Raw genomic sequence first — 48,898 nt, 5'->3', positions numbered from 1 at the left:
AGCGCACCCACGCGCTCGCCGTACAGGGAGAAGCTCTTGGAGAAGGACGTGGAGACGAAGAAGTCCATGCCCGCGTCGGCGAAGCGGCGCACGACGGCGCCGTCCTCGGCGATGCCGTCACCGAAGCCCTGGTAGGCCATGTCCAGGAAGGCGACCAGTCCCCGCGCCTTCACGGCCTCGATCACCGCATCCCACTGCGCGGCGCTCAGGTCGTAGCCGGTGGGGTTGTGGCAGCAGGCGTGCAGCACCACGATGGTGCCGGCCGGCGCGGCGTGCAGCGCCGCCAGCATCGCCTCGGCGTTCACGCCCTGGCGCGCGGCGTCGTAGTACGGGTAGGTCTCGACGGTGAAGCCCGCGTGGGTGAACAGCGCGCGGTGGTTCTCCCAGCTCGGGTCGCTGATCAGCACCTTGGCGGTGGGGTTCACCTTCTTCAGGAAATCGGCGCCCACCTTCAGGCCGCCGGTGCCGCCGAGCGCCTGCACGGTGGCCACGCGACCAGCCGCCAGCAGGGGGCTGTCGTCGCCGAACACCAGGCCCTGGACGGCCTTGTCGTAGGCGGCAATGCCATCGATGGGCAGGTAGCCACGCGCCCGGGCCGCCTCCACCAGCTGCGCCTCGGCCGCCTTCACGCAGGCCAGCAGCGGCAGCTTGCCGTTCTCGTCGGTGTACACGCCCACGCCCAGGTTCACCTTGGCGGGGTTGGGGTCGGCATTGAACTGCTCGTTCAGACCCAGGATCGGGTCGCGCGGGGCCATTTCGACGGAGGCAAACAGGGACATGGGAGGAATCCTGAAGGGACGGTGGCAGGAGGCGGGCAGGGCGCGGCGGGGCCGGGGCCAGCGGGCGGTCGCCCGCTGCGTTACGCTGCCAGGTTCTTTGCGCGGAACCGGGCTTGCCCGCAGCGCGCACCATTTTAGGTGGATTGACCAGGGATAACCCCATGCCGGATGCTTCTGAAGCGATGACCGATGCACCAGGCGCCGACGACGCGCCGCAGGGCGAGTTCGTCACCTTCGAGGGCTCGCCGTTCCAGCTGTTCCAGCCGTACCCCCCCGCCGGCGACCAGCCACGGGCCATCGAGCAGCTGGTCGAAGGCGTGACCGACGGCCTGGCCTACCAGACGCTGCTGGGCGTCACCGGCTCGGGCAAGACCTTCACCATGGCCAACGTGATCGCCCGCCTGGGGCGGCCGGCCATCGTGTTCGCACCCAACAAGACGCTGGCCGCGCAGCTGTACTCGGAGTTCCGCGAGTTCTTTCCCAAGAACGCCGTGGAGTACTTCGTCAGCTACTACGACTACTACCAGCCCGAGGCCTACGTGCCGCAGCGGGACCTGTTCATCGAGAAGGACAGCTCCATCAACGAGCACATCGAGCAGATGCGCCTGTCGGCCACCAAGAGCGTGCTGGAACGGCGCGACACGGTCGTGGTGGCTTCGGTGAGCGCCATCTACGGCATCGGCAAGCCCGAGGACTACACCCAGATGCGCTTCATCGTGCGGGTGGGCGACAAGATCGGCCAGCGCGACGTGATCGCCCAGCTGATCCGCATGCAGTACACCCGCAACGAGACCGATTTCTCCCGCGGCACCTTCCGCGTGCGCGGCGACACGATCGACGTCTTCCCCGCCGAGCACTCCGAGCTGGCCGTGCGTCTGGAGCTGTTCGACGACGAGATCGAGACCTTGAGCCTGCTGGACCCGCTGACCGGCCGCATCCGCCAGAAGGTGCCGCGCTTCACCATCTACCCCAGCAGCCACTATGTCACCCCTCGGGAACGGGTGGTCAGCGCCATCGATTCCATCAAGGCCGAGCTGCGCGAGCGCCTGGACTTCTTCGTCAAGAACGGCAAGCTGGTCGAAGCGCAGCGCCTGGAGCAGCGCACCCGCTTCGACCTGGAGATGCTGCAGGAGGTGGGCCACTGCAAGGGCATCGAGAACTACACGCGCCACCTCTCGGGCGCGGCGCCGGGCGACCCGCCGCCCACCATGGTGGACTACCTGCCGCCCGACGCCCTGATGTTCCTGGACGAGAGCCACGTGCTGATCGGGCAGCTCGGCGGCATGTACAACGGCGACCGCGCCCGCAAGACCGTGCTCGTGGACTACGGCTTCCGTCTGCCCAGCGCCCTGGACAACCGGCCGCTGAAGTTCGACGAATTCGAACGCAAGATGCGCCAGGCCATCTTCGTCACCGCCACGCCGGCCGACTACGAGAAGACCCATGCCGGGCAGGTGGTGGAGCAGCTGGTGCGTCCCACCGGGCTGGTCGACCCCATCGTCGAGGTGCGGCCGGCCACGCACCAGGTGGACGACGTGCTGCAGGAGATCCGCCAGACGGTGGACAACGGCGAGCGCGTGCTGATCACCACGCTGACCAAGCGCATGGCCGAGCAGCTCACCGAGTACCTGTCCGACAACGGCGTGAAGGTGCGTTACCTGCACTCCGACATCGACACGGTGGAGCGCGTGGAGATCATCCGCGACCTGCGCCTGGGCACCTTCGACGTGCTGGTGGGCATCAACCTGCTGCGCGAGGGCCTGGACATCCCGGAGGTGTCGCTGGTGGCCATCCTGGATGCCGACAAGGAAGGCTTCCTGCGTGCCGAGCGCAGCCTGGTGCAGACCATCGGCCGCGCCGCCCGCAACGTGAACGGCCGCGCCATCCTCTACGCCGACCGCATCACCGATTCCATGCGCCGCGCCATGGACGAGACGGAACGGCGGCGCGCCAAGCAGGTGGCCTTCAATGCCGAGCACGGCATCGTGCCGCGCGGCATCCGCAAGCAGGTCAGGGAGATGATCGACGGCGTCGTGGCGGAGAAATCCGGCCAGGACGACCTGCGGCTGGCCCAGCAGGCCGCCGAGGTCGAGACCCTCAGCGAAAAGGACCTGGGCAAGCGCATCAAGGCGCTGGAAAAGCAGATGCTCGAGTTCGCCAAGAACCTCGAGTTCGAGAAGGCGGCCCGGGTGCGCGACCAGCTCGCGCTGCTGCGCGAACAGGCCTTCGGGGCTGGCGGCGCGCACGACGTGAACGTGGTGCCGCTCGTCTCGCCTGCCCAAGGTGGCGGCCGCCGGGCTTGATACTCGACAAAAAAGCTCGGCTTCGCCTATAATCGACCGAAACAGTCGGACTCTGGCGCGGGTAAACCCGGTGCCACCGGCCCGGCTGGACGACCTGTGGCGCGAACCATCCTGCGCCTCCCGACACCAAGGGGGGCAAGGACGGGGCAGGCCAACCGCTTGCCCCAGTGAGGCCCGCAATTTCGACAGGAGAACCCTATGCGATTGACCACCAAAGGCCGCTTCGCGGTCACCGCCATGATCGATCTGGCGCTGCGCTCGAACAACGGGCCGGTGGCCCTGGCTGCCATCAGCCAGCGTCAGCAGATCTCGCTGTCCTACCTGGAGCAGCTGTTCGGCAAGCTGCGCCGGCATGAGCTGGTGGAAAGCACCCGCGGACCGGGCGGCGGCTATTCCCTGGGTCGCAAGGCCGAGGAGATCAGCGTGGCCGACATCATCGTGGCCGTGGACGAGCCGATCGACGCCACTGGCTGCGGCGGCAAGGAAAACTGCATGGGTGAGGACGCCGGCCGCTGCATGACGCACGAGCTGTGGGCGAGCCTGAACACCAAGATGATCGAGTTCCTCGACTCCATCACCCTGCGCAAGCTGGTCGACGACCAGATCGCCAAGGGCGTGTCCATCGAGGAGGCGCCGGTCAAGCGGGCCATTTCGAGCCAGCCGGTCGTCAAGCCCATCAAGATCACCGCGCCGAACTCCGTGTTCGCGCTCGGCAACGCCTTTTCCAAGTAACCCGATTCACTGCCTGGCGTCCCCATGGACATGACCCCGCACTTCCCGATCTACATGGACTACGGCGCCACCACGCCGGTCGACCCGCGCGTGGTCGATGTGATGGTGCCGTGGCTGCGTGAGCATTTCGGCAACCCCGCCTCGCGCAGCCACGCCTGGGGCTGGGAGGCGGAAGAGGCGGTGGAAAAGGCGCGCGCCCAGGTGGCCGAGCTGATCCACGCCGACCCGCGGGAGATCGTGTGGACGTCCGGCGCGACCGAGTCCAACAACCTCGCCATCAAGGGGGCGGCCCACTTCTACCAGGGCAAGGGCAAGCACCTCATCACGGTGAAGACCGAGCACAAGGCCGTGCTCGACACGATGCGGGAGCTCGAGCGCCAGGGCTTCGAGGTCACCTACCTCGAGGTGCAGCCCGATGGCCTGCTGGACCTGGCGGCCTTCGAGGCGGCCATCCGGCCGGATACGATCCTCGCCTCGGTGATGTTCGTCAACAACGAGATCGGCGTCATCCAGGACGTGGTCGCGCTGGGCAAGCTGTGCCGCGAGCGCGGGGTGATCTTCCACGTCGACGCGGCCCAGGCCACCGGCAAGGTCGAGATCGACATGGCCCAGCTGCCCATCGACCTGATGAGCCTGGCCTCGCACAAGACCTACGGGCCCAAGGGCATCGGCGCCCTGTATGTGCGCCGCAAGCCGCGCGTGCGCCTGGAGGCGCAGATGCACGGGGGCGGCCATGAGCGCGGCCTGCGCTCGGGCACGCTGCCCACGCACCAGATCGTCGGCATGGGCGAGGCGTTCCGCATCGCCCGCGAGGAGATGGCCGCCGAGCGGCCGCGCATCCAGGCCCTGCACGACCGCCTGGTGAAGGGCCTGTCCGACATCGAGCAGACCTTCATCAACGGCCACCTGACGCAGCGGGTGCCCCACAACCTGAACATCTCGTTCAATTTCGTGGAAGGTGAGTCGCTCATCATGGGCGTCAAGGGCATCGCCGTGTCCTCGGGCTCGGCCTGCACCTCGGCCAGCCTGGAGCCCAGCTACGTGCTGCGTGCGCTGGGACGCAGCGACGAGCTGGCCCACTCGAGCCTGCGCATCACCATTGGCCGCTTCACCACCGAAGAAGAGATCGACTACGCCGTCGCCACGCTGAAGGAGCGGGTCGCCAAGCTGCGGGAGCTGTCCCCCCTGTGGGACATGTACCGCGACGGCGTCGACCTGTCGACCATCCAGTGGGCGGCGCACTGAACCGGAGAGCACGCACATGTCGTACAGCCAGAAGGTCATCGACCACTACGAGAACCCGCGCAACGTCGGCAACTTCGACAAGGGTGACGACACCGTCGGCACCGGCATGGTCGGCGCGCCGGCCTGCGGCGACGTGATGAAGCTGCAGATCAAGGTGAACCCGTCCACGGGCCTGATCGAGGACGCGCGCTTCAAGACCTACGGCTGCGGCTCGGCCATCGCGTCGAGTTCGCTCGTGACCGAGTGGGTCAAGGGCAAGACGCTGGACCAGGCGCTCGAGATCAAGAACACCCACATCGCCGAGGAACTGGCGCTGCCCCCGGTGAAGATCCACTGCTCGATCCTCGCCGAGGACGCCATCAAGGCGGCCGTCGACGACTACCGCTCGCGCCACGGCGAGGCCACCGACGCCGCGGCCGAGGCGGCCCCGCAGGCGAACTGAGCCCATGGCCGTCACGCTGACCGAAGCCGCTGCCCGGCATGTGACCCGCTACCTCGCCCGGCGCGGCAAGGGCGTGGGTGTGCGCCTGGGCGTCAAGACCACCGGCTGCTCCGGCCTGGCCTACAAGCTGGAGTACGCGGACGAGGTGGCGCCCGAGGACGTGGTGTTCGAGGGCCACGGGGTCAAGGTGCTGATCGATCCGAAGAGCCTGCCCTACCTGGACGGCACCGAGCTGGACTTCGTCCGCGAGGGCCTCAACGAGGGGTTCCGCTTCCACAACCCGCGCGAGAAAGACCGCTGCGGGTGCGGTGAGTCCTTCCGGGTCTGAGGCGAGCCCTCGGTCGCATCGCCGACAATCCCGCCCCTGACGCCACCCGCCACACCACCCGACCTTCCCCCATTCGCAGGGCGCGGCGCTTCGGGTCCGCGCCCTTTTCACGTCCTCCCTGGCATGACCGCCGAGTTCCACCGCCGCCCCACGGCCTCGCCATGAAGCTCGACGACGACGATTTCACGCTGTTCGGCCTGCCCGCCCGCTTCGCGCTGGACCGGGCGGAGCTGGATGCACGCTGGCGGGCGCTGCAGGGTCGTGTGCACCCCGACCGCTTCAGCGCGGAAGGGGCGGCGGCCCAGCGGCTGGCCATGCAGTGGGCCGTGCGCGTGAACCAGGCGTACCAGCGCCTGAAGGACCCGCTGGCTCGCGCGGCCTATCTCTGCGAGCTGCGTGGCACGCCCATCCAGGCCGAGCGCAACACCGCCATGCCGGCCAGCTTCCTGGCCCAGCAGATGCACTGGCGCGAGGCCCTGGACGAGGCGGAGAGCCGCCCGGACGTGCAGGCGCTGGAACGCCAGGTGGGGGCGCGCGAGGCCGAGCTGCTGGAGGAAATCGCCCATGCGCTGGACGAGCACCAGGACGCCGGTGCGGCCGCGCAGCGGGTGAGGGCGCTCATGTTCGTGCGCCGCTTCCGGGACGACGTGGCCGAGCGACTCGACAACGAAGAAGACACCTGACCCCATGGCATTGCTGCAGATCTCCGAGCCTGGCCAGTCGCCCGACCCGCACCAGCGGCGCATCGCGGTCGGCATCGACCTGGGCACCACCAACTCGCTCGTGGCCGCCGTGCGCCATGGCGTGGCCGAATGCCTGCCCGACGCGCAGGGGCGCACCATGCTGCCCTCGGTCGTGCGCTACCTGGCCGATGGCGGCCGGCAGATCGGGCACGACGCGCTGGCCGCCCAGGCCGAGGACCCCGAGCACACCATCGCCTCGGTCAAGCGGCTCATGGGGCGTGGCCTGGCCGACGTGGTGGGGCGCGACAAGCTGCCGTACCGGTTCATCGACCGCCCGGGCATGGTGGCCATCGACACGCGCCAGGGCGTGAAGACACCGGTGGAGGTGTCCGCCGAGATCCTCGCCACGCTGAGGCAGCGGGCAGAGGACAGCTTCGACGATGAGCTATTCGGCGCGGTGATCACCGTGCCCGCCTACTTCGACGATGCCCAGCGCCAGGCCACCAAGGACGCGGCGCAGCTGGCCGGCCTGAACGTTCTGCGCCTGATCAACGAGCCCACGGCCGCTGCCGTGGCCTATGGCCTGGAGAACGGCAGCGAAGGGCTGTACGCGGTGTACGACCTGGGCGGTGGCACCTTCGACATCTCGCTGCTGCGCCTGCAGCGCGGGGTGTTCGAGGTGGTGGCCACCGGCGGCGACGCCGCGCTGGGTGGCGACGATGTCGACCATGCCCTGGCCGACTGGGCCGCCGCGCAGGCGGGCTGGCAGCCGGCCTCCCCGCACGACCGGCGCAGCCTGCTCGTGGCGGCCCGGGCGGCCAAGGAAGCCTTGACGGCATCCCCGGACACGACGATGCGCTGGCGCACCGCGGCGGGCCAGGCGGCGTCCGTCGCCCTGGACAGGGCCCAACTGGATCGCCTGACGCACCCCCTGCTGCAACGCACGGTGGCCGCCGTGCGCAAGGTGCTGCGTGACGCGCGCGTGCGGGCTGACGAGGTGCAGGGCGTGGTCCTGGTCGGTGGATCCACCCGCATGCCGGCGGTGCGGCGGGTGGTGGGCGAGCTGTTCGGCCGCGAGCCGCTGACCAACCTGAACCCCGACGAAGTCGTGGCCATCGGGGCCGCCGTGCAGGCCAATGCGCTGGCCGGCAACGCGCGTGACGGGGAGCTGCTGCTGCTGGACGTGATTCCGCTGTCGCTGGGCCTGGAGACCATGGGCGGCCTGGTCGAGCGCGTGATCGAGCGCAACACCACCATCCCCGTGGCCAAGGCCCAGGAGTTCACCACCTTCAAGGATGGCCAGACCGCCATGGCCATCCATGTGGTGCAAGGCGAGCGGGAGCTGGTGGCGGACTGCCGCTCGCTCGCCCGCTTCGAGCTGCGCGGCATCCCGCCGATGGTCGCGGGCGCGGCGCGCATCCGCGTCACCTTCCAGGTCGATGCCGACGGGCTGCTCAGCGTGAGCGCGCGCGAGATGGGCTCCGGCGTCGAGGCCGCCGTGCAGGTCAAGCCGAGCTACGGCCTGGGCGACGACGAGATCGCGCGCATGCTGCGCGAGGGCTTCTCGAGCGCCGAGGCGGACATGCACGCCCGCGCGCTGCGCGAGGCCCGCGTGGAGGCCGAGCGCATGGACCTGGCCACCCAGGCTGCGCTGGCCGCCGACGGCGACCTGCTGTCCGACACCGAGCGGGCCCGCGTCGACGGCCTGCTGGCCAGCCTGCGCGAGGTGGCCCGCGCCGATGACGCGGGGGCCATCAACCGCGCCGTCGAAGCCCTGGCCGAGGGCACCGAACACTTTGCCGCCGCGCGCATGAACCGCGGCATCCGTGCCGCGCTCACCGGGCGTGGCCTGGACGAGATCTGATCCCCACCATGCCTGTCATCCGCATCCTTCCCCACGCCACGCTGTGCCCCGAGGGCACCGAATTCGAGGCGGCCCCGGGCACGTCCGTGTGCGAAGCCCTGCTCGAGCATGGCGTCGAGATCGAGCATGCCTGCGAGATGAGCTGCGCCTGCACGACCTGCCACGTCGTGGTGAAGCAGGGTTACGCGTCGCTCGGGGAGCCGGATGAGATCGAGGAGGACCTGCTGGACAAGGCGTGGGGCCTGGCGCCCACGTCCCGCCTGTCCTGCCAGGCCGTGCTGGCGGATCAGGACGTGACGATCGAGATCCCGAAGTACACGATCAACCACGCCCGCGAGAACCACTGAGACCGCGCCGCGGCGCGGCGGCGCCCGGTCAGGCCGTCAGGCGGCGCAGCCAGCCGGCCAGGTCGGGCCGCCATCTGGAGGTGGCCGGCTCCGCCTGCCGGACGTCCAGCACGTGCCGGGCGGCGAGGAACTTCAGCAGGGCGCGCACCTCGGCAGGCTTGACGCCATCGCGGCGCAGCAGGTTCGCTTCGCTCAGGTGGCGCTGGGACAGGTCGCTGAGCAGGCGGCGGAAACCCGTTCGCCGGAACTCGGCTGGCAGGTCAGGCCAGGACAACAGCTTGTATTCCTTCATACCCCACGACGATCGTTGGATCTTTGCGCGCATGGTGCGGCGGGCGGGTGGCCCGACCACAGAGCGCGGTATTCTGCAGCGGCGCCATTCTGAGGTCGAAGACGGACATTCCACCTTGGCCAAGCGCAACAGTTTGTGTAGGACGCCACACGGCGTCTCCGCCCGCCCTCCCATTGCGACCCCATGAACATCCTCGGCATCGAATCCTCCTGCGACGAGACCGGCGTGGCCGTCGTGGGTTTCGGCGGCGAGGGGGCGCCGGTGCTGCGGGGCGCGGCCTTGCACAGCCAGGTGCAGATGCACGAGGCCTATGGCGGCGTGGTGCCTGAACTGGCGTCGCGCGACCATGTGCGCCGTGTGCTGCCCCTGGCGGAGGCCGCCCTCTCGGAGGCTGGCCTGCACCTGGCGGACATCGACGTGGTGGCGTTCACGCGCGGTCCGGGCCTGGCCGGCGCGCTGCTCGTGGGTGCCGGCGTGGCGTGCGGCCTGGCGGCGGCACTCAACCGGCCGACGCTGGGCGTGCACCACCTCGAGGGCCACCTGCTGTCGCCCTTCCTGTCGGCCGACCCGCCGAGCTTTCCCTTCGTGGCGCTGCTCGTCTCGGGCGGCCACACGCAACTGATGCGCGTGGACGGGGTGGGGCGCTATGAGATGCTGGGCGAAACCATCGACGACGCGGCCGGCGAGGCGTTCGACAAGTCCGCCAAGATGCTGGGCCTGGGCTACCCGGGCGGCCCCGCCCTGGCGCGGCTGGCCGAGCAGGGACGCGACGATGCGTTCGACCTGCCGCGACCCCTGCTGCACCAAGCCAACCTGGATTTTTCCTTTGCGGGCCTGAAAACGGCCGTCATGACGGCGTGGAAGCGCCTGGGTGACGCGCCGAGCCCGACGCAGAAGGCTGATCTGGCCGCCAGTGCGCAGGCGGCCATCGTCGACGTGCTGTGCACCAAGGCGCTGCGGGCGCTGCGCGACACGGGCCTGAGCCGACTCGTGGTGGCCGGTGGGGTGGGGGCGAATGCTCGCCTGCGGGCCAGCCTGGACGCGGCCTGCGCGCGGCGGGGCGTGCGCGTGCACTACCCGGAACTCCACCTGTGCACCGACAACGGCGCGATGATCGCGCTGGCGGCTGCCATGCGCTGCCGGGCCGGCCTGGCGCGACTGGCGAACGACTACCGCTTTTCGGTCAGGCCCCGCTGGGACCTGGCGCAGGCCGGCGAGGCATGAGGGGGCGGATCGGCCTGACGGGCCCGGCGGCGCCGGGCCCCGGGGACGATCAGCCGAGGGCCTGCAGCGCGCGGGCCGTGATCTCGTCGACGCCGCCCACGCCCGAGATGCGGGCATAGCGGGGTGCCTGGGCGTCGCCGGTGGCGGACCACTGGCTGTAGTAGTCCACCAGGGGGCGCGTCTGCTCGTGGTAGACCTGCAGGCGCTTGCGCACGGTGGCTTCCTCGTCGTCCGGGCGCTGCACCAGGTCCTCGCCCGTGGCGTCGTCCTTGCCCGCCACCTTGGGCGGGTTGAACTTCACGTGGTAGGTGCGGCCCGAGGCCACATGCACGCGGCGGCCGCTCATGCGCTCGATGATGGCCTCGTCCGGCACGTCGATCTCGAGCACGAGGTCGAGCTTCACGCCCGCGGCCTTCATGGCTTCCGCCTGGGGAATCGTGCGCGGGAAGCCGTCGAACAGGAAGCCGTGCGCGCAGTCCGGCTGGGTGATGCGCTCCTTCACCAGGCCGATGATGATGTCGTCGCTGACGAGGGCACCGGAGTCCATCACCTTCTTCGCCGCCAGGCCCAGCGGGGTACCGGCCTTGACGGCCGCACGCAGCATGTCGCCGGTGGAGATCTGGGGGATGCCGAACTTCTGGCAGATGAACGCCGCCTGGGTGCCTTTCCCGGCGCCCGGTGCGCCCAAGAGAATCAGTCGCATGGTCAGAGTGTCTCGTGAAGTGGTTATCGGTTCAGGCAGGCAAGCGGCCTCAGCCCGCGCGCCGGGCGGTTCAAATCAGGATAGCACGGGCATTCCTGCGCGAGCCTGACACCACCGCCGCTCGGGCGGCAGGCTCAGCCGGCCGGCCACAGCGCCCGCACGCGGGCGAGGTCCTCGGGGGTATCCACGCCCGGTGCCGGTGCATGCTCGGCGAAATGCACGGCAATACGCTCCCCGTGCCAGAGCACGCGCAGCTGCTCCAGGGATTCGAGCTGCTCCTGCGGCGCCGGCGCCAGGCCGGGGAAGCGTCGCAGGAACCCCGCGCGGTAGGCATACAGCCCGATGTGCCGCCATGCCTGACCGGCCGGCAGCCCGGGTGCGCCGGCCGCGGAGCCATCGCGCCACCAGGGAATGGGGGCACGGCTGAAATACATGGCCCGGCCGGCGCGGTCGCACACCAGCTTGACGACGTTGGGGTTGGTGAAGTCCGCGCCATCGTGGATGGCGTGCGCCGCCGTGGCGACGGCGCAGTCGCGGTTCGCGTCCAGCAGGCCCGCGCAGGCCCCCACCAGCGCGGGGTCGATCAGCGGCTCGTCGCCCTGCACGTTGACCACCAGGTCGTCGCCGTCCAGGCCGAGTTGCACGCAGGCCTCGGCGAGGCGGTCGCTGCCGCTCGCGTGGTCGCGCCGCGTCAGCAGCACCTGCACGCCATGCGCCTGGCAGGCGTGGACGGTCCGCTGGTCATCGGCCGCCACCACCACCGCGGCGGCGCCCGCCAGCGCGGCGCGCTCGGCCACCCGCACCACCATGGGTTTGCCGGCGATGTCGGCCAGCGGCTTGTCCGGCAGCCGGCTGGAGGCCAGCCGGGCCGGTATCAGCACGGTGAAGCGCATCAGCTGTCCTCGGGGGCCAGGTGACGCGCCTCGGAGTCGAGCATGACGGGAATGCCGTCGCGGATGGGATAGGCCAGGCGATCGGCCGGGCACACCAGCTCGACCGGGCGTTGGGCGTCGTCGCGACGCAGCTGCAGCGGCCCCTTGCAGATGGGGCAGACCAGCATCTCGATCAGGCGGTGATCCATGTTCATTCAGTGGCAGTGGGACAGGCGCCCGCGCGCCTCGGCCAGCGCGCCCAGCAGCGCGTCGGTGAAGCCCGGCGGAAGGGCAAAGTCTAGCGTCGCCACCCAGACCCGCGTACCGGACGGTACCGCGCCGGGCGCCAGCTTCACCGCGTCCTTCTCGGTCAGCACCACCTCGGGCGTGCCCGCCGGCCAGGGCAGGGGCGACAGGCGCGCGTGGTCCGGCAGCGGCAGGCGGTCGACCTGCAGGCCGTGCGCCTCCAGCATGCGAAAGAAGCGCTCGGGTTCACCGATGCCGGCCACGGCCAGCAGCCGGCGGCCGCGCAAGTCCGACACCGGCCGCGCGGCGCGCGGCGCGCCCGCGGCACGCGCGGCCCACCACTCATCCAGGGTCTGCACGCCGCCCAGCTGGCGCAGCGCGCACGCTCCGGGCAGCGGCGTGGACGGCGCATCGGCGTTGTACAGCACCAGCGTGTGGGGCGGCAGCCGCGTGGGCAGGGGCTCCCGCAAGGGGCCGGCCGGCAGCAGCAGCCCATTGCCGACGCCTCGCGCGTCGAAGACGAGCACCTGCACGTCTCGCGCGAGCCGGTGGTGCTGCAGGCCGTCGTCGGCCACGATGAGGTCCACCTCGGGGTGGCGCTCGCACAGCGCCTCGCCGGCGGCCACGCGGTCACGCGACACGACCACCGGCACGCCGGTGCGGCGGTGGATGAGCAGCGGCTCGTCGCCGGCTTCGCTGACGGGGGTGTCGGGGCCCACGTGGACCAGCGCCTGCACCTGCCGTCCATATCCACGCGACACGACGCCAGGCCGCCATCCCGCCTGCCGCAGGGTGTCGATCAGCGCCAGCGTGGTGGGGGTCTTGCCCGCTCCGCCCACGATCAGGTTGCCCACCACCAGCACCGGCCGGTCAGCGGGCCGCCGGGCCTGCCGCCGGCCCGCGGCAGCGGCCCGCCGGGCCAGCAGGCCGTAGAGCCAGGCCAGGGGGCGCAGCAGGGCCGACCCTGCGCCCGGCGCGTCCTGCCACCAGTGGGCCTGCAGCCGTGCGGCCCCGTCGCGGTTGAGGCTCAAGGTGCGGGCGATGCCGCGCCGGTGGCGCCCTGGCCGGACTGCGCGGCGAAGGTGATGCGGGGCAGGCCTGCCCGGCGGGCCGCATCCAGCACGTTGATCACCGACTGGTGGGCCGCGCTCGCATCGGCCGAGATGATGAGGAACGGATCCTGGCGCTGCGCCGCGGCCGCCTGCAGGGCGGCGGCCAGCAGTTCGACGCTGCGGCCTTCCACCGGCTGGCGGTCCAGGCTGTAGCGGCCGTCCGCCGAGACCGCCACGATGATCTCCTGCGGCCGGTCGCGGCTGGCGTCGGCGTCGGCGGCCGGCAGCGTGACCTGCAGCTCCGTGAACTTCGAGTAGGTGGTCGACAGCATCAGGAAGATGAGGATCACCAGCAGCACGTCGATGAACGGAATCAGGTTGATGTCCGGCTCGTCGTGGCGGTCGCCGCGGAAGTTCATCGCCATGGCGCTGCCCGTGTCAGCCGCGCGACTTGGCCGGACGGGCCAGCAGCAGGTGCATGACGCGCTCGGCGCCTTGCTCCATGTCGTGCAGGTAGTCGTTCACCCGGCCGCGGAAGTAGCGGTGGAACATCAGCGACGGGATGGCGACGATGAGGCCGAACGCGGTGTTGTACAGCGCCACCGAGATGCCGTGGGCGAGCAGGGCGGGGTTGGTGCCCCCGGTGGGCGCCTGCGACCCGAAGATCTCGATCATGCCGATCACGGTGCCCAGCAGCCCCAGCAGGGGCGCGGCCGAGGCGATGGTCGCCAGGGCGTTCAGGTAGCGGTCGAGCTGGTGGGCCGCCGCCCGGCCGGCCGATTCGAACGCGTCGCGCAGCAGTGTCTCGTTGACGGTGCGGCCGTCCAGCGCCGCGGCGCGGATGCCGGTGGCCAGGAGCTGGCCCAGCACGGAGTTGGCGGCAAGCTTGCCCAGCACGTCGGCCGAGGGCATGCCCTGGCGCAGCACCTGCATCACCTCGTCCACCAGCCCGGCGGGGGCGACACGTCGGCGGCGAAGCGCCACGGCGCGCTCGATGACGAGCGCCATGGCGGCCACGGAACACAGGATCAGGGGCCAGATCGGCCAGCCGGCGGCTTGTATGATCGACAGCAAGGGGATCGCCTTCGGGCTTGCGCCCGCATCTGAAAGACGCGGGATTATGGCCCGATCACCGGGCGCCGCCCCGGGGCCCGCTGCCGGTGCGGCGCGCTGTCCACAGTGCCTGTGGAAAACGCTGTGCGCAAGGGCGGAGCAAGGCCCGGCGAGCCTGCATTGGCGCGGGTTTGCGTCACGCTGCTGAAAAATGCAGCGCCCCTTGCCGCCGTTCGCGACCCGCGACCACCCGTCCAGCCCGTGCCCATGCCCGCTTCTCCTGATTCTTCCTCCCGCGTCTGGGACGTGGCCGGCCTGCTGCTGGCCGTGTCCGACGCGCTCGCCGCCCGGTTCGGCGCCGTGGCGGTGCGCGGCGAGCTCTCGGGGTTCAGCCGCGCGGCCAGCGGCCACTGCTACTTCACGCTCAAGGATGCGCAGGGCGCCGGCGCGGGACTGCGCTGCGCGATGTTCCGGCGGGCGGCTGCGCTGGTGCCGTTCGCGCCGCAGGACGGCCAGCAGGTGGAGGTGCGCGGGCGCCTGGCCGTGTACGAGGCGCGCGGCGAACTGCAGATGGTCGTCGAATCCATGCAGCGCGTGGGGGCCGGCAGCCTGTACGAGGAGTTCCTGCGCCTGCGCGCCCGGCTGGAGCGGGAGGGCCTGTTCGACCCGGCCCGCCGGCGGCCCCTGCCGGCCTTCGTGCGCGCCGTGGCGGTGGTCACGTCCCCCACGGGGGCCGCCATCCATGACGTGCTCACCACGCTCGCTCGCCGGGCGCCCCACGTCCAGGTGGTGCTGGTGCCCACGCTGGTGCAGGGCCCGCAGGCCCCGGAGGCCATCGTGCAGGCGCTGGCGCGCGCCAATGGGCTGGCGCAGGCCGAGATGGTGCTGCTGTGCCGGGGCGGCGGGTCGCTGGAGGACCTGTGGTCGTTCAACGACGAGCGCGTGGTGCGGGCCATCCGTGCGTCACGCCTGCCCGTGCTGTGTGGCGTGGGGCACGAGACCGACATCACCCTGGCCGACCTGGCGGCGGATCTGCGTGCACCCACGCCCACGGCGGCGGCCGAACTGGCCACGCCGGCCCGCGACGCGCTGCTCGACACGCTGGACCGCCAGGCGGAGCGCCTGGCACGGCGGGTCCACCAGCGCCTGGACGCCGCATCCCAGAGGCTCGACACGCTGGCGTTGCGTCTGCAGCGGCCGGGGCAACGGCTGGGTGCCGAGCGTGCCCGGCTGGAGGCCGCGGCAGGCCGCCTGGCCGCGGTGCCCGGACGCTACCTGCAGGGCCGGGCGGCCGAGCTGATGCACCGCAGCGCCCGCTGGCAGCAGGCGGGCCAGCGGGCGCTGTCGCGCCATGAGGTGGCGCTGGACCAGCGGGCGGCCCGGCTCGCCGGGCTGGACCCGCGCACGGTGCTGGCGCGCGGCTACGCCTGGGTGGAGGACGGGGACGGCCGCGCCATCGTGAGCACCCGTGCCCTGGCCACCGGGCAGCGGCTGCGTGCCGTGTGGGCGGACGGCACCGCCGACACGCGCGTGGAAGCGGTGCACCCGGCGGCCGCGGACGATCAACCCTGACGGCCATGGCGATCGCGGCGGCTGCCTACAATGCCGCCGCCTCCCACATCGCCCCTGGCCCGCCGGGGCGCACACTCGAAAGGAATCCGCATGGAACACACGCTGCCGCCGCTGCCCTATGCCCACGATGCGCTTGCGCCGCACATGAGCCGCGAGACGCTCGAGTACCACCACGACAAGCATCACAACGCCTACGTGGTCAACCTCAACAACCTGCAGAAGGGCACCGAGTTCGAGAGCATGGACCTGGAGGAGATCGTCAGGAAGTCCTCCGGCGGCATCTACAACAACGCGGCCCAGGTGTGGAACCACACCTTCTTCTGGAACTGCATGAAGCCGCAAGGCGGTGGCGAGCCGAAGGGCAAGCTGGCCGAGGCGATCAACGCGAAGTGGGGCTCGTACGCCGCCTTCAAGGAAGCCTTCACCAAGAGCGCGGTGGGCAACTTCGGCTCGGGCTGGACCTGGCTGGTGAAGAAGGCCGACGGCAGCGTCGACATCGTGAACATGGGCGCGGCCGGCACGCCGCTGACCACCGGTGACACCGCGCTGATGACGATCGACGTGTGGGAGCACGCCTACTACATCGACCACCGCAACCTGCGCCCGCGCTTCGTGGAGACCTTCCTGAACTCGCTGGTGAACTGGGACTTCGCCGAGAAGAACTTCGGCTGACCGTCCACACGCGGCGCGCCGCGGTGCGCCACAGGGAAAGCCGGCCGCGGGCCGGCTTCTTCTTTTGGTACGCTCGCCGCCGGACGAACGTCACACTGGGGACACAACCGAGGCCGGCATGCGCATCCTGCTCGTGGAAGACGACCCCGCGCTGAGCCTGGGGGTGGCCCGTGGCCTGGAGCGCGAGGGCTGGAAGGTCGACGTGCTGCACGACGGCGAGCAGGCCCTGGGCGAAGGTGCGCTGGGCCGCCACGACCTGGCGATCCTGGACCTGGGCCTGCCGCGCCGCGACGGCATGGAGGTGCTGCGCCACTGGCGCGGCCGGGGCGTGCGCATGCCGGTGCTGCTGCTGACGGCGCGCGACGAACTGCACGACCGGGTCCAGGGCCTGGACGCCGGCGCCGACGACTACCTCGTCAAGCCCTTCGATCTGCCGGAGCTGCTCGCCCGCATCCGGGCGCTCAAGCGCCGCGCGCAGGGCCGGGTCGACGAGGTGATCCAGTGCGGCGACCTGCGGCTCGACCTGGTGCACCGCGAGCTCACCCACCACGGCCAGCGCATCGCCCTCAGCCCGCGCGAGCTGGCGCTGACCGAGCTGCTGATGCAGAAGGCCGGCCGCGTCGTGCCCAAGGATTCCATCGTCGCCCGCATGTCCACCTGGGAAGCCGATTTCAGCGAGAACTCGGTGGAGGTGTACGTGCACCGCCTGCGCAAGCGTTTCGCCGACCTCGGCGTGGTGATCCGCACGGTGCGCGGCTTCGGCTACCTCATGGAGCCGGCGCAGGGCGCGGCCGATGGTCAGCCTGCCGGCTGAGCCGGTGGAGCCGGCCGAGGCGGCGGCCCGCCGGGCCGGCGGCCGCAGCATCCGCCGCGGCCTGCTGCGCCCCCTGCTGTGGAGCTGGGGCATCGGCCTGGTGGCGGCCGTGCTCGGGGCCTACTGGCTGGCGCGCACCAGTGCCAACGAGGCCTTCGACCGCGGGCTGCAGGACGAGGCCAGCGCGCTCGCCGCCAAGGTGACCTGGTCGGACCGCGGTCCGCTGCTGGACCTGTCGCGCCAGGCCATGGAGCTGGTCACCTGGGACAGCAACGACCGCAACGGCTTCGCCATGGTGGACGTGGAGGGCAATGCGCTGGCCGGCGAAGCGAGCGTGCCGGTGCCCGCCCTGGCCATGCGCCGGCGCAGCTTCGCCCAGCCGCTGGTCTTCGACGCGGAGTACGACGGCGACCCGGTGCGCGGCGCCGTGTTCTCGGTCAGCTCACCCATGCTCGACCGGTCCGTCTCGGTGATCGTGGTGGAGACCAAGAACAAGCGCGCGCGGCTGATGCGCGATCTGCAGCTGTCCATCGTGCTGCCGGCGCTGGCGCTGGGCTCGGTGACCTTCGCGCTGCTCGGATGGGGCATCCGCCGCGGCCTGCAGCCCTTGCGGGACGTGGCCCAGGAGGTGGCGCTGCGCGATGCCCAGGACTGGCGGCCGCTGCCGCTGGACCGCGTGCCGCGCGAGGCCGTGCCGCTCATCGAGCGCATCAACCGCCTGCTGGCCGACGTCGAGCAATCGATCCACCTGCAGCGCCGCTTCGTGGCCGATGCTGCGCACCAGCTGCGCACGCCGGTGGCCGGCATCCGGGTGCTGGCGCAGAACCTGGCGGAGGAGCTGGCCACGCGGCCGGAGCAGCCCGGTGCCTGGCAGCCGCTGCTGGCGCAGCTGGAGCGCTCCACCGACCGGTTGTCGCGCCTGATCGGCCAGTTGCTGAGCCTGGCGCGGTCCGAGACGGCGCTGTCCATGGACGGGGAGCAGGAGACGCTGGACGTGCTGCCGCTGCTGCGCGAATCCGCCGAGCCGCTGGTGCTGCAGGGGCTGAGGGAAGGGCGCAGCATCGTGCTGGATGCGCCGGACACCCCGGTGATGGCGCGCGCCCACCGGCTGTGGCTGGGCGAGGTGGTCAACAACCTGCTGGACAACGCCCTGCGCTACGGCGGGCCGACGATCGTGCTGCGCGTGCGGCCGCTGCCCCAGGGCGGCGCCGAGGTCATGGTGGAGGACAACGGCCCCGGCGTGACGCCCGCGCAGCTGCCGCGCCTGTTCGAGGCATTCTGGCGCGGCGAGCGGGCCGACCTGCGCAACGATGGCGGCACCGGCCTGGGGCTCACCATCGCGCGCGAGGTGGTCCTGCGGCTCGGCGGGCGTCTGGACGCGGTGAGCCGGCCGGAGGTGGACGGCCTGCGCTTCACCATCACGCTGGCCGCCTGAGGGCCGTCGGGCCCGCCCTCAGGGCCGGAAGAGCGGCCCGCTCAGCCTGGCCCCGGCCTTCAGCCCGCGTTTGGCGAACCAACCCCGGTTCATCTCCAGCACGTAGCGCACCGGCTCGCGCGAGCAGTGGGACTGGTCGGACATGGGCGCCATGTCCTCGATGTTGACGATGCGGCCGTCGTCGGCCACGAAGGCCGCCGACAAGGGCAGGGGGGTGTTGCGCATCCAGAAGCACTGGGTGGCCGGCTGCTCGAACACGAACACCATGCCCTCGTGGGTGGCCATCTGCTCGCGGAACATCAGCCCGATCTCCCGCTCGCGCGGTGAGCGGGCCACCATCGCGACGATGTTGTGCATGCCGGCGTTGAGCTGCACGGTGGGCAGCCGCTGCGGCTCACCCCGCGGCTGGGCGGCCGCGGAAACGGCCAGCAGGCCGCTGAGCAGGGCGGTCAAGGCCAGGGCGACAGGTCGTGTCTTGATCAATGTCATGTGGATCGGGGGGCTCGGCCGCTAGATTATCGAGCGTTGGCGCAGCATGCCCGCCGAGCCTACCCCTTCGCGCCGTACGCCCGCCATGACCCGTTCCCCTCCCGCCTCCGCCGTGGCCCTGGCTGCACCGGACGTGGACGAGCGCCTGGCGGTGCTGGACGACCCGCTGGAGCAGCAGGCCAGCACCCGGTGGGACACGCTGCCCGACGGGCGACGCATGGCCGAAACCGGCCTGGTGCTCGGCGGCATGCATTGCGCCGCCTGTGCCGGCATCATCGAGTCCGCCCTGCTGGCGGTCGATGGCGTGGAGCGGGCCGAGGTGAGCGCCGCCGGCCAGCGCGCCCAGGTGCGCTGGGACCCGGCGCGCACGCGCCTGTCCGCCCTCATGCGCGCGGTGCAGGCGGCCGGCTACGAGGCGCTGCCCGACGCGGTGGCGCCGGCACGCGCCCTGCGCCAGTCCGAGCGGCGCAAGGCCCTGTGGCGGCTGTTCGTCGCGAGCTTCTGCGCCATGCAGATCATGATGTTCGCCACGCCGAGCTACGTGGCCACGGGCGACGACCTGTCCGCCGACCTGCGGCAGCTGCTCAACTGGGGCAGCTGGCTGCTGACCATGCCGGTGCTGCTGTTCTCGGCGGGCCCCTTCTTCCAGGGCGCCTGGCGCGCCGTGCGGCAGCGCCGCATGGGCATGGACGTGCCGGTGGCGCTGGGCATCGTGGTGGCCTTCATCGCCAGCAGCGGCGCCACCTTCGACCCCAGCGGCGTGTTCGGGCACGAGGTGTACTTCGACTCGCTGTCCATGTTCGTCAGCTTCCTGCTGGCGGCCCGTTACCTGGAGATGATGGCGCGCCACCGGGCGGCGGAAAGCCTGGAGCAGGCCCTGGCCGCACTGCCCGAGACCGCCCAGCGGGTGCGCGGCGACGGCCAGCTGGAGGTCGTCAGCGCCCACCGCCTGCGGCCGGGCGACGTGGTGCTGGTGCCGCTGGGTGCCAGCTTCCCGGCCGACGGCCGCCTGCAGAGCGGCCCCACCGAAGTGGACGAGAGCCTGCTCACGGGTGAATCTCTGCCCGTGCCGCACGGGGTGGGTGACGAGGTGGTGGGCGGCAGCGTCAACCTCGGCGCCCCGGTGCGCATGTCCGTGGAGCGCGTGGGCGCGGACACCCGCCACGGCGCCATCGTGTCCCTGATGCGCCAGGCGCTCACCGAGCGGCCGGCCCTCGTGCGCCAGGCCGATGCCTGGGCCGCCCCGTTCCTGTGGGTGGTGCTGACCCTGGCCGCGGTGGCGGGCATCGGCTGGATGTGGATCGATCCGTCGCGGGCGGTCGGCGTGGCGGTGGCCGTCCTCATCGTCACCTGTCCCTGCGCGCTGTCGCTGGCGGTGCCCTCGGCCCTCGTGGCGGCGGCGGGCGCGCTGGCGCGGCGGGGCGTCATGCTGCAGCGGCTGGATGCGCTGGAATCGCTGGCGGGCATGGACCGCCTGTTCCTCGACAAGACGGGCACGCTCACGCACGACGAACCGGACTGGGCCGGGGCCCGGTGGGTGGACGCCGAAGACCATGCGCTGACCGAGCCGGTCAGCCAGGCGGATCTGGCGGCGGCCGCGGCGCTGGCGCGGTGGTCGAACCACCCGCTGGCGCGGGCGCTGGCGAGCCAGGCCCCCGAGGCGACGGTCGACATGGCCGGCGTTCGAGTGCACGCCGAGGTGCGCGAGGTCCCCGGTCAGGGGCTGGAGGCGGTGGACGCGGGCGGGCGCTGCTGGCGCCTGGGCCAACGCGCCTGGGTGGGCGCAGGGCAGGGCGACGCGTCGTCGGCGCTGCCCACCGTGTACTACGGCGCGCCCGACGGGCAGCGCTGGCTGCGCTGCGAGTTCGATGAGCAGCTGCGCGAGGACGCCGCGTCGGCCGTGGCCGCGCTGCGGGCCGACGGCGTGGCGCTCACCTTGCTGTCCGGCGACCACCCGGCACGCGCGGCACGGCTGGCCCGCCGTCTGCACATCGACGAGGCCCGGGGTGGCGCCACGCCCGAGGCCAAGCTGCAGGCGCTGGCCGACGCGCAGGCCCGAGGCGAGCGCAGCGGCATGGTGGGCGACGGCGTCAACGATGCACCCGTGCTGGCGCGCGCGGACGTGTCCTTCGCCATGGGGCGCGGTGCCATGGTGGCGCGCGTGCATGCGGACGCGGTGATCGTGTCCAACCGGCTGTCGGACCTCGTCGCCGCCCGGCGGCTGTCCACCCGGATGATGCGCATCGTCCGGCAGAACCTGTTCTGGGCGGCCGCCTACAACCTCGCCTGCGTCCCCCTGGCCGTGGTGGGCTGGCTGCCCCCCTGGGCCGCGGGACTGGGCATGGCGTGCAGCTCGCTGGTCGTCGTGGGCAACGCCCTGCGACTTGCGCGGGCCTGACGCCACAGCAATTCACTCGACGTCATGGACATCCTCTATCTGCTCATTCCCCTGTCCGCCGTGCTCGTGCTGGCCATCATCGGCGTCTTCGGATGGGCGCTTCACCGAGGGCAGTTTGACGATTTGCAACGCGAAGGCGAACGCATCCTCGACGAGCCGGATGGTGGTTGACAACGATCAATCGCTCAAAAGTTCCCCTCCAGAACAATCCCCTATGGCCCGCAAAGGCGCGGGCGTGAGGAGTCAAACCCATGGCAACTAGTTCAGTGCCGGCAAATCAGCCGGCCTATACCGACACCGTCGTCCGCTGGTTCGCGGTCGCGGCGGTGCTCTATGGCATTGTCGGCATGCTGGTCGGCGTCATCGTCGCCTCCCAGCTCGCGTGGCCCGAGTTGAATCTCGGCATCCCGTTCCTGAGCTACGGCCGCCTGCGCCCGTTGCACACCAACGCGGTGATCTTCGCCTTCGGCGGCTGCGTGCTGTTCGCCACCAGCTACCACGTGGTGCAGCGCACCTGCCAGACCCGGCTGTTCATGCCCGGGCTGGCCATGTTCACCTTCCTGGGCTGGAACCTGGTCATCCTGCTGGCGGTGATCACCCTGCCGCTGGGCCTGACCAGCGGCAAGGAATACGCCGAGCTGGAGTGGCCCATCGACCTGCTGATCGCGGTCGTCTGGGTGGCCTACGCGGTGGTGTTCTTCGGCACGGTGGGCATCCGCAAGGTCAAGCACATCTACGTGGCGAACTGGTTCTTCGGCGCCTTCATCCTCGCCGTGGCCCTGCTGCACATCGTCAACAGTGCGGCCATTCCGGTGAGCCTGACCAAGAGCTACTCCGCCTACGCCGGCGTGCAGGACGCCATGGTGCAGTGGTGGTACGGCCATAACGCCGTGGGCTTCTTCCTGACCGCCGGCTTCCTGGGGATCATGTACTACTACATCCCCAAGCAGGCCGAGCGTCCGGTGTACTCGTATCGCCTGTCGATCGTGCACTTCTGGGCCCTGATCTTCACGTACATGTGGGCGGGCCCCCACCACCTGCACTACACCGCGCTGCCCGACTGGGCGCAGTCGATCGGCATGCTGTTCTCGCTGGTGCTGCTGGCTCCCTCCTGGGGCGGCATGATCAACGGCATCATGACCCTGTCGGGTGCCTGGCACAAGCTGCGTGACGACCCGATCCTGAAGTTCCTGATCGTCTCGCTGTCCTTCTACGGCATGTCGACCTTCGAAGGTCCGATGATGTCCATCAAGACGGTGAACGCGCTGTCGCACTACACGGACTGGACCGTCGGCCACGTGCACTCCGGTGCCCTGGGCTGGGTGGGCCTGGTGTCCATCGGCGCGCTGTACTTCCTGATCCCGCGCATGTTCGGCCGCAAGACGATGTACAGCACCCGTGCCATCGAGCTGCACTTCTGGGTGGCCACCATCGGCATCGTGCTCTACATCGCCGCGATGTGGATCGCCGGTGTGATGCAGGGCCTGATGTGGCGCGCGGTGAACCCCGACGGCACGCTGGTGTACAGCTTCGTCGAGAGCGTCAAGGCCACCTATCCGTTCTACGTGATCCGCGTCCTCGGCGGCCTGCTGTACCTCGGCGGCATGCTGATCATGGGCTGGAACACGGTGATGACCATCCGCGCCGGCAAGGTGCAGCCCGCCCTCATCCCGGCGGTGGCTGCCCACGCCTGACGCACTGCCACAAGGAGCATTCGAGATGGCACAAACCCATTCCGTCAGCGGTCACGAGAAGATCGAGACCAGCAACTTCCTGATGATCGTGCTGATCCTGGTCGCCGTGGCGATCGGGGGCCTGGTCGAGATCGTGCCGCTGTTCTTCCAGCGCTCGACGACCCAGCCGGTCGAAGGCCTGAAGCCGTACTCCGCGCTGCAGCTGGCCGGCCGGGACGTCTACATCCGCGAGGGCTGCTACAACTGCCACTCGCAGATGGTGCGCCCCTTCCGCGCCGAGACGCTGCGCTACGGCCCCTACTCGGTCGCCGGCGAGTTCGTCTACGACCACCCGTTCCAGTGGGGTTCCAAGCGCACGGGCCCGGACCTGCACCGCGTGGGCGGCCGCTACTCCGACGAGTGGCACCGCGTGCACCTGAACAACCCGCGTGACGTGGTGCCCGAGTCGAACATGCCGGCCTACCCGTGGCTTGCCACGGCCAGCGTGAACCCGGCCGACATGGCGCCCAAGATGAAGGCGCTGCGCGTGGTGGGCGTGCCCTACACGGACGACGAGATCGCCAAGGCGGCCGACGAGGTGAAGGGCAAGACGGAGCTCGACGCCGTCGTCGCCTACCTGCAGGTGCTGGGCACGGCGCGCAAGTAAGGGAACGACCATGGACTTCGACGTCAACACCTGGCGCAGCCTGGTCACCGTCGTGTCGCTGGGCCTGTTCGTGGCCCTGGTTGCCTGGACGCTGAACAAGCAGCGCCGGGCGGCCTTCGACGAGGCAGCGATGCTGCCCTTCGTCGACGACGCACCGGCACGCAGCCACGACACCCCCTCTGACGCCCAACGGAGCAAGACACAATGAGCGACTTCATCAATGCCGGCTGGTCGGTCTATGTCGCCGGCATCACCATCGCAGGGCTGGTGTTCTGCATCATCCTGCTGTTGATCGCCAGCCGCCGCAAGGTGATGGCCAACGACAACACCACCGGCCACGTCTGGGACGAGGACCTGCGTGAAATGAACAACCCGCTGCCGCGCTGGTGGATGGGCCTGTTCGTGATCACCGTGGTCTTCTCGGCCGCCTACCTCGCCCTCTACCCGGGCCTGGGCAGCGTGCAGGGTGGCCTGGGCTGGAGCAGCACCGGCCAATGGCAGGCCGAGCAGGAGAAGGCCCGCGCCGCCATGGCGCCGGTCTACGCCGGCTTCGCCGGCCAGTCCGCCGAGCAGCTGGCCAAGAACCCGCAGGCCATGGCGATCGGCGAGCGCCTGTTCGCCAACAACTGCGCGCAGTGCCACGGCGCCGACGCCCGCGGCAGCAAGTCCTTCCCCAACCTGGCGGACAGCGACTGGCTGGGCGGCACCGGCGAGGAGTACATCCACAAGACCATCGTCGAAGGCCGCCAGGGCGTCATGCCCCCGATGGCTGCCGCCGTGGGTGGCGCGGAAGACGTGCGCAACGTGGCCCACTACGTGCTGAGCCTGTCGGGCAGCCCGCACAACGCGGTGGCGGCCCAGCTGGGCAAGGCCAAGTTCGGTGCCTGCGCGGCCTGCCACGGCCCGGACGGCAAGGGCAACCAGGCCCTGGGCGCGCCCAACCTGACCGACAAGATCTGGCTGCATGGCTGGGGTGAGGCCGCCATCGTCGCCATGATCAACAACGGCAAGACGAACGTGATGCCCGCCCAGGGCACCCGCGTCACGCCGGAGCAGGCCAAGGTGCTGACGGCCTACGTCTGGAACCTGTCGAACGCCCCGCAAGTCGCGGCCAAGTAAGGCACTGCCCATGAGCGACACGGCCACGCCTGCTGCCACGTCCGCCGCCCCTGACGCCCCTGCGCAGGGGCCGGCGGGCGACGACAGCACCGTGGCCGTCGTCTCGCTCTACCAGAAGCAGCGCAAGATCTACGCCCGTGGTGTCACGGGCCTTTTTGCCAACTGGCGCTGGGCGCTGGTGTGGCTCACGCAGCTCGTCTTCTACGGGCTGCCCTGGCTGACCTGGAACGACCGCCAGGCCGTCCTGCTGGACCTGGCCTCGCGGCGCTTCTACATCTTCGGCCTCGTCCTGTACCCGCAGGACTTCATCTACCTCACCGGGCTGCTGGTCATCTCGGCCTACGCCCTGTTCCTGTTCACCGCGGTGGCCGGCCGGCTGTGGTGCGGCTACGCCTGCCCGCAGACGGTGTACACCGAGATCTTCATGTGGGTGGAGCGCAGGATCGAAGGCGATCGCGCGCAGCGCATGAGGCTCGATGCCGGCGCCTGGACGGCCGAGCGCGTCTGGCGCAAGACCGCCAAGCAGGCGGCCTGGATCACCATCGCCCTGTGGACCGGCTTCACCTTCGTCGGCTACTTCACGCCCATCCGCACGCTGGCCCATGAGGCGGCCACGCTGGGCTTCGGGCCGTGGGAATGGTTCTGGATCCTGTTCTACGGCTTCGCCACCTGGGGAAACGCCGGCTACATGCGCGAGCAGGTCTGCAAGTACATGTGCCCGTATGCGCGCTTCCAGAGCGCCATGTTCGACCACGACACGCTGATCATCAGCTACGACACCCAACGTGGCGAGCCGCGCGGCTCGCGCTCGAAGAAGGCCGACCCGAAGTCGCTCGGCCTCGGGTCGTGCATCGACTGCGGCCTGTGCGTGCAGGTCTGCCCCACGGGCATCGACATCCGCCAGGGCCTGCAGTACGAGTGCATCGGCTGCGCCGCCTGCATCGACGTGTGCGACGGCATCATGGACAAGATGGGTTACCCGCGGGGCCTGGTGCGCTACGCCACCCAGAACAGCCTGCGCGAACACCTGGGTTGGTCGCAGATCGTGCGCCGGGTGATGCGCCCGCGCGTCATCGTCTACACCTTGATCCTGTTCGCCATCTGCGCGGCCTTCGTCGCCAGCATCGCGATGCGCGACCCGTTCCGGGTGGACGTGGTCCGAGACCGCGCGTCGCTGGCCCGCATCGTGGACGACGGCCGGGTGGAGAATGTCTACCGGCTGCAGGTCATGAACACCACGGAGCAATCGCAGTCCTACCGAATCCGCGTGAGCGGGCTGCCCACGCTGGCCGTGGCGAGCGACGCGCAGGTCACGACGCAGCCGGCCGAGGCGCGCTGGCTCACGGTGAGCGTGCAGATGGCCCCGGAAGCCGCGCTGCAGGCCGGTTCGGGCGCCCACGCGATCGAGTTCCACATTGAACAGCTGGCCGGCCCGGGCCTGGACCCCGCCGACGCCACCCGGGTGGACGAGAAGTCCACCTTCATCATTCCGCGCTGAATGCGCCGGCACAGGAGAGCGACATGCCCACCAACGAATCCACCCACGACGCCACGCCCGCCCGCGCCTGGTGGCGCGAACCCATGGTCTGGATGGTCATCGGCGGGCCGCTCACGGTCGTGATCGCCGGTATCCTCACCGCCGTGATCGCCATCCGGGGGGCCGACACGGTGCTCACGGTGGATCCGTCCGGCGGTACCGCCTCGGCCACCCAGCCGGACGCCCTGACCCCCGCGGTGCAGGCGCGCAACCACGCCCAGACCGCGCGTCCCTGAGGCCTGCGCGTGCCGAGCCGGATCGGCAGGTGCGCTTGAAGAGGAGCCGTCGATGAGCCAGCCGCCGACCGACAAGCCGACGCGGGCCCTGTGCATCCTGTGGCCGGCCTTCGTCATGGCCGGCGTGCTGGAGACGCTGGTGTTCGCGGTCGTGGACCCGCAGCACCTGCAGTGGTTCGGCGTGGCGCCCGTGGAGTGGCAGCCCCTGACGCTCTACTCGGTGGCCTTCTTCGTGTTCTGGCTGGTCATCTCCGCCTCCGCGGCGATGACGCAGTTCCTCAGCCACCCGGACGCGCAATGAGCGCGTGAGGGCAGGGCGGTACCGCCCGCCCTGGCCGGCGCCTGCGGCTCAGCAGGCGGCGCCGTTGACCAGCTGGTGCAGGCCGCCCTGGTTCAGGATGCGGATCTGCCGCTGCTTCACCTCGAGCAGGCCCTCGTCCTGGAACTTGGAGAAGGTGCGGCTCACCGTCTCGAGCTTGAGGCCCAGGTAGCTGCCGATCTCCTCGCGCGTCATGCGCAGGATCAGCGACGACGGCGAGAAGCCGCGCGCCTGCAGGCGCTGGGTGAGGTTGAGCAGGAAGGCCGCCAGGCGCTCCTCGGCACGCATGCTGCCCAGCAGCAGCATCACGCCGTGGTCACGCACGATCTCGCGGCTCATGATCTTGTTGAACTGGCGCTGCAGGTCGGTGAACTCGCGCGCCAGCTCCTCCAGGTCGGCGAAGGGGATCACGCAGACCTGGGAGTCCTCCAGGGCCACCGAGTCGCAGCTGTGCCGGTCGTTGCTGATGCCGTCCAGCCCGAGCAGCTCGCCGGCCATCTGGAAGCCGGTCACCTGGTCTCGCCCGTCCTCGGACGACACACAGGTCTTGAAGAAGCCCGTGCGCACGGCGTAGAGCGACTGGAACGCGTCGCCCGAGCGGAACAGCGTCTCCCCGCGGGGCACGGTCCGCCGGGTCGCCACCAGGGCGTCCATCTTCTCGAGATCGTCGCGCGACAGACCCACGGGCAGGCACAGCTCGCGCAGATTGCAGCTCGAGCAGGCGACCTTGAAGGTCTCCTGCTTGACCCGGGTCGTTCCTGTCATGGGGCAGTTGGCGGTGTCGTGGGCGGGCATGATGCGTCTCAAGGGCGGGGCTATTCTTGGTCGGGCGGGTGCCAGGTGGCTTGAGCCACATCAAGCTCGCGCCCGCGCGGGGGCGCCACCATGCAGGTCATGCTGACTTCGCCCGCTGCCGCCTCGGCCGCGTCATCCGACGCTGCCGCCCGCCCGGACTCCGTGGCTGCCTCGTTGAGCCCGGAGATGCTGCGCCGTTTCGATGTGCCCGGCCCTCGTTACACATCGTATCCGACGGCGGACCGTTTCGTCGAGGCATTCGGTGCCGCGGACTACCTGTGTGCGTTGCGCCAGCGCGCCGAAGGCGCCACGGTCGGCGGCACGTCGCCCCTGTCGCTGTACGTGCACATCCCGTTCTGCGAGTCGGTGTGCTACTACTGTGCCTGCAACAAGGTGATCACGCGGCACCACAGCCGGGCGGCGGAGTACCTGCGCGCACTGCACGCCGAGATTGACCTGCACGTCAAGGCGCTCGGCACGCCGCAGGCCGTGACGCAGGTGCACCTGGGCGGCGGCTCGCCCACCTTCCTCAGCGACGAGGAACTGGCCGAGCTGATGCAGCGGCTCGGTGCCGCCTTTCGCATCGTCCCCGGCGCCGAGGTCTCCATCGAGGTCGACCCGCGGACCGTGTCGGCCGAGCGCCTGGCGGCGCTGCGGGCCATGGGCTTCAACCGCATCAGCTTCGGCATCCAGGACTTCGATCCGGAGGTGCAGAAGGCGGTGCACCGGGTGCAGTCCTTCGAGAGCGTGCGCGACCTGATCCTCGATGCCCGCCGCCTGGGCTTCGAATCGATCAACGCCGACCTGATCTACGGCCTGCCCCGGCAGACGCCGGCGTCCTTCGCCCGCACCGTCTCGCAGGTGTCCGAGCTGAGGCCGGACCGCATCGCCCTGTACGCGTACGCCCACCTGCCGCAGCGGTTCAAGCCGCAGCGGCGCATCGACCCGGCCGACCTGCCGCCGCCCGAGCACCGGGTGGCCATGCTGTCGGGCGCGATCGCCGGCTTCCTCGGCCACGGCTACGCGTACATCGGCATGGACCATTTCGCGCTGGCGGGCGATGCGCTGGCCGCCGCCAAGCGGCAGGGGCGGCTGCACCGCAACTTCCAGGGCTACAGCACCCAGCCCGACTGCGACCTCATCGGACTGGGCGTCTCCGCCATCGGCCGCATGGGCGCCACCTACAGCCAAAACGCCAAGACGCTGCCCGAGTACTACGACGCCATCGCGCAGGGCCAGTTCCCGGTGGTGCGCGGTCTGGCGCTGACGCGCGACGACCTGCTGCGCCGCGCCGTCATCATGGCGATCATGTGCCAGGGCCGGCTGGAGTTCGAGTCGGTGGAGCTGGCCTACCTGGTGAACCTGCGCGAGTACTTCCGCACCGAGCTGGCCGAGCTGCAGCGCTTCGCCGACGAGGGCCTGGTGGTCGTGGAGCCGGACGCCGTGCAGGTGACGGCTCAGGGCTGGTTCTTCGTCCGCGCCATCGCCATGGTGTTCGACCGGCATCTGCGCGCCGACCAGGTGCGCGAGCGCTTTTCGCGCATCATCTGACGCGTGGACCTCGCGCTCGCCTTCACCACCTTGCTGCTCGGCCTGGCCGGGTCGGTGCATTGCGTCGCCATGTGCAGTGCGCCCAGCGCGGCGGCCGTGCGCGCCTGCTCGGGGGGCGCACGCGGCAGCACCCATGCGTGGACGGGCTTCCACGTCGGCCGGCTGCTGGGCTACGCCGCGGCGGGTGCCGTGGCGGCGGCCAGCGTGGGCGCCCTGGAGACCTTCAGCGCCGCCGCACCGGTGCTGCGGCCCGTGTGGACGTTGCTGCACGTGGCCGCCCTGGCGCTCGGCGCCTGGCTGCTGGTCACCGGCCGGCAGCCGGCCTGGCTGGAGCGGGTGGGGCGCGCACCCGCGGCGGCCCGGCCCGACGCCGCGGGCTGGCAGCGCATGCAAGGCCCGGTGAAGGCGGCGGCGGCGGGCGTGGCCTGGGCGGCCTGGCCCTGCGGCCTGCTGCAGTCTGCGCTGGTGGTGGCGGCCCTGGCCAACACGCCCGCGGGGGGCGCCCTGGCCATGGGTGCCTTCGGCCTCGCGTCCGCACCGGCGCTCGGGCTGGCCCCGTGGCTGTGGATGCGCTGGCAATCCGGTGGCGGCGTGGCCGGTCAGGCGGCGCTGTCGCTGGACGCCGCGCGCGTCAACGCCTGGGCGATCCGCGTCGCCGGCGCGCTGCTGGTCGGCGCATCGGCCTGGGCCATGGGGCACGACCTCATCACCGACGCGGTGCTCTGGTGCGTCTCCTAGCCCCGGGCCGCATCGGGGTGGTCAGCCGGCCGACAGGTCGCCTGAACTAGAATTTCAGGTTCCGAAACCCCTTTTCACCACCTCTTTCGCAATCGCGGAGCCAAGCCACATGTACCAGCACATCAAGGTGCCCGAGGGCGGCCAGAAGATCACCGTCAATGCGGACTTCTCGCTCAACGTCCCGAACAACCCCGTCATTCCGTACATCGAGGGGGACGGCACCGGCTTCGACATCACGCCGGTGATGATCAAGGTGGTGGATGCGGCGGTGGCCAAGGCCTACGGCGGCGCCAAGAAGATCCACTGGATGGAGATCTACGCCGGCGAAAAGTCGACCAAGGTGTACGGCCCGGACGTGTGGCTGCCCGAGGAGACGCTGGCCGCGCTGCGCGATTACGTGGTGTCGATCAAGGGCCCGCTGACCACCCCGGTGGGAGGCGGCATCCGTTCGCTGAACGTGGCGCTGCGCCAGGAGCTCGACCTGTACGTGTGCCTGCGCCCGGTGCGTTACTTCAAGGGCGTGCCCTCGCCCGTGAAGGAGCCCGAGAAGATCGACATGGTCATCTTCCGCGAGAACTCCGAGGACATCTACGCCGGCGTCGAGTGGGAAGCCGAGAGCGACAAGGCCAAGAAGGTCATCAAGTTCCTGGTCGAGGAGATGGGTGTCAAGAAGATCCGCTTCCCCGAGACCTCCGGCATCGGCGTGAAGCCGGTCTCGCGCGAAGGCACCGAGCGCCTGGTGCGCAAGGCCATCCAGTACGCGATCGACAACGACAAGCCCAACGTGACCCTGGTCCACAAGGGCAACATCATGAAGTACACGGAAGGCGGCTTCCGTGACTGGGGCTACGCCCTGGCCCAGCGCGAGTTCGGCGCCGAGCTGATCGACGGCGGCCCGTGGTGCAAGTTCAAGAACCCGAAGACCGGCAAGGACATCGTCGTCAAGGATTCCATCGCCGACGCCTTCCTGCAGCAGATCCTGCTGCGCCCGGCCGAGTACTCGGTGATCGCCACCCTCAACCTGAACGGCGACTACATCTCCGACGCGCTGGCCGCGCAGGTCGGCGGCATCGGCATCGCCCCCGGTGCCAACCTGTCTGACTCGGTGGCCTGCTTCGAGGCGACCCACGGCACCGCGCCCAAGTACGCCGGCAAGGACTACGTCAACCCCGGTTCCGAGATCCTCTCTGCCGAGATGATGCTGCGCCACATGGGCTGGATCGAAGCGGCCGACCTGATCATCAGCTCGATGGAACGCGCCATCCAGAGCAAGAAGGTCACCTATGACTTCGCCCGCCTGATGGACGGCGCGACGCAGGTGTCGTGCTCCGGCTTCGGCCAGGTGATGATCGAGCACATGTGATGCTCCCGTGAACGAGGCCCCCGGCACCACCAGGTCCCGGGGGCCTCGTCACATCTGCAGGGCCATCAGTCCTGCCGGTGCGCCAGCCAGCCGCCGAGCGCGAGGCCGGCGGCGAACACGCTGTAGGTGAGCACGAGGCTGCGCATCGACAGCCGGTGCTCGAAGCCGGGCGTCAGGCGGCGAGGCACGAGGGCGAAATCCGTGACGGCGGCCAGGGTGGCCACGCCGGCGGCCCCGGCCACCAGGCCTGACGTGCTGGGCGGCGGCTCGCGGCGGCAGATCAGATACTCGTACACGGCGGCCCAGAACAGCGAGCTGCCCGTGTGGATGGCGGTGCCCACGGCGGTGTGCCGCAGGTCCGCGGTGTCCAGGCGCAGCGCACGGTCCCCATGCACCCAGTGGCTGACCGCATTGAACGGCGCGGCGGCGCTGCCCGCTTCCGCCCGGCCGCGCCAGGCCATCACCGCCATGGACAGCAGGTTGGCCAGCGCGCCGGCGGCCACGAGGCCCGGCAGATGGCGCGGCAGGCTCTCCGAGAACCCGGGCGACGACCGCCGGGACAGTGACATCAGGAGGGTGGGGATGATCAAGGGCATGGACGTCTCCGTGGTGACTCCGGGCATGCCGGCGTGGGGCATGCCACTTGCCGCGCCCTGGGGCAAGTCACGTACCGCGGGGTGAGCCCGACGCCGCGTCCCACCAGGATCCTCCCGTGCACATTCTGCTGATCGGCGCCACCGGGTTCATCGGCCGCCATGTGGCCCAGGCGCTCGAAGACGCCGGGCACCGGCTGCGCTGCACCACGCGGCACGGCACCGTCCGCCGCCCGGTGGACGACGCCGGCGCCCCCCGGCGCGAATGGATCGTCATGGCCACCGAGGACATGCCGTCGGCGGAGGCCTGGCAGCCGGCCCTCGAGGGGATCGAGCTGGTCGTCTGTGCCGTGGGCATCTTCCGCGAGGCGCGGCCTGGCCAGTTCGAGCTGCTGCACCACGAGGTCCCGCGCGCGCTGTGCCAGGCGTGTGTCACGGCTGGCGTTCGTCGCCTCCTGCACGTGTCGGCGCTGGGCGCCGACGAGGCGGCGCGCACGCCCTACCACCTCAGCAAGCGGGCGGGCGACGACGCCGTCCTGGCCAGTGGCCTGCAGGCGCTCGTGCTGCAGCCGTCGCTGGTGTTCGGCCTGGACGGCGCGAGTGCCTCCGTGTTCCTCCGGTGGGCGGCCCTGCCCTGGCTGGCGGTGCCGAACGGGGCAGGGCAGGTGCAGCCCGTCCACGTGGACGACGTGGCGGCCGCGGTCGTGCGGTGGGCGCAAACGCCCGTGCCCGCGTCGGGGCGCCTGGCCGCCGTCGGCCCCCGGCCCCTGGACCTGGCCCACTACCTGCAGGTGCTTCGCCACGGCCTGGGACTGGCAGAGGCGCGTGTCGTGCGCCTGCCCGCGTGGTCGGTGTCCCTGGCGGCGCGGGCCGGCCGCTGGTGGCCGGGCAGCCTGCTCACGCCCGAGGCCTGGCAGATGCTGCAGCGCGGGAACGTGGCACCGGCGCTGCCATTCGCCCAGGCCCTGGGGCGTGCGCCGCGGCCGCCGATGGCCTTCGTGGGGCCGGAGGGCGCCTGGCTGCGGCAAGCCGCGCGGGGCGCGCCGTGGGTGGCGCTGCTGCGCGTGTCGCTGGCCATGGTCTGGCTGGTGACGGCCGCGGTGTCGGCCGGCATCTACCCGGTGCAGGACAGCCTGGAACTGCTGGCCCGCGTGGGCGCCACCGGCGCGACGGCCCTGTGGCTGCTGTACGGCGCCGCCGCCTTCGACTTCGGACTGGGCGTGGCCACGTTGTGCTGCCCCGGGCGACGCCTGTGGTGGGCGCAGATCGGGCTGATCGCGTTCTACACGGCCGTCATCACCTGGAAGCTGCCGGAGTTCTGGGCCCATCCGTATGGGCCGGTGCTGAAGAACCTGCCCATGCTGGCCGCCCTCGGGCTGCTGCTGGCCCTGGAGCGCAGGCCATGACCTACCTCTGGCTCAAGTGGATCCATGTGCTGTCGTCCACGGTGCTGTTCGGCACCGGCATCGGCTCCGCGTACTACATGCTCACGGCCAGCCTCAGCCGGGATGAACGGGCCGTGGCGGTGGTCGCGCGGCATGTCGTGCTGGCCGATTGGCTCTTCACCACCAGCGCCATGGTCGTGCAGCCCCTGACGGGATGGTGGATGGCGCGCCTGGCCGGCATGCCGCTGGACACGCCGTGGCTGGCCTGGTCCATCGGGCTGTACCTCTTCGCCGGGGCATGCTGGCTCCCGGTGATCTGGCTGCAGCTGCGCATGCGCGACCTGGCCCGCGCCGCCGTCGACACCGGCAGCCCGCTGCCCGCGCGCTATTGGCGGCTGCTGCGCTGGTGGGTGGCGCTGGGCTTTCCCGCGTTCTTCGCCTTGCTGGCCGTCTTCTACCTCATGGTGGCCAAGCCGGCCTGAGAGGTGTCCGCGTGGGCGGCCTGCGTGGCACGCCGGGCGCGCACGCAGCGCCACAGCTCGTTCAGGAAGGGCAGGGCGATCACGGCCAGGCCGGCCACCACCACCCCCACCAGGTAATCGGGCGGCAGGGCCGGCTGCTTCCAGCGAACCGACCAGTCGGGCGGCCCGGCGGCAGGGTGGCCGGCCATGGCCAGCATTTGCGCGCGGTGCAGCAGCGCCACACCGGCCAGCCCGATCCACGGGGCCGCGAACTGCACGCCGTGCACCCATTGCTCCATCGGGCCAATCACCCGGTGCCGGCTGGCATAGCGCAGGTCCCACCAGAACACCGCCTCATGGAGCACGCAGGCCGCCAGCAGCAGCCCCAGCACGCCTGCGGTGATCTCGGCCAGCAGGGCCAGCAGCACCGCCGGGCCCAGGATGGCCAGCATCACCAGGTGCAAGGCCGCCTCGCGCCACCCTGCCGTGTGCGCCATGTCGTCCCGGCGATGGCACCACCAGTCGCCGACGCCCGCGGCTGCCCACACGGGCACCAGCACGTACATCAGCACACCCCGCAATGCATCGTCCAGGCCGGGCATGGCCATCCTCCGCGCTCAGGCGAACGCCTGCCCGCGGAAGGCAACGGGCATACCTGCCCGGAAAAGACGGGCTGGGTGCGTGGAGCGCGGGCCGGGGCCCCGCGCAGAGCTCAGACCACCGACGGGCTGTCCGTCGTGGCGGCAGCCGCCGCCGTGGCGGCGTGAGACGGCACGGCCCGGATGTTCTGGGCGAGGTGGCCCTTGGGCCCCTGGACCAGTTCGAAGACGACCTGGCTGCCCTGCTTCAGGGTGCGAAAGCCATCCATCTGGATGGCAGAAAAGTGGGCGAAGACATCGTCGCCGCCTCCCTGGGGTTCGATGAAGCCAAATCCCTTGGCGTCATTGAACCATTTGACCGTACCGACCAGATCCATGTGGTTCCCCTGAATGCCCTGCTTTTGTGGGCTTATCCTGGTATTTTTGGGGCCGGTCGGCGGCGCTGTCAATGACGTGACACGTGGCGCGTCACTTGCTGGGTGAAGCGCGCACCCCGCAGCGCATATGGCCGCCGCCCTGGCGCTTTTCGACCAATGGCCGGAGGCCGTCTGCGGCGAAGATCCGCCCTGTCTGCCCGCCAAGGGTCAACTGGCTATACTGATTTCATGCCCTCCAAAGCGCCCAAGCCACCCGTTGTACCGCCCTCGGTCACGCGGCCGAACGAGGGGGAAGGCTCGGTCGTTGCCGAGCGGCAGGCAGCCAAGACGGAACCGCCGCGCATGTACCAGGTCGTCATGCTGAACGACGACTTCACGCCGATGGAATTCGTCGTGATGGTGCTGCAGGAATATTTCAGGCTTGATCTTGAAGCCGCGACCCTCATCATGTTGAAGATTCACCATGAGGGTCGGGCCGTCTGTGGCGTCTTTTCCAAGGACGTCGCGGCCACCAAGGTCGAGCTGGTGCTCGCCGCGGCACGCCGCTCGGGGCACCCGCTTCAATGCATTATGGAGGCCGCATGATCGCGCAAGAACTGGAAGTCAGCCTGCACATGGCGTTCGTCGAGGCGCGCCAGCAGCGGCACGAGTTCATCACCGTCGAGCACCTGCTGCTCGCGCTGCTGGACAACCCCTCCGCGGCCGAGGTGCTGCGCGCCTGCGCAGCCAACATCGAGGACCTGCGCAAGAGCCTGGTCGCCTTCATCCGCGAGAACACGCCCACCGTGGGCGGCACCGAAGAGGTGGACACGCAGCCCACGCTGGGCTTCCAGCGGGTGATCCAGCGCGCCATCATGCACGTGCAGTCCACCGGCGGCGGCAAGAAGGAGGTCACCGGCGCGAACGTGCTGGTCGCCATCTTCGGCGAGAAGGATTCCCACGCCGTGTACTACCTGCACCAGCAGGGCGTCACGCGCCTGGACGTGGTGAACTTCATCGCCCACGGCATCAAGAAGTCGGATCCGCCCGAGCCGCAGAAGGGCAATGAAGGCTCGTCGGGCGACGGCGAGAAGGAAGACGGCGCCGCCGGCGACGGCAAGGGCTCGCCGCTGGACCAGTTCACGACCAACCTCAACCAGCAGGCCAAGGACGGCAAGATCGATCCGCTGATCGGCCGCGAGCACGAGGTGGAGCGCGTGATCCAGGTGCTGTGCCGCCGGCGCAAGAACAACCCGCTGCTGGTGGGTGAGGCGGGCGTGGGCAAGACGGCCATCGCCGAGGGCCTGGCCTGGCGCATCACCGAGGGCGACGTGCCCGAGGTGCTGGCCGACGCCACCGTCTACGCGCTGGACATGGGTGCGCTGCTGGCGGGCACCAAGTACCGCGGGGACTTCGAGCAGCGCCTGAAGGGCGTGCTCAAGCAGCTCAAGGACAGCCCCAAGAGCATCTTGTTCATCGACGAGATCCACACGCTGATCGGCGCGGGCGCCGCCTCGGGCGGCACGCTGGACGCGAGCAACCTGCTCAAGCCCGCGCTGTCGTCGGGTGCGATGAAGTGCATCGGCGCGACCACCTTCACCGAGTACCGTGGCATCTTCGAGAAGGACGCGGCCCTGTCGCGGCGCTTCCAGAAGGTCGACGTGGTGGAGCCGTCCGTGGAACAGACGGTGGAGATCCTCAAGGGCCTGAAGTCGCGCTTCGAGGAGCACCACAGCGTGAAGTACGCGCTGGGGGCCCTGCAGGCCGCCGCCGAGCTGTCGGCCAAGTTCATCAATGACCGCCACCTGCCGGACAAGGCGATCGACGTCATCGACGAGGCCGGTGCCGCGCAGCGCATCCTGCCCAAGAGCAAGCAGAAGAAGACGATCACCCGCAACGAGGTCGAGGAGATCGTCGCCAAGATCGCCCGCATCCCGCCGGCCAGCGTGTCCAATGACGACCGCGGCAAGCTCAAGACGATCGAGCGCGACCTGAAGAGCGTGGTGTTCGGCCAGGATCCGGCCGTCGATGCGCTGGCCGCGGCCATCAAGATGGCGCGCTCGGGCCTGGGCAAGGCCGACAAGCCCATCGGCGCCTTCCTTTTCAGCGGCCCCACCGGCGTGGGCAAGACCGAGGTGGCCAAGCAACTGGCGTACATCCTCGGCATCGAGCTCATCCGCTTCGACATGTCGGAGTACATGGAGCGCCATGCGGTGAGCCGGCTGATCGGTGCGCCTCCGGGCTATGTGGGCTTCGACCAGGGCGGCCTGCTCACCGAGGCCATCACGAAGAAGCCGCACGCCGTGCTGCTGCTCGACGAGATCGAGAAGGCCCACCCGGACGTCTTCAACGTGCTGCTGCAGGTCATGGACCACGGCACGCTGACGGACAACAACGGCCGCAAGGCGGACTTCCGCAACGTGATCATCATCATGACCACGAACGCGGGCGCCGAGACGATGAACAAGTCGACCATCGGCTTCACCACCCGGCGCGAGCAGGGCGACGAGATGGGCGACATCAAGCGCCTGTTCACGCCGGAGTTCCGCAACCGCCTGGACGCGATCGTCTCGTTCCGTCCGCTGGACGAGGAGATCATCCTGCGCGTGGTGGACAAGTTCCTGCTGCAACTGGAAGAGCAGCTGGCCGAGAAGAAGGTGGAGGTCGCCTTCACCGACGCGCTGCGCAAGCAGCTGGCCAAGAAGGGCTTCGATCCGCTGATGGGCGCACGACCGATGCAGCGGCTGATCCAGGACACCATCCGCCGTGCACTGGCCGACGAGCTGCTGTTCGGCCGCCTGGTCGATGGCGGCCGACTCACGGTGGACGTGGACGCCGAGGGCCAGACGGTGCTGGACATCCAGCCCTCCGGCAAGAGCGGCGGCGACAAGCCCACCAAGGCGGAAGCCGCAGCCGCCTGATACCCGCCGGGCCGCGGCCATCGGGATGCACGGGGCGCCTTCGGGCGCCCCGCGTCGTTTCAGCGCGCCGCGGGGTCCTGGCGGAAGTAGCTGGCCAACAGACCGTACAGCGCCGGGTGTTCGCCACGCAGGCCCTGGGGCGCCACGAAGAATGCTTCCGCGGCAACGGCAAAGAACTCCTCCGGCCCCTCGGCGCCGTAGGGGTCGAGCAGCGTCGCCTCGTCGTCCGCCTCGACGCGGGCGGCAAAGCGCTCGTACTCCACATCCAGGCACGCGATCCAGGCGTCACGCGCCGCAGCCGTGGGCAGCAGTGGCACGCCATCGGCCACGCCATCCGCCATGTCCAGCACGTGGGCGAATTCGTGGATGACGACGTTGTAGGCCATCTCCGCGGTGTCCCCGGCCGCGAGCACGTCCGCCCAGGCCAGCATGACAGGCCCGCCGTCCATCGCCTCGCCGGTGAGCGTCTCATCGTAGGCGTGGACCACGCCATCCTCGTCCATGGTCTCGCGGGGGGCCACCACTTCGTCCGGGTGCACGACGATGCCGACGAACCCGTCGTAGGCGTCGATGCCCAGGCGCAGGATGGGCAGGCAGGCCTGCGCGGCAATGGCCACGGCCATCTCGTCGGTCACGGTCAGGCCCTGGGCTCCGTGGAATTCCTTGCGGGCCAGGAACAGGCTGCACAGGCGACGCAGGTCCGCGCGGTCGTCGACCCCGCGCCGCGCGATGAACGGATAGGCGGCCACCACGGCGTCCCACAGCGGGCCTGGAATGGCGTGCCGTCGCAGCGCGCGTTCGTCGCGCCAGCGCGCGAGTCGGCGTCCCAGTGCGGCCAGTCCCATGGTGGCGACCGGCGTCAGGCCTGTTCAGGCAGCAGGCGGCGGAAACCGCCGGCACTCCAGCGCAGAACCTCACCGCGGGCCGCACCCGGGCCGTCGGCGTCCCAGTCGCTGAGCACGTGGCGCACGGTCCCGTCGGCCAATGCCTCGGTACCGGGGCGGTGGGTGTGGCCGTGGATGAGGGTGCGCGCCTTCACGGCGCCCAGCCATGCGAGCGCCGTGGCGGTGTCCACGTCGGCATAGGCCGAGGGGCCGTGGCCGTGCTGGTGTTCGCGGCTGGCGGCACGCATCTGCGCGGCCAGTGCCAGGCGCTCGGGCAGCGGGCGCGAGAGAAACGCGGCCTGCCAGGCGGGTGTGCGAACCTGCGCGCGGAAGCGCTGGTACGGTTCGTCGGCCAGGCACCAGGCGTCACCATGAGACAGCAGCACCGGGGAATCGCCGCAGCCTGGCGCGTGCAGCACCACCGGGTCGGGCAGGTCGGTCGCCGCGGTGGCCGCGAAGAACGCGGCACCCAGGAGGAAGTCGCGGTTGCCGCGCATCACGTACACGGGACGGCGCCGGCTGGCGTCGGCCAGGGCGCTCACGCAGGCGGCCTCGAAGGGCAGCGTGGCGGCGTCGTCGCCCACCCACACCTCGAAGAGGTCTCCGAGGATCACCACGGCGTCCGCGTGGGTGCGCACCAGATAGGCGCGCCACGCCGCCACGGTGCGGGGCAGCTCCGGCGCGAGATGGAGGTCGGAAATGAAGTCCACCGTCCGCGCGGACGGTGGCAGATGCAGATGGGCGACAGCCGGGTCAGGCAATCTCGACGGCCTTGTCGATGGTCACGGCCTCGAGCGGCACGTCATCGTGGAAGCCCTTGTTGCCCGTGCGCACCTTCTCGATGGCGTCGACCACCTCGGTACCGGCCACCACCTTGCCGAACACCGCGTAGCCCCAGCCGCTGGGCGACTCGGCGGTGAAGTTGAGGAAGCCGTTGTCCTTGGTGTTGATGAAGAACTGCGCCGTGGCCGAGTGCGGCGCATTGGTGCGCGCCATGGCGATGGTGTACTTGTCGTTCTTCAGGCCGTTGTTGGCCTCGTTCTGGATGGGCGCCTCCGTGGGCTTCTGCTTCATGTCGGGGGTCATGCCGCCGCCCTGGATCATGAAGCCCTTGATCACGCGATGGAACACCGTGCCGTCGTAGTGGCCCTTGTTCACGTAGGCCAGGAAGTTGGCCACGCTCTGGGGCGCCTTGGCGTCGTCGAGTTCGAGGCGGATCACGCCCGCGCTGGTGGTGAGTTCAACGGTCTTGGTCATGCGGCTTACTCCAACGAGGCCTTCTTGATGAGCACGGGTTGCACGGGCACGTTCTGGTGGCCGGCCTTGTTGCCGACCGGAACGGCCTTGATCTTGTCGACGACCTCCATGCCGTCGACCACCTTGCCGAAGACGGCGTAGCCGCCTCCGTAGGTGTCCAGGCGAGGGTTGTCCACGACGTTGATGAAGAACTGGGCGCTGGCCGAGTCGGGCGCCGCGGTGCGCGCCATCGCGATGCTGCCGCGCACGTTCGACAGGCCGTTGCCGGCCTCCAGCTTGATGGGCGCGCGGGTAGGCTTCTCGGCCATGTCGGGCTTCATGCCACCGCCTTGCACCATGAAGCCGTCGATCACGCGGTGGAAGACGGTGCCGTCGTAGTGGCCCGCCTTCACGTACTGCACGAAGTTGTCGACGGTCTTGGGCGCCTTGGCGGCGTCGAGCTCGAGCACGATGTCGCCCATGCTCGTGGCCAGGCGCACCTTCTGCGCGAGGGCAGGGGACAGCGCACCCACGCCGAGCACCAGGCCGGCCAGCAGCGAACGGGCGGTGCGGGAACACACGGTGTCACGGATCGTCACGTGAAAAGTCTCCTTGGCTATACTCCGCCGATTCTACCGACCCCCGCACGACGGGCGCCCGGCCTGGAGACCCTGATCGTGTCCCTGGCAGCCAGCGCCGCACCGGTGAGCCCACCGCGCCTGTCGACACTGCGTTGATGGCCCTGCGCATCTACAACTCCCTGACCCGCCGGGTCGAAGATTTCGTCCCCCTCGAGCCGGGCCATGCGCGCATGTACGTGTGCGGCATGACCATCTACGACCTGTGCCACATGGGGCACGCGCGCATGATGATGGCGTTCGACGTCGTCTACCGCTGGCTGCAGGCCAGCGGCCTGCGTGTCACCTATGTGCGCAACATCACCGACATCGACGACAAGATCATCCGCCGGGCCGTCGAGCGCGGCATGGGCATCCGTGCCCTGACCGACGAGATGATCGCCGCCATGCGCGCCGACATCGGCGCCATCGGCATCGCCACGCCCACCCACGAGCCCCGCGCCACCGAGTACGTGCCGCAGATGCTCGACATGATCGCCACGCTGGAAGGCAAGGGCCTGGCCTACCGCGCCCGCAATGGCGACGTGAACTACGCGGTACGCAAGTTCCCGGGCTACGGCAAGCTGTCGGGCAAGTCCATCGACGAGCTGCGCGCGGGCGAGCGCGTGGCGGTGGCCGAGGGCAAGGACGACCCGCTCGACTTCGTGCTGTGGAAGGCCGCGAAGGCCGAGGAGCCGGCCGACGCGAAGTACGACGGCGCCTATGGGCCGGGCCGGCCGGGCTGGCACATCGAGTGCTCTGCCATGTCGTGCGCCCTGCTGGGCGAGCGCTTCGACATCCACGGCGGCGGCATGGACCTGCAGTTTCCCCACCACGAGAACGAGATCGCCCAGAGCGAGGGCGCGCTCGGCCACCCGTTCGTCAACTACTGGTTGCACAACGGGTTCCTCAACGTGGACAACGAGAAGATGTCGAAGTCGCTCGGCAACTTCTTCACCATCCGCGACGTGCTGCAGAAGTTCGACGGCGAGACGCTGCGCTTCTTCATGCTGCGCACGCACTACCGCAGCCCGTTCAACTTCAGCGACGCGCACCTGGATGATGCACGCAGCGCCCTGCGCCGGCTCTACACCGCGCTGCAGGCAGGCGGCTCGCCCGAAGCGGGCGAGGTGGACTGGACGCAGGCGCCCGCCGCGGCCTTCAAGGCGGCGATGGACGACGACTTCAACACGCCCGGGGCGATGGCCGTGCTTTTCGAGCTGGCCGCCGAGGTGAACCGGTCAGGTTCCCGGGAGACGGCCGTACTGCTGCGCTCGCTGGCCGCCACGCTCGGCGTGCTGCAGCAGGACCCCACCGCCTTCCTGCGCGCGGGTGCCGGGTTGGACGACTCCGCCATCGCCGAGCGCATCGCCGCGCGCCAGGCCGCCAAGCAGGCGCGCGATTTCGCCGCCGCCGACCGCATCCGCGACGAGCTGCAGGCCGCCGGGATCCTGCTCAAGGACACGCCGCAGGGCACGACCTGGGTCAAGGCCTGAGATGCCGCGCGCTGCGAACCTTGCGGGCGTGACGCCGGACTACTGGGACGATGCCTGCAGGCACCTGGCCAAGCGCGACCGGGTGATGAAGAAGCTCATCCCCCAGTTCGGCGAGGCCCGCCTGCAGAGCCGGGGCGATGCCTTCACCACCCTGGCGCGCTCCATCGTGGGCCAGCAGATTTCCGTGAAGGCGGCGCAATCGGTCTGGGACCGCTTCGCTGCCGTGGTGGGCGGCCCACCGCACAAGCTGGCCCCGCAGGGGGTGCTGGCACTGGACCCGCTGACCCTGCGCACCGCGGGCCTGTCCGCGCGCAAGGCCGAGTACCTCACCGACCTGGCCCGCCACTTCACCGACGGCACCGTGCACGTGCGGCAGTGGCAGCAGATGGACGACGAGGCCATCATCGACGAGCTGGTCGCCATCCGGGGCATCGGCCGCTGGACGGCGGAGATGTTCCTCATCTTCCACCTGATGCGGCCGAACGTGCTGCCGCTGGACGACCTGGGGCTGCTCAAGGGAATCTCCCAGAGCTATTTCAGCGGCGAGCCGGTGTCGCGCGCCGAGGCCCGCGAGCTGGGCGAGGGCTGGGCCCCGTTCCGCTCGGTGGCCACGTGGTACATCTGGCGCAGCCTCGATCCGCTGCCCGTCGAATACTGATTCACTGCAACCATCGCGAGGACCATCCGATGAGCAAACGCCATTTCCTGGAGTTCGAGCAACCCATCGCCGAGCTCGAGAAGAAGATCGAGGAACTGCGCTACGTGCAGAACGAATCGGCGGTCGACATCTCCGAGGAGATCGAGCGCCTGGACAAGAAGAGCCTGCAGCTCACCAAGGACATCTACACGCAGCTCAACCCCTGGCAGGTGACGCAGATCGCGCGGCACCCCCAGCGCCCCTACACGCTGGACTACGTGAACGAGATGTTCACCGAGTTCCAGGAGCTGCACGGCGACCGCACCTACGCGGACGACCAGTCCATCGTGGGCGGACTGGCGCGCTTCAACGGCCAGGCCTGCATGGTCATCGGCCAGCAGAAAGGGCGCGACACCAAGGAGCGCGCGCTGCGCAACTTCGGCATGCCGCGCCCGGAGGGCTACCGCAAGGCGCTGCGGCTGATGAAGCTGGCGGAGAAGTTCGGCCTGCCGGTGTTCACCTTTGTCGACACGCCCGGCGCCTACCCCGGCGTGGGCGCCGAAGAGCGGGGCCAGTCCGAGGCCATCGGCCGCAACATCTTCGAGATGGCGCAGCTCGAGGTGCCCATCATCACCACCATCATCGGCGAGGGTGGCTCCGGCGGCGCGCTGGCCATCAGCGTGGCCGACCAGGTGCTGATGCTGCAGTTCTCGGTGTACTCGGTCATCTCCCCGGAAGGCTGCGCGTCCATCCTGTGGAAGACCGCCGAGCGGGCATCCGACGCGGCCGAGGCCCTGGGCATCACGGCGCACCGCCTGAAGGCGCTGGGCCTGATCGACAAGATCGTCAACGAGCCGGTGGGCGGTGCGCACCGCGACCCCAAGCAGATGGCCGCCCAGCTCAAGCGCGGCCTGGTCGATGCCCTGCGCCAGGTGGCCGATCTGTCGGTGCCGGAGCTGCTGCAGCGGCGCTATGAGCGCCTGAAGAGCTACGGCCGCTACAACGACACCACCGCCCGCTGAGGCGGGCAGCCCCGGCAGGCGGGCCATGGCCGCTGCCTCGCGCACGGTCGCGGTGGCGGCAAGCGGCGGCCGGGATTCCACCGCGCTGCTGCATGCCACCGCGCGCGCCGCGGCGGGCATGGGGGTGCAGGTGGTGGCACTGCACGTGCACCACGGTCTCATGCCCGATGCCGACGCGTGGTGCCGGGCCGTGCAGGTGCAATGTGAACAATGGGCCCGCGACGGCCTGCCGGTGCGCTGCGAGGTCGAGCGCCTGCCAGGTTCGCCAGCGCGCGGAGACAGCGTCGAAGCCTGGGCACGCCGGGAACGTTATGCGGCCCTGACGCGCATGGCTCGCGGTGCAGACGCGGCGATGGTGCTGCTGGCGCACCACCGCCGCGACCAGGCCGAGACCGTGCTGCTGCAGCTGCTGCGCGGCGCGGGCGCGGCCGGGCTGGCGGCCATGCCGCGCACCGCAGAGCGCGGCGGGCTGGTGTGGGCGCGCCCCTGGCTCAACATGCCGCGCAAGGCGATCGACGCCTATGTGCACGCCTGGCAACTGGGCGTGGTGGACGACCCCAGCAACCGCGACCCGCGTTATGCCCGCAGCCGGCTGCGCACCTCCGTCTGGCCCGCGCTGGTGGCCGCCTTCCCCGACGCTGAACTCGCCCTGACCCAGGCCGCGCGGCAGGCGGCGCTGGCCGCCACCGTGCTGGACGAGGTGGCGGCACAGGATCTCCACGGCGTGCGGGCTCACGACGACATGCAGGCCCTGGACCAGGCCGCCTGGTGCGCATTGGGCCCCGCCCGGCGTGAGCTGGCGCTGCGCGCCTGGCTGCGGCAGCACGCACCCGACCCGTCTGTCGTGCGCCACACCCTGCTGACGCGTCTGGCGCGGGAACTGCCGGGTGCCACGACCGCCTGCTGGCCACTGGACGCGGCGCATGAGCTGCGCCTGTACCGAGGGCGCCTGCGGGTGGGGTCGCGCCTGCCTGCGCCGCCTGAGGCCCAGATCGCCCCCTGCGCCATCGACTGGCGCCACCTCGGGCCACATCGGCTGCCGGCATGGGGCGGGACGTTGGTGCTGCGGCCGGTGGAGGAGGGCGGGGTACCGGTCTCGCTGCTGTCAGCGGCGGTCTTGCGGCACCGTCGGCCAGGGGACGTGTTCCAGTCAGGCCCGGGCCGCCCGGTGCGGGCGCTGAAGAAGCAGTTCCAGGCGGCCGGCCTGTCCGCCTGGCTGCGCCAGGCCCCGGTGGTGGCCACCGCCGAGGCGCTGGTGTTCGTGCCCGGCCTGGGCCTGGATGCCCGCGCCGCCGCGGCCCCGGGGCAGCCGCGCTGCGTGATCGACTGGGTCGCCGACGCCTGAGCGGTGTCAGCTTGTGTTGGCCGGATGCTGCAGCGCAACAGCTAAAATTGATAGGTTTCACGAGCGAGCGACTGCACCAGCCATGGCACTGATAGTTCACAAGTACGGCGGCACCTCGATGGGCACCACGGAGCGCATTCGCAACGTGGCCAAACGGGTGGCGAAATGGGCGCGCGCCGGGCACCAGATGGTGGTCGTGCCGTCGGCCATGAGCGGCGAGACCAACCGCCTGCTGGGCCTGGCCAAGGACGTGTCGCCGGCCCGGCAGACGCCCGCCATGCTGCGTGAACTCGACATGATCGCCTGCACCGGCGAGCAGGTGTCCGTGGGCCTGCTGTCCCTGGCGCTGCAGGCCGAGGGCATGGAGGCCGTCAGCTACAACGGCTGGCAGGTGCCCATCAAGACCGATTCGGCCTACACCAAGGCCCGCATCCAGAGCATCGACGACGCCCGCATCCGGGCCGACCTGGCGCAGGGCAGGGTGGTCATCATCACGGGCTTCCAGGGCGTGGACGAGGGTGGCCACGTCACCACGCTGGGCCGCGGCGGCTCCGACACCTCGGCCGTGGCCGTGGCCGCGGCGCTCAAGGCCGACGAGTGCCTGATCTACACCGACGTCGACGGCGTCTACACCACCGACCCGCGCGTGGTGCCGGAGGCCCGCCGCCTGACCACCATCACCTTCGAGGAGATGCTGGAGATGGCCAGCCTCGGCTCCAAGGTGCTGCAGATCCGCTCGGTGGAGTTTGCCGGCAAGTACCGGGTGCCGCTGCGTGTGCTGTCCAGCTTCACGCCGTGGGACATCGACATCAACGAGGAAGCCAAGTCCGGCACCCTGATCACCTTCGAGGAAGACGAAAAGATGGAACAAGCCGTTGTCTCTGGCATCGCCTTCAACCGCGACGAGGCCAAGGTCACCGTGATGGGCGTGCCCGACAAGCCCGGCATCGCCTACCAGATCCTGGGTGAGGTGGCCGACGCGAACATCGACGTGGACGTGATCATCCAGAACGTCTCGCACGACGGGAAGACCGACTTCTCCTTCACCGTCCACCGCAACGACTACCAGCGCACGCTGGAGCTGCTGAAGAACAAGGTGCAGCCGGCCACGGGAGCGGCCACAGTCATCGGCGACCCGAAGATCTGCAAGGTGTCCATCGTGGGCATCGGCATGCGCAGCCACGTGGGCGTGGCGAGCAGGATGTTCCGCGCGCTCAGCGAGGAGGGCATCAACATCCAGATGATCTCCACCAGCGAGATCAAGACCTCGGTGGTGATCGACGAGAAGTACATGGAACTGGCGGTGCGCGCGCTGCACCGCGTGTTCGGCCTGGACGACCCGAATGCCGCCACGGCCACCACCAAGGAAGACGAGGCCGAGTGAGCCTCGAATCTTTGGTGGGCGGCGCAAAAAGCGCCACGGTTTGTGGCTAGAATGCGAGCTTCGGCTGGAGACGTGACCGAGTGGCCGAAGGTGCTCCCCTGCTAAGGGAGTATGGGGTCAAAAGCTCCATCGAGGGTTCGAATCCCTCCGTCTCCGCCACCTCCTGCAAGAAGGCGCCCGGGCTGACCGGGCGCCTTTTTTCTTGACGGACAGCGAACTACGCCGCGTTCCGGCCTCTGTTACAGATAAGGGTTAACCCTGGTTCGGGGCATGATGACGGTGTGCGTGGCCACAAGCCATCACACCCTCCATTCAGCTCCACGAGAACCGAACCATGTCTGTCCTGGCCATCTTCTTCTTCCTGCCCATCGTCGCCTACCTGGCGGACTCCGCGTCCAGCGGGTTCCGCGGCTGACGCCACGTCCCGCACGAGTGCTCATCCACCTGCTGTTCGAACGCGCCGAGACCACCGACGGCACCCAGTGCTTTGAGGCCCAGGCCTCGACCCAAGAGGACAGGCACGCGGCCGTGATGGCCGACGTGCAGCAGGTGATGGACTGGCTGCACGCACGGTTCCCGGGCCAGCAGGGCGCCGTGGAAGAGGGCGCCACCTGGGACGCCGACTGCCTGGTGCAGCACGAAGCCGCCGGGTGGGTCACCGTCACCCTGACGGTGACCGCGGCGGCTCACGCCGCCGACGCGTTCTTTGCCCGTTTCGGCGACCCCACCGACTGAGGGCCACCGTCGCCTTCGAGCAGGGCGAGGCAGTCGTCCAGCATTGCGTGCAGTGCCTGCACGCGGTCGGCACCCCACTGACGATTGAGTGATTCCTGCGCCACGCGCCAGTGGCGCTGCGCCTCCGCGCGCTTGTGCACGCCGGCCGGCGTGATGGCGACGAGGCGGCTGCGGGCGTCCGGCCCGGCGCCCAGTTCGACCCACCCCGCATCCACCAGCGGACGCAGGTTGCGGGTGAGGGTGGACGCATCCAGCCGCGCGGCGTGTGCCAGGTCCACCGGACGCACCGGCCCCAGCTTCAACACATAGGACAGCAGCGAGTACTGCGTGCCTTTCAAGCCCGTCTTGCCCACCTCGGCGTCGTAGTGCTGGGCCACGCGCCGCATCAGCTGGCGCAGCTTCAGGTTCGTGCAACCTTGAGGCTTGACGGTTCGGTCCATGCAACGTATTGTAGATGCAACCATTGCATATACAACCGTGGAGGCGCGATGCACGACGACACCCTGGCCACCTGGCTGGCGCTCGAGGAAGAGATCGAGCGGCGGCTGGACGCTGGCGCTGGATGCGGCGTGGCCACACCCGACCAAGTGGCCGGGATGACCGGGCTGCAGACGCTGCAGGCCATGCTCCGCGGCGAACTGCCTTACCCGCCCATCGCCCGCACGCTCAGCTTCCAGCTGGTGCAGGTGGGCGAGGGCACCGCGGTGTTTCAGGGCCGGCCCGGACCCGACCACCTCAACCCGATGGGTGGCATCCACGGGGGCTGGTACGCCACGCTGCTCGATTCCGCGCTCGGCTGCGCGGTCCACACGAAGATGCCTCCCGGTCGAGGCTACACCACCGCCGAACTGGGCCTGAACCTCGTCAAGGCCATCGGCCCCACGGTTCGCCGCGTGCGTGCCGAGGCGCGGGTCGTTCACTGCGGCCGTCAGCTGGCCACCGCCGAGGCCCGGCTCTATGGGCCGGACGACACGCTGTACGCGCACGGCACCTCCACGTGCCTGGTGTTCGAGCACCGGGCGGGGTGACCGCCCCAGGCAGTCACCCCGGGGCCCGAGGTCAGCGTCGCTCCAGCGTGAGCTGCAGGCGTGTCGTCCTGGCTGAGGGGTTGGTCCACATCCAGCAGTACTCCTGTGGGGTGGTGACCGCGAGGGTCCCGCTCGCATCACGCAGGCCCTTGCGGTTCTCCGGGTAGCTGACTTTCTGCCCCTCGTGGTAGTGGACATTGAAGTCGAGCGCCGTGTCGGCCTCGAAGCGCCAGGCCACCGACATGGGTGCCGGGAGCGCGCCGCACACCTCCACGAACCGGCCGGGCTCCACGGACACCGTGCGCTGGAAGGAGCCGGTGGTCCCCCAGTCGATGGAGATGACGCCAGCGCCCTCGGCCGGGCGGACACAGACCAGCGCGGCCGCGGCCAGGCAGGTGGAGAGGATCGAGCGGGTAGGCATCGCCGCAATGTACGGGAATGGACGCGTGAAGGGGCCGGGATGGTTGCCGGGGACGGCCGGAAGGCGGACGCGGCCCCGCGCAGCCATGTGCCGATCCGGTATTTGACATAATACACATTGTCGCGTATGGCGCCGGGCCGTCGAGTGGATCAAACGCGGCGCGCGGCGGTGCCTTCGCCCCGCCATGCGCCGGCCGCTTGCCGCGCTGGGCTCAGCGGCCTAGCGCCGCCAGCTG

Annotated in this window: 55 protein-coding genes and 1 tRNA gene; 37 read left to right on the top strand and 19 right to left on the bottom strand. The window is 70.1% G+C overall.

Features of this window, described 5'->3' with window-relative positions; all coding sequences use genetic code 11:
• The coding region (locus tag ACE3UN_RS18205) for an aromatic amino acid transaminase (protein ID WP_374676407.1) at positions 1–779 on the bottom strand (779 nt) is incomplete at its 3' end.
• A 161-nt stretch (positions 780–940) separates the two neighbouring features.
• Between ACE3UN_RS18205 and uvrB the strand changes: the two genes are divergently transcribed.
• The 8 genes from uvrB to fdx all read left to right on the top strand — a co-directional run bounded on the left by uvrB (position 941) and on the right by fdx (position 8,723).
• The gene (gene uvrB, locus ACE3UN_RS18200) at positions 941–3,082 is read left to right on the top strand and encodes an excinuclease ABC subunit UvrB (protein WP_374676406.1); all 2,142 of its coding nucleotides are present in this window, start codon (positions 941–943) and stop codon (positions 3,080–3,082) included.
• 198 nt (positions 3,083–3,280) lie between these two features.
• The gene (iscR, locus tag ACE3UN_RS18195) at positions 3,281–3,814 is read left to right on the top strand and encodes a Fe-S cluster assembly transcriptional regulator IscR (protein ID WP_374676405.1); all 534 of its coding nucleotides are present in this window, start codon (positions 3,281–3,283) and stop codon (positions 3,812–3,814) included.
• 24 nt (positions 3,815–3,838) lie between these two features.
• Positions 3,839–5,059: an IscS subfamily cysteine desulfurase gene (locus ACE3UN_RS18190; RefSeq protein WP_374676404.1), complete on the top strand. Its 1,221-nt coding sequence runs from the start codon at positions 3,839–3,841 to the stop codon at positions 5,057–5,059.
• A gap of 16 nt (positions 5,060–5,075) precedes the next feature.
• Positions 5,076–5,501 carry a Fe-S cluster assembly scaffold IscU gene (iscU, locus tag ACE3UN_RS18185; protein ID WP_374676403.1) on the top strand — a complete coding sequence of 142 codons (426 nt, stop codon included), beginning with the start codon at positions 5,076–5,078 and terminating at the stop codon, positions 5,499–5,501.
• Between the two features lie 4 nt (positions 5,502–5,505).
• The gene (gene iscA / locus ACE3UN_RS18180; protein WP_374676402.1) at positions 5,506–5,829 is read left to right on the top strand and encodes an iron-sulfur cluster assembly protein IscA; all 324 of its coding nucleotides are present in this window, start codon (positions 5,506–5,508) and stop codon (positions 5,827–5,829) included.
• A 161-nt stretch (positions 5,830–5,990) separates the two neighbouring features.
• Positions 5,991–6,512, top strand: coding sequence for a Fe-S protein assembly co-chaperone HscB (hscB, locus tag ACE3UN_RS18175; protein WP_374676401.1), 522 nt, complete (start codon positions 5,991–5,993; stop codon positions 6,510–6,512).
• 4 nt (positions 6,513–6,516) lie between these two features.
• Complete coding sequence (hscA, locus tag ACE3UN_RS18170) at positions 6,517–8,376, top strand: Fe-S protein assembly chaperone HscA (RefSeq protein ID WP_374676400.1); 1,860 nt, start codon at positions 6,517–6,519, stop codon at positions 8,374–8,376.
• Positions 8,377–8,384: 8 nt separating this feature from the next.
• On the top strand, positions 8,385–8,723 hold the full coding sequence (gene fdx / locus ACE3UN_RS18165) for an ISC system 2Fe-2S type ferredoxin (RefSeq protein WP_374676399.1): 339 nt from the start codon (positions 8,385–8,387) through the stop codon (positions 8,721–8,723).
• Between the two features lie 28 nt (positions 8,724–8,751).
• Here the strand turns inward: fdx and ACE3UN_RS18160 are convergent, their stop codons facing one another.
• Positions 8,752–8,997: a hypothetical protein gene (locus ACE3UN_RS18160; RefSeq protein ID WP_374676398.1), complete on the bottom strand. Its 246-nt coding sequence runs from the start codon at positions 8,995–8,997 to the stop codon at positions 8,752–8,754.
• Between the two features lie 201 nt (positions 8,998–9,198).
• On the opposite strand from ACE3UN_RS18160, the gene tsaD reads away from it, so the two are divergent.
• Complete coding sequence (gene tsaD, locus ACE3UN_RS18155; RefSeq protein ID WP_374676397.1) at positions 9,199–10,239, top strand: tRNA (adenosine(37)-N6)-threonylcarbamoyltransferase complex transferase subunit TsaD; 1,041 nt, start codon at positions 9,199–9,201, stop codon at positions 10,237–10,239.
• 49 nt (positions 10,240–10,288) lie between these two features.
• Here the strand turns inward: tsaD and adk are convergent, their stop codons facing one another.
• The 6 genes from adk to ACE3UN_RS18125 form a co-directional block, all read right to left on the bottom strand.
• A complete protein-coding gene (gene adk / locus ACE3UN_RS18150) occupies positions 10,289–10,942 on the bottom strand; it encodes an adenylate kinase (protein WP_374676396.1) in 654 nt (217 codons plus the stop codon).
• 134 nt (positions 10,943–11,076) lie between these two features.
• Positions 11,077–11,835: a 3-deoxy-manno-octulosonate cytidylyltransferase gene (kdsB, locus tag ACE3UN_RS18145; RefSeq protein ID WP_374676395.1), complete on the bottom strand. Its 759-nt coding sequence runs from the start codon at positions 11,833–11,835 to the stop codon at positions 11,077–11,079.
• Positions 11,835–12,023: a Trm112 family protein gene (locus tag ACE3UN_RS18140; RefSeq protein ID WP_374676410.1), complete on the bottom strand. Its 189-nt coding sequence runs from the start codon at positions 12,021–12,023 to the stop codon at positions 11,835–11,837. The genes kdsB and ACE3UN_RS18140 overlap by 1 nt, the downstream gene beginning before the upstream one ends.
• A 6-nt stretch (positions 12,024–12,029) precedes the next feature.
• Positions 12,030–13,091 carry a tetraacyldisaccharide 4'-kinase gene (gene lpxK, locus ACE3UN_RS18135; RefSeq protein WP_374676394.1) on the bottom strand — a complete coding sequence of 354 codons (1,062 nt, stop codon included), beginning with the start codon at positions 13,089–13,091 and terminating at the stop codon, positions 12,030–12,032.
• Positions 13,088–13,531, bottom strand: a complete 444-nt coding sequence (locus ACE3UN_RS18130; RefSeq protein WP_374676409.1) for an ExbD/TolR family protein — start codon at positions 13,529–13,531, stop codon at positions 13,088–13,090. Before ACE3UN_RS18130 ends, lpxK begins: the two co-directional genes overlap by 4 nt.
• A gap of 19 nt (positions 13,532–13,550) precedes the next feature.
• Positions 13,551–14,186, bottom strand: coding sequence for a MotA/TolQ/ExbB proton channel family protein (locus ACE3UN_RS18125; protein WP_374676393.1), 636 nt, complete (start codon positions 14,184–14,186; stop codon positions 13,551–13,553).
• 246 nt (positions 14,187–14,432) lie between these two features.
• Between ACE3UN_RS18125 and xseA the strand changes: the two genes are divergently transcribed.
• The 4 genes from xseA to ACE3UN_RS18105 all read left to right on the top strand — a co-directional run bounded on the left by xseA (position 14,433) and on the right by ACE3UN_RS18105 (position 18,658).
• Positions 14,433–15,737 carry an exodeoxyribonuclease VII large subunit gene (gene xseA / locus ACE3UN_RS18120; RefSeq protein WP_374676392.1) on the top strand — a complete coding sequence of 435 codons (1,305 nt, stop codon included), beginning with the start codon at positions 14,433–14,435 and terminating at the stop codon, positions 15,735–15,737.
• Between the two features lie 90 nt (positions 15,738–15,827).
• Positions 15,828–16,409 carry a superoxide dismutase gene (locus ACE3UN_RS18115; RefSeq protein WP_374676391.1) on the top strand — a complete coding sequence of 194 codons (582 nt, stop codon included), beginning with the start codon at positions 15,828–15,830 and terminating at the stop codon, positions 16,407–16,409.
• Positions 16,410–16,527: 118 nt separating this feature from the next.
• Positions 16,528–17,223, top strand: coding sequence for a response regulator (locus ACE3UN_RS18110; protein ID WP_374676390.1), 696 nt, complete (start codon positions 16,528–16,530; stop codon positions 17,221–17,223).
• The gene (locus ACE3UN_RS18105; RefSeq protein ID WP_374676389.1) at positions 17,204–18,658 is read left to right on the top strand and encodes a sensor histidine kinase N-terminal domain-containing protein; all 1,455 of its coding nucleotides are present in this window, start codon (positions 17,204–17,206) and stop codon (positions 18,656–18,658) included. Before ACE3UN_RS18110 ends, ACE3UN_RS18105 begins: the two co-directional genes overlap by 20 nt.
• 18 nt (positions 18,659–18,676) lie before the next feature.
• Here ACE3UN_RS18105 and ACE3UN_RS18100 read toward each other — a convergent pair whose 3' ends face one another.
• Entirely contained in the window at positions 18,677–19,147 is a 471-nt protein-coding gene (locus tag ACE3UN_RS18100; protein WP_374676388.1) for a DUF192 domain-containing protein, read from the bottom strand.
• An 85-nt stretch (positions 19,148–19,232) separates the two neighbouring features.
• Here ACE3UN_RS18100 and ACE3UN_RS18095 point away from each other — a divergent pair, with 85 nt between their 5' ends.
• From ACE3UN_RS18095 to ACE3UN_RS18055, 9 genes are all read left to right on the top strand, one after another.
• A complete protein-coding gene (locus tag ACE3UN_RS18095; protein ID WP_374676387.1) occupies positions 19,233–21,545 on the top strand; it encodes a heavy metal translocating P-type ATPase in 2,313 nt (770 codons plus the stop codon).
• A 24-nt stretch (positions 21,546–21,569) separates the two neighbouring features.
• Positions 21,570–21,716 carry a cbb3-type cytochrome oxidase assembly protein CcoS gene (gene ccoS, locus ACE3UN_RS18090; RefSeq protein ID WP_374676386.1) on the top strand — a complete coding sequence of 49 codons (147 nt, stop codon included), beginning with the start codon at positions 21,570–21,572 and terminating at the stop codon, positions 21,714–21,716.
• A gap of 80 nt (positions 21,717–21,796) precedes the next feature.
• Positions 21,797–23,239 (top strand): cytochrome-c oxidase, cbb3-type subunit I, encoded by a 1,443-nt coding sequence (ccoN, locus tag ACE3UN_RS18085; RefSeq protein WP_374676385.1) that lies wholly within the window; start codon positions 21,797–21,799, stop codon positions 23,237–23,239.
• Between the two features lie 25 nt (positions 23,240–23,264).
• Complete coding sequence (ccoO, locus tag ACE3UN_RS18080) at positions 23,265–23,885, top strand: cytochrome-c oxidase, cbb3-type subunit II (protein ID WP_374676384.1); 621 nt, start codon at positions 23,265–23,267, stop codon at positions 23,883–23,885.
• A 10-nt stretch (positions 23,886–23,895) separates the two neighbouring features.
• Positions 23,896–24,093: a cbb3-type cytochrome oxidase subunit 3 gene (locus ACE3UN_RS18075; RefSeq protein ID WP_374676383.1), complete on the top strand. Its 198-nt coding sequence runs from the start codon at positions 23,896–23,898 to the stop codon at positions 24,091–24,093.
• Positions 24,090–25,004 (top strand): cytochrome-c oxidase, cbb3-type subunit III, encoded by a 915-nt coding sequence (ccoP, locus tag ACE3UN_RS18070; RefSeq protein ID WP_374676382.1) that lies wholly within the window; start codon positions 24,090–24,092, stop codon positions 25,002–25,004. The genes ACE3UN_RS18075 and ccoP overlap by 4 nt, the downstream gene beginning before the upstream one ends.
• A 10-nt stretch (positions 25,005–25,014) precedes the next feature.
• Positions 25,015–26,502 (top strand): cytochrome c oxidase accessory protein CcoG, encoded by a 1,488-nt coding sequence (gene ccoG / locus ACE3UN_RS18065; RefSeq protein ID WP_374676381.1) that lies wholly within the window; start codon positions 25,015–25,017, stop codon positions 26,500–26,502.
• A gap of 23 nt (positions 26,503–26,525) precedes the next feature.
• Positions 26,526–26,777: a hypothetical protein gene (locus tag ACE3UN_RS18060; RefSeq protein WP_374676380.1), complete on the top strand. Its 252-nt coding sequence runs from the start codon at positions 26,526–26,528 to the stop codon at positions 26,775–26,777.
• A 52-nt stretch (positions 26,778–26,829) separates the two neighbouring features.
• Positions 26,830–27,078 carry a hypothetical protein gene (locus ACE3UN_RS18055; protein ID WP_374676379.1) on the top strand — a complete coding sequence of 83 codons (249 nt, stop codon included), beginning with the start codon at positions 26,830–26,832 and terminating at the stop codon, positions 27,076–27,078.
• Between the two features lie 48 nt (positions 27,079–27,126).
• On the opposite strand, the gene fnr is transcribed toward ACE3UN_RS18055, so the two are convergent.
• Complete coding sequence (fnr, locus tag ACE3UN_RS18050; protein ID WP_374676378.1) at positions 27,127–27,891, bottom strand: fumarate/nitrate reduction transcriptional regulator Fnr; 765 nt, start codon at positions 27,889–27,891, stop codon at positions 27,127–27,129.
• A gap of 99 nt (positions 27,892–27,990) precedes the next feature.
• Between fnr and hemN the strand changes: the two genes are divergently transcribed.
• From hemN to icd, 3 genes are all read left to right on the top strand, one after another.
• Positions 27,991–29,442, top strand: a complete 1,452-nt coding sequence (gene hemN / locus ACE3UN_RS18045) for an oxygen-independent coproporphyrinogen III oxidase (RefSeq protein WP_374676377.1) — start codon at positions 27,991–27,993, stop codon at positions 29,440–29,442.
• A gap of 3 nt (positions 29,443–29,445) precedes the next feature.
• Positions 29,446–30,180: a sulfite exporter TauE/SafE family protein gene (locus ACE3UN_RS18040; RefSeq protein ID WP_374676376.1), complete on the top strand. Its 735-nt coding sequence runs from the start codon at positions 29,446–29,448 to the stop codon at positions 30,178–30,180.
• A gap of 109 nt (positions 30,181–30,289) precedes the next feature.
• A complete protein-coding gene (gene icd, locus ACE3UN_RS18035) occupies positions 30,290–31,543 on the top strand; it encodes an NADP-dependent isocitrate dehydrogenase (RefSeq protein ID WP_374676375.1) in 1,254 nt (417 codons plus the stop codon).
• Between the two features lie 65 nt (positions 31,544–31,608).
• Here icd and ACE3UN_RS18030 read toward each other — a convergent pair whose 3' ends face one another.
• The gene (locus ACE3UN_RS18030) at positions 31,609–32,139 is read right to left on the bottom strand and encodes a hypothetical protein (RefSeq protein WP_374676374.1); all 531 of its coding nucleotides are present in this window, start codon (positions 32,137–32,139) and stop codon (positions 31,609–31,611) included.
• A gap of 116 nt (positions 32,140–32,255) precedes the next feature.
• Here ACE3UN_RS18030 and ACE3UN_RS18025 point away from each other — a divergent pair, with 116 nt between their 5' ends.
• The gene (locus ACE3UN_RS18025) at positions 32,256–33,542 is read left to right on the top strand and encodes an SDR family oxidoreductase (protein ID WP_374676373.1); all 1,287 of its coding nucleotides are present in this window, start codon (positions 32,256–32,258) and stop codon (positions 33,540–33,542) included.
• A complete protein-coding gene (locus ACE3UN_RS18020) occupies positions 33,539–34,003 on the top strand; it encodes a DUF2269 family protein (RefSeq protein WP_374676372.1) in 465 nt (154 codons plus the stop codon). Before ACE3UN_RS18025 ends, ACE3UN_RS18020 begins: the two co-directional genes overlap by 4 nt.
• Here ACE3UN_RS18020 and ACE3UN_RS18015 read toward each other — a convergent pair.
• On the bottom strand, positions 33,976–34,584 hold the full coding sequence (locus ACE3UN_RS18015) for a diguanylate cyclase (RefSeq protein ID WP_374676371.1): 609 nt from the start codon (positions 34,582–34,584) through the stop codon (positions 33,976–33,978). The two genes, ACE3UN_RS18020 and ACE3UN_RS18015, sit on opposite strands and share 28 nt — an antisense overlap.
• 110 nt (positions 34,585–34,694) lie before the next feature.
• Positions 34,695–34,958 carry a cold shock domain-containing protein gene (locus ACE3UN_RS18010; RefSeq protein ID WP_374676370.1) on the bottom strand — a complete coding sequence of 88 codons (264 nt, stop codon included), beginning with the start codon at positions 34,956–34,958 and terminating at the stop codon, positions 34,695–34,697.
• Between the two features lie 228 nt (positions 34,959–35,186).
• Between ACE3UN_RS18010 and clpS the strand changes: the two genes are divergently transcribed.
• Both clpS and clpA read left to right on the top strand, forming a co-directional pair.
• Positions 35,187–35,543 (top strand): ATP-dependent Clp protease adapter ClpS, encoded by a 357-nt coding sequence (gene clpS, locus ACE3UN_RS18005; protein ID WP_374676369.1) that lies wholly within the window; start codon positions 35,187–35,189, stop codon positions 35,541–35,543.
• Positions 35,540–37,858: an ATP-dependent Clp protease ATP-binding subunit ClpA gene (clpA, locus tag ACE3UN_RS18000; RefSeq protein WP_374676368.1), complete on the top strand. Its 2,319-nt coding sequence runs from the start codon at positions 35,540–35,542 to the stop codon at positions 37,856–37,858. The genes clpS and clpA overlap by 4 nt, the downstream gene beginning before the upstream one ends.
• A 59-nt stretch (positions 37,859–37,917) precedes the next feature.
• Here the strand turns inward: clpA and ACE3UN_RS17995 are convergent, their stop codons facing one another.
• The 4 genes from ACE3UN_RS17995 to ACE3UN_RS17980 are packed head-to-tail and all read right to left on the bottom strand — an operon-like array spanning position 37,918 to position 40,571.
• Positions 37,918–38,703 (bottom strand): zinc-dependent peptidase, encoded by a 786-nt coding sequence (locus tag ACE3UN_RS17995; RefSeq protein WP_374676367.1) that lies wholly within the window; start codon positions 38,701–38,703, stop codon positions 37,918–37,920.
• Positions 38,704–38,717: 14 nt separating this feature from the next.
• Positions 38,718–39,452 (bottom strand): UDP-2,3-diacylglucosamine diphosphatase, encoded by a 735-nt coding sequence (locus tag ACE3UN_RS17990; protein ID WP_374676366.1) that lies wholly within the window; start codon positions 39,450–39,452, stop codon positions 38,718–38,720.
• A gap of 43 nt (positions 39,453–39,495) precedes the next feature.
• Entirely contained in the window at positions 39,496–39,999 is a 504-nt protein-coding gene (locus tag ACE3UN_RS17985; RefSeq protein WP_374676365.1) for a peptidylprolyl isomerase, read from the bottom strand.
• A 5-nt stretch (positions 40,000–40,004) separates the two neighbouring features.
• Positions 40,005–40,571 (bottom strand): peptidylprolyl isomerase, encoded by a 567-nt coding sequence (locus ACE3UN_RS17980; protein WP_374676408.1) that lies wholly within the window; start codon positions 40,569–40,571, stop codon positions 40,005–40,007.
• Between the two features lie 143 nt (positions 40,572–40,714).
• On the opposite strand from ACE3UN_RS17980, the gene cysS reads away from it, so the two are divergent.
• The 7 genes from cysS to ACE3UN_RS17945 all read left to right on the top strand — a co-directional run bounded on the left by cysS (position 40,715) and on the right by ACE3UN_RS17945 (position 47,214).
• Positions 40,715–42,091 carry a cysteine--tRNA ligase gene (gene cysS, locus ACE3UN_RS17975; protein ID WP_374676364.1) on the top strand — a complete coding sequence of 459 codons (1,377 nt, stop codon included), beginning with the start codon at positions 40,715–40,717 and terminating at the stop codon, positions 42,089–42,091.
• 1 nt (position 42,092) lies between these two features.
• Positions 42,093–42,749, top strand: a complete 657-nt coding sequence (locus tag ACE3UN_RS17970; RefSeq protein ID WP_374676363.1) for a DNA-3-methyladenine glycosylase — start codon at positions 42,093–42,095, stop codon at positions 42,747–42,749.
• 29 nt (positions 42,750–42,778) lie between these two features.
• Entirely contained in the window at positions 42,779–43,750 is a 972-nt protein-coding gene (locus tag ACE3UN_RS17965) for an acetyl-CoA carboxylase carboxyltransferase subunit alpha (protein WP_374676362.1), read from the top strand.
• Between the two features lie 25 nt (positions 43,751–43,775).
• Positions 43,776–45,095 (top strand): tRNA lysidine(34) synthetase TilS, encoded by a 1,320-nt coding sequence (tilS, locus tag ACE3UN_RS17960; RefSeq protein WP_374676361.1) that lies wholly within the window; start codon positions 43,776–43,778, stop codon positions 45,093–45,095.
• An 82-nt stretch (positions 45,096–45,177) separates the two neighbouring features.
• Positions 45,178–46,479, top strand: coding sequence for an aspartate kinase (locus ACE3UN_RS17955; protein WP_374676360.1), 1,302 nt, complete (start codon positions 45,178–45,180; stop codon positions 46,477–46,479).
• A 66-nt stretch (positions 46,480–46,545) separates the two neighbouring features.
• Positions 46,546–46,638: transfer RNA gene (locus tag ACE3UN_RS17950), tRNA-Ser, on the top strand.
• 273 nt (positions 46,639–46,911) lie between these two features.
• Positions 46,912–47,214, top strand: coding sequence for a hypothetical protein (locus ACE3UN_RS17945; protein WP_374676359.1), 303 nt, complete (start codon positions 46,912–46,914; stop codon positions 47,212–47,214).
• On the opposite strand, the gene ACE3UN_RS17940 is transcribed toward ACE3UN_RS17945, so the two are convergent.
• On the bottom strand, positions 47,166–47,654 hold the full coding sequence (locus ACE3UN_RS17940; RefSeq protein WP_374676358.1) for a MarR family winged helix-turn-helix transcriptional regulator: 489 nt from the start codon (positions 47,652–47,654) through the stop codon (positions 47,166–47,168). The two genes, ACE3UN_RS17945 and ACE3UN_RS17940, sit on opposite strands and share 49 nt — an antisense overlap.
• 48 nt (positions 47,655–47,702) lie before the next feature.
• Here ACE3UN_RS17940 and ACE3UN_RS17935 point away from each other — a divergent pair, with 48 nt between their 5' ends.
• Positions 47,703–48,242: a PaaI family thioesterase gene (locus ACE3UN_RS17935; RefSeq protein WP_374676357.1), complete on the top strand. Its 540-nt coding sequence runs from the start codon at positions 47,703–47,705 to the stop codon at positions 48,240–48,242.
• Between the two features lie 31 nt (positions 48,243–48,273).
• Here the strand turns inward: ACE3UN_RS17935 and ACE3UN_RS17930 are convergent, their stop codons facing one another.
• Complete coding sequence (locus ACE3UN_RS17930) at positions 48,274–48,663, bottom strand: hypothetical protein (protein WP_374676356.1); 390 nt, start codon at positions 48,661–48,663, stop codon at positions 48,274–48,276.
• Positions 48,664–48,898: the final 235 nt, after the last annotated feature.

The organism is Ideonella sp., assembly GCF_041918995.1.
Lineage (GTDB): Bacteria > Pseudomonadota > Gammaproteobacteria > Burkholderiales > Burkholderiaceae_C > Ideonella.
Note: the sequence above shows the minus strand (reverse complement) of the source record. Positions and strands in the feature narration are given on the sequence as shown.

What these genes read in the sequence shown, in the direction of transcription:
- ccoG (WP_374676381.1), top strand. Translation starts at nt 25,015, where the DNA reads ATGAGCGACACGGCCACGCCTGCTGCCACGTCCGCCGCCCCTGACGCC.
- ccoO (WP_374676384.1), top strand. Translation starts at nt 23,265, where the DNA reads ATGGCACAAACCCATTCCGTCAGCGGTCACGAGAAGATCGAGACCAGC.
- uvrB (WP_374676406.1), top strand. Translation starts at nt 941, where the DNA reads ATGCCGGATGCTTCTGAAGCGATGACCGATGCACCAGGCGCCGACGAC.
- ACE3UN_RS17955 (WP_374676360.1), top strand. Translation starts at nt 45,178, where the DNA reads ATGGCACTGATAGTTCACAAGTACGGCGGCACCTCGATGGGCACCACG.
- ACE3UN_RS18015 (WP_374676371.1), bottom strand. Translation starts at nt 34,584, where the DNA reads ATGCCCGGCCTGGACGATGCATTGCGGGGTGTGCTGATGTACGTGCTG.
- tsaD (WP_374676397.1), top strand. Translation starts at nt 9,199, where the DNA reads ATGAACATCCTCGGCATCGAATCCTCCTGCGACGAGACCGGCGTGGCC.
- ACE3UN_RS18105 (WP_374676389.1), top strand. Translation starts at nt 17,204, where the DNA reads ATGGTCAGCCTGCCGGCTGAGCCGGTGGAGCCGGCCGAGGCGGCGGCC.
- ccoS (WP_374676386.1), top strand. Translation starts at nt 21,570, where the DNA reads ATGGACATCCTCTATCTGCTCATTCCCCTGTCCGCCGTGCTCGTGCTG.
- ACE3UN_RS18020 (WP_374676372.1), top strand. Translation starts at nt 33,539, where the DNA reads ATGACCTACCTCTGGCTCAAGTGGATCCATGTGCTGTCGTCCACGGTG.
- iscR (WP_374676405.1), top strand. Translation starts at nt 3,281, where the DNA reads ATGCGATTGACCACCAAAGGCCGCTTCGCGGTCACCGCCATGATCGAT.
- ACE3UN_RS17970 (WP_374676363.1), top strand. Translation starts at nt 42,093, where the DNA reads ATGCCGCGCGCTGCGAACCTTGCGGGCGTGACGCCGGACTACTGGGAC.
- fdx (WP_374676399.1), top strand. Translation starts at nt 8,385, where the DNA reads ATGCCTGTCATCCGCATCCTTCCCCACGCCACGCTGTGCCCCGAGGGC.
- cysS (WP_374676364.1), top strand. Translation starts at nt 40,715, where the DNA reads ATGGCCCTGCGCATCTACAACTCCCTGACCCGCCGGGTCGAAGATTTC.
- ACE3UN_RS17930 (WP_374676356.1), bottom strand. Translation starts at nt 48,663, where the DNA reads ATGCCTACCCGCTCGATCCTCTCCACCTGCCTGGCCGCGGCCGCGCTG.
- ACE3UN_RS17985 (WP_374676365.1), bottom strand. Translation starts at nt 39,999, where the DNA reads ATGACCAAGACCGTTGAACTCACCACCAGCGCGGGCGTGATCCGCCTC.
- clpA (WP_374676368.1), top strand. Translation starts at nt 35,540, where the DNA reads ATGATCGCGCAAGAACTGGAAGTCAGCCTGCACATGGCGTTCGTCGAG.
- tilS (WP_374676361.1), top strand. Translation starts at nt 43,776, where the DNA reads ATGGCCGCTGCCTCGCGCACGGTCGCGGTGGCGGCAAGCGGCGGCCGG.
- hemN (WP_374676377.1), top strand. Translation starts at nt 27,991, where the DNA reads ATGCTGACTTCGCCCGCTGCCGCCTCGGCCGCGTCATCCGACGCTGCC.
- ACE3UN_RS18190 (WP_374676404.1), top strand. Translation starts at nt 3,839, where the DNA reads ATGGACATGACCCCGCACTTCCCGATCTACATGGACTACGGCGCCACC.
- iscA (WP_374676402.1), top strand. Translation starts at nt 5,506, where the DNA reads ATGGCCGTCACGCTGACCGAAGCCGCTGCCCGGCATGTGACCCGCTAC.
- hscA (WP_374676400.1), top strand. Translation starts at nt 6,517, where the DNA reads ATGGCATTGCTGCAGATCTCCGAGCCTGGCCAGTCGCCCGACCCGCAC.
- ACE3UN_RS17965 (WP_374676362.1), top strand. Translation starts at nt 42,779, where the DNA reads ATGAGCAAACGCCATTTCCTGGAGTTCGAGCAACCCATCGCCGAGCTC.
- ACE3UN_RS17995 (WP_374676367.1), bottom strand. Translation starts at nt 38,703, where the DNA reads ATGGGACTGGCCGCACTGGGACGCCGACTCGCGCGCTGGCGCGACGAA.
- iscU (WP_374676403.1), top strand. Translation starts at nt 5,076, where the DNA reads ATGTCGTACAGCCAGAAGGTCATCGACCACTACGAGAACCCGCGCAAC.
- ccoN (WP_374676385.1), top strand. Translation starts at nt 21,797, where the DNA reads ATGGCAACTAGTTCAGTGCCGGCAAATCAGCCGGCCTATACCGACACC.
- ACE3UN_RS18115 (WP_374676391.1), top strand. Translation starts at nt 15,828, where the DNA reads ATGGAACACACGCTGCCGCCGCTGCCCTATGCCCACGATGCGCTTGCG.
- ACE3UN_RS18095 (WP_374676387.1), top strand. Translation starts at nt 19,233, where the DNA reads ATGACCCGTTCCCCTCCCGCCTCCGCCGTGGCCCTGGCTGCACCGGAC.
- ACE3UN_RS18130 (WP_374676409.1), bottom strand. Translation starts at nt 13,531, where the DNA reads ATGAACTTCCGCGGCGACCGCCACGACGAGCCGGACATCAACCTGATT.
- ACE3UN_RS17935 (WP_374676357.1), top strand. Translation starts at nt 47,703, where the DNA reads ATGCACGACGACACCCTGGCCACCTGGCTGGCGCTCGAGGAAGAGATC.
- ccoP (WP_374676382.1), top strand. Translation starts at nt 24,090, where the DNA reads ATGAGCGACTTCATCAATGCCGGCTGGTCGGTCTATGTCGCCGGCATC.
- fnr (WP_374676378.1), bottom strand. Translation starts at nt 27,891, where the DNA reads ATGCCCGCCCACGACACCGCCAACTGCCCCATGACAGGAACGACCCGG.
- icd (WP_374676375.1), top strand. Translation starts at nt 30,290, where the DNA reads ATGTACCAGCACATCAAGGTGCCCGAGGGCGGCCAGAAGATCACCGTC.
- kdsB (WP_374676395.1), bottom strand. Translation starts at nt 11,835, where the DNA reads ATGCGCTTCACCGTGCTGATACCGGCCCGGCTGGCCTCCAGCCGGCTG.
- ACE3UN_RS18140 (WP_374676410.1), bottom strand. Translation starts at nt 12,023, where the DNA reads ATGGATCACCGCCTGATCGAGATGCTGGTCTGCCCCATCTGCAAGGGG.
- hscB (WP_374676401.1), top strand. Translation starts at nt 5,991, where the DNA reads ATGAAGCTCGACGACGACGATTTCACGCTGTTCGGCCTGCCCGCCCGC.
- ACE3UN_RS17940 (WP_374676358.1), bottom strand. Translation starts at nt 47,654, where the DNA reads ATGGACCGAACCGTCAAGCCTCAAGGTTGCACGAACCTGAAGCTGCGC.
- ACE3UN_RS18030 (WP_374676374.1), bottom strand. Translation starts at nt 32,139, where the DNA reads ATGCCCTTGATCATCCCCACCCTCCTGATGTCACTGTCCCGGCGGTCG.
- clpS (WP_374676369.1), top strand. Translation starts at nt 35,187, where the DNA reads ATGCCCTCCAAAGCGCCCAAGCCACCCGTTGTACCGCCCTCGGTCACG.
- adk (WP_374676396.1), bottom strand. Translation starts at nt 10,942, where the DNA reads ATGCGACTGATTCTCTTGGGCGCACCGGGCGCCGGGAAAGGCACCCAG.
- xseA (WP_374676392.1), top strand. Translation starts at nt 14,433, where the DNA reads ATGCCCGCTTCTCCTGATTCTTCCTCCCGCGTCTGGGACGTGGCCGGC.
- ACE3UN_RS18055 (WP_374676379.1), top strand. Translation starts at nt 26,830, where the DNA reads ATGAGCCAGCCGCCGACCGACAAGCCGACGCGGGCCCTGTGCATCCTG.
- ACE3UN_RS18010 (WP_374676370.1), bottom strand. Translation starts at nt 34,958, where the DNA reads ATGGATCTGGTCGGTACGGTCAAATGGTTCAATGACGCCAAGGGATTT.
- ACE3UN_RS18060 (WP_374676380.1), top strand. Translation starts at nt 26,526, where the DNA reads ATGCCCACCAACGAATCCACCCACGACGCCACGCCCGCCCGCGCCTGG.
- ACE3UN_RS18075 (WP_374676383.1), top strand. Translation starts at nt 23,896, where the DNA reads ATGGACTTCGACGTCAACACCTGGCGCAGCCTGGTCACCGTCGTGTCG.
- ACE3UN_RS18100 (WP_374676388.1), bottom strand. Translation starts at nt 19,147, where the DNA reads ATGACATTGATCAAGACACGACCTGTCGCCCTGGCCTTGACCGCCCTG.
- ACE3UN_RS18110 (WP_374676390.1), top strand. Translation starts at nt 16,528, where the DNA reads ATGCGCATCCTGCTCGTGGAAGACGACCCCGCGCTGAGCCTGGGGGTG.